General features: G+C 69.4%; 51 protein-coding genes and 2 pseudogenes (2 of these 53 running past the window's edge). 27 read left to right on the top strand and 26 right to left on the bottom strand.

Annotation, left to right across the window (positions count from 1 at the left end; genetic code table 11):
- On the top strand, positions 1-307 hold the 3' portion of the coding sequence (gene dnaQ, locus AC07NS_RS05615; RefSeq protein WP_494602089.1) for a DNA polymerase III subunit epsilon. It extends 416 nt beyond the left edge of the window; the window shows 307 of its 723 coding nt (coding positions 417-723); the start codon falls outside the window, past its left edge; it ends in the stop codon at positions 305-307.
- Positions 308-462: 155 nt separating this feature from the next.
- On the opposite strand, the gene xth is transcribed toward dnaQ, so the two are convergent.
- From xth to hslV, 6 genes are all read right to left on the bottom strand, one after another.
- Complete coding sequence (xth, locus tag AC07NS_RS05610; protein ID WP_494602088.1) at positions 463-1,269, bottom strand: exodeoxyribonuclease III; 807 nt, start codon at positions 1,267-1,269, stop codon at positions 463-465.
- Between the two features lie 239 nt (positions 1,270-1,508).
- Positions 1,509-2,162, bottom strand: a complete 654-nt coding sequence (locus tag AC07NS_RS05605) for an outer-membrane lipoprotein carrier protein LolA (RefSeq protein ID WP_492854092.1) — start codon at positions 2,160-2,162, stop codon at positions 1,509-1,511.
- 305 nt (positions 2,163-2,467) lie between these two features.
- A complete protein-coding gene (locus tag AC07NS_RS05600) occupies positions 2,468-4,978 on the bottom strand; it encodes an FtsK/SpoIIIE family DNA translocase (RefSeq protein WP_494602087.1) in 2,511 nt (836 codons plus the stop codon).
- Positions 4,979-5,365: 387 nt separating this feature from the next.
- The gene (gene hslU / locus AC07NS_RS05595; protein ID WP_494602085.1) at positions 5,366-6,661 is read right to left on the bottom strand and encodes an ATP-dependent protease ATPase subunit HslU; all 1,296 of its coding nucleotides are present in this window, start codon (positions 6,659-6,661) and stop codon (positions 5,366-5,368) included.
- Positions 6,658-7,497: a DUF4440 domain-containing protein gene (locus AC07NS_RS05590; protein WP_494602083.1), complete on the bottom strand. Its 840-nt coding sequence runs from the start codon at positions 7,495-7,497 to the stop codon at positions 6,658-6,660. Before AC07NS_RS05590 ends, hslU begins: the two co-directional genes overlap by 4 nt.
- A 182-nt stretch (positions 7,498-7,679) precedes the next feature.
- On the bottom strand, positions 7,680-8,279 hold the full coding sequence (gene hslV, locus AC07NS_RS05585; protein WP_161934963.1) for an ATP-dependent protease subunit HslV: 600 nt from the start codon (positions 8,277-8,279) through the stop codon (positions 7,680-7,682).
- Between the two features lie 5 nt (positions 8,280-8,284).
- On the opposite strand from hslV, the gene AC07NS_RS05580 reads away from it, so the two are divergent.
- Together AC07NS_RS05580 and scpC are read left to right on the top strand one after the other, a co-directional pair.
- Positions 8,285-9,022, top strand: a complete 738-nt coding sequence (locus AC07NS_RS05580) for a HesA/MoeB/ThiF family protein (protein ID WP_494602082.1) — start codon at positions 8,285-8,287, stop codon at positions 9,020-9,022.
- 131 nt (positions 9,023-9,153) lie between these two features.
- Complete coding sequence (gene scpC / locus AC07NS_RS05575) at positions 9,154-10,668, top strand: succinyl-CoA:acetate CoA-transferase ScpC (RefSeq protein WP_494602080.1); 1,515 nt, start codon at positions 9,154-9,156, stop codon at positions 10,666-10,668.
- A gap of 3 nt (positions 10,669-10,671) precedes the next feature.
- On the opposite strand, the gene AC07NS_RS05570 is transcribed toward scpC, so the two are convergent.
- The 4 genes from AC07NS_RS05570 to AC07NS_RS05555 all read right to left on the bottom strand — a co-directional run bounded on the left by AC07NS_RS05570 (position 10,672) and on the right by AC07NS_RS05555 (position 18,025).
- Entirely contained in the window at positions 10,672-12,660 is a 1,989-nt protein-coding gene (locus tag AC07NS_RS05570; protein ID WP_494602079.1) for an alpha/beta hydrolase family protein, read from the bottom strand.
- A 137-nt stretch (positions 12,661-12,797) separates the two neighbouring features.
- Entirely contained in the window at positions 12,798-14,729 is a 1,932-nt protein-coding gene (locus AC07NS_RS05565; protein WP_494602078.1) for an alpha/beta hydrolase family protein, read from the bottom strand.
- 185 nt (positions 14,730-14,914) lie between these two features.
- The gene (locus AC07NS_RS05560) at positions 14,915-16,942 is read right to left on the bottom strand and encodes an alpha/beta hydrolase family protein (RefSeq protein WP_494602077.1); all 2,028 of its coding nucleotides are present in this window, start codon (positions 16,940-16,942) and stop codon (positions 14,915-14,917) included.
- Positions 16,943-17,038: 96 nt separating this feature from the next.
- Positions 17,039-18,025 carry a 2-hydroxyacid dehydrogenase gene (locus AC07NS_RS05555; protein WP_494602075.1) on the bottom strand — a complete coding sequence of 329 codons (987 nt, stop codon included), beginning with the start codon at positions 18,023-18,025 and terminating at the stop codon, positions 17,039-17,041.
- A 72-nt stretch (positions 18,026-18,097) separates the two neighbouring features.
- Here AC07NS_RS05555 and AC07NS_RS05550 point away from each other — a divergent pair, with 72 nt between their 5' ends.
- The 8 genes and pseudogenes from AC07NS_RS05550 to AC07NS_RS05515 all read left to right on the top strand — a co-directional run.
- Complete coding sequence (locus AC07NS_RS05550; protein WP_494602073.1) at positions 18,098-18,643, top strand: SH3 domain-containing protein; 546 nt, start codon at positions 18,098-18,100, stop codon at positions 18,641-18,643.
- A gap of 107 nt (positions 18,644-18,750) precedes the next feature.
- Positions 18,751-19,266: a 3-hydroxyacyl-[acyl-carrier-protein] dehydratase FabA gene (gene fabA, locus AC07NS_RS05545; protein WP_110119995.1), complete on the top strand. Its 516-nt coding sequence runs from the start codon at positions 18,751-18,753 to the stop codon at positions 19,264-19,266.
- Positions 19,267-19,334: 68 nt separating this feature from the next.
- Complete coding sequence (fabB, locus tag AC07NS_RS05540; protein WP_494602072.1) at positions 19,335-20,549, top strand: beta-ketoacyl-ACP synthase I; 1,215 nt, start codon at positions 19,335-19,337, stop codon at positions 20,547-20,549.
- A 76-nt stretch (positions 20,550-20,625) separates the two neighbouring features.
- Entirely contained in the window at positions 20,626-21,504 is an 879-nt protein-coding gene (locus AC07NS_RS05535) for a hypothetical protein (RefSeq protein WP_494602070.1), read from the top strand.
- A gap of 28 nt (positions 21,505-21,532) precedes the next feature.
- Complete coding sequence (locus AC07NS_RS05530) at positions 21,533-22,456, top strand: phytanoyl-CoA dioxygenase family protein (protein WP_494602068.1); 924 nt, start codon at positions 21,533-21,535, stop codon at positions 22,454-22,456.
- 65 nt (positions 22,457-22,521) lie between these two features.
- On the top strand, positions 22,522-23,337 hold the full coding sequence (locus tag AC07NS_RS05525) for an enoyl-ACP reductase FabI (protein ID WP_058348535.1): 816 nt from the start codon (positions 22,522-22,524) through the stop codon (positions 23,335-23,337).
- 86 nt (positions 23,338-23,423) lie between these two features.
- A complete protein-coding gene (locus AC07NS_RS05520; RefSeq protein WP_494602067.1) occupies positions 23,424-23,657 on the top strand; it encodes a ribbon-helix-helix domain-containing protein in 234 nt (77 codons plus the stop codon).
- A gap of 58 nt (positions 23,658-23,715) precedes the next feature.
- Positions 23,716-23,886 (top strand): annotated as a pseudogene (locus AC07NS_RS05515) (type II toxin-antitoxin system RelE/ParE family toxin); the annotation flags it as partial.
- Positions 23,887-23,970: 84 nt separating this feature from the next.
- Here AC07NS_RS05515 and AC07NS_RS05510 read toward each other — a convergent pair.
- The 4 genes from AC07NS_RS05510 to AC07NS_RS05495 form a co-directional block, all read right to left on the bottom strand.
- A complete protein-coding gene (locus tag AC07NS_RS05510) occupies positions 23,971-24,579 on the bottom strand; it encodes a TetR/AcrR family transcriptional regulator (RefSeq protein WP_494602065.1) in 609 nt (202 codons plus the stop codon).
- Positions 24,579-26,174 (bottom strand): DHA2 family efflux MFS transporter permease subunit, encoded by a 1,596-nt coding sequence (locus AC07NS_RS05505; RefSeq protein ID WP_494602063.1) that lies wholly within the window; start codon positions 26,172-26,174, stop codon positions 24,579-24,581. Before AC07NS_RS05505 ends, AC07NS_RS05510 begins: the two co-directional genes overlap by 1 nt.
- A gap of 12 nt (positions 26,175-26,186) precedes the next feature.
- On the bottom strand, positions 26,187-27,302 hold the full coding sequence (locus AC07NS_RS05500; RefSeq protein WP_494602061.1) for an HlyD family secretion protein: 1,116 nt from the start codon (positions 27,300-27,302) through the stop codon (positions 26,187-26,189).
- Between the two features lie 302 nt (positions 27,303-27,604).
- Complete coding sequence (locus tag AC07NS_RS05495) at positions 27,605-29,401, bottom strand: DUF885 domain-containing protein (protein ID WP_494602060.1); 1,797 nt, start codon at positions 29,399-29,401, stop codon at positions 27,605-27,607.
- Positions 29,402-29,543: 142 nt separating this feature from the next.
- Between AC07NS_RS05495 and AC07NS_RS05490 the strand changes: the two genes are divergently transcribed.
- A complete protein-coding gene (locus AC07NS_RS05490) occupies positions 29,544-30,521 on the top strand; it encodes a TraB/GumN family protein (RefSeq protein ID WP_494602058.1) in 978 nt (325 codons plus the stop codon).
- 162 nt (positions 30,522-30,683) lie between these two features.
- Here AC07NS_RS05490 and AC07NS_RS05485 read toward each other — a convergent pair whose 3' ends face one another.
- On the bottom strand, positions 30,684-31,484 hold the full coding sequence (locus AC07NS_RS05485; protein ID WP_494602056.1) for a MipA/OmpV family protein: 801 nt from the start codon (positions 31,482-31,484) through the stop codon (positions 30,684-30,686).
- Positions 31,485-31,853: 369 nt separating this feature from the next.
- Here AC07NS_RS05485 and ffh point away from each other — a divergent pair, with 369 nt between their 5' ends.
- From ffh to rimM, 4 genes and pseudogenes are all read left to right on the top strand, one after another.
- Entirely contained in the window at positions 31,854-33,377 is a 1,524-nt protein-coding gene (ffh, locus tag AC07NS_RS05480; protein ID WP_494602055.1) for a signal recognition particle protein, read from the top strand.
- 25 nt (positions 33,378-33,402) lie between these two features.
- A complete protein-coding gene (gene rpsP, locus AC07NS_RS05475) occupies positions 33,403-33,903 on the top strand; it encodes a 30S ribosomal protein S16 (RefSeq protein ID WP_494602054.1) in 501 nt (166 codons plus the stop codon).
- Positions 33,904-33,921: 18 nt separating this feature from the next.
- Positions 33,922-34,017: pseudogene (locus AC07NS_RS05470) on the top strand (hypothetical protein); the annotation flags it as partial.
- A 47-nt stretch (positions 34,018-34,064) separates the two neighbouring features.
- Positions 34,065-34,613, top strand: coding sequence for a ribosome maturation factor RimM (gene rimM / locus AC07NS_RS05465; RefSeq protein WP_494602053.1), 549 nt, complete (start codon positions 34,065-34,067; stop codon positions 34,611-34,613).
- 195 nt (positions 34,614-34,808) lie between these two features.
- Here the strand turns inward: rimM and AC07NS_RS05460 are convergent, their stop codons facing one another.
- From AC07NS_RS05460 to AC07NS_RS05450, 3 genes are read right to left on the bottom strand one after another with little or no spacing between them, the layout of a single operon-like run.
- Positions 34,809-35,921, bottom strand: a complete 1,113-nt coding sequence (locus tag AC07NS_RS05460) for a dipeptidase (protein ID WP_494602051.1) — start codon at positions 35,919-35,921, stop codon at positions 34,809-34,811.
- A 50-nt stretch (positions 35,922-35,971) separates the two neighbouring features.
- The gene (locus AC07NS_RS05455) at positions 35,972-36,478 is read right to left on the bottom strand and encodes a MarR family winged helix-turn-helix transcriptional regulator (protein ID WP_494602050.1); all 507 of its coding nucleotides are present in this window, start codon (positions 36,476-36,478) and stop codon (positions 35,972-35,974) included.
- 51 nt (positions 36,479-36,529) lie between these two features.
- Positions 36,530-37,324, bottom strand: coding sequence for an alpha/beta hydrolase (locus AC07NS_RS05450; protein WP_494602048.1), 795 nt, complete (start codon positions 37,322-37,324; stop codon positions 36,530-36,532).
- A gap of 127 nt (positions 37,325-37,451) precedes the next feature.
- Here AC07NS_RS05450 and thpR point away from each other — a divergent pair, with 127 nt between their 5' ends.
- The 5 genes from thpR (at position 37,452) to AC07NS_RS05425 (ending at position 41,796) form a co-directional block, all read left to right on the top strand.
- Positions 37,452-38,018, top strand: a complete 567-nt coding sequence (thpR, locus tag AC07NS_RS05445; RefSeq protein WP_494602046.1) for an RNA 2',3'-cyclic phosphodiesterase — start codon at positions 37,452-37,454, stop codon at positions 38,016-38,018.
- A 191-nt stretch (positions 38,019-38,209) separates the two neighbouring features.
- Positions 38,210-38,674 carry a DUF4126 family protein gene (locus AC07NS_RS05440; RefSeq protein ID WP_494602045.1) on the top strand — a complete coding sequence of 155 codons (465 nt, stop codon included), beginning with the start codon at positions 38,210-38,212 and terminating at the stop codon, positions 38,672-38,674.
- Entirely contained in the window at positions 38,674-40,056 is a 1,383-nt protein-coding gene (locus AC07NS_RS05435) for an FAD-containing oxidoreductase (protein WP_494602043.1), read from the top strand. Before AC07NS_RS05440 ends, AC07NS_RS05435 begins: the two co-directional genes overlap by 1 nt.
- A 98-nt stretch (positions 40,057-40,154) precedes the next feature.
- Complete coding sequence (locus tag AC07NS_RS05430; protein WP_494602041.1) at positions 40,155-40,733, top strand: TetR family transcriptional regulator; 579 nt, start codon at positions 40,155-40,157, stop codon at positions 40,731-40,733.
- Positions 40,734-40,761: 28 nt separating this feature from the next.
- Positions 40,762-41,796 carry an NAD-dependent epimerase/dehydratase family protein gene (locus AC07NS_RS05425; protein WP_494602039.1) on the top strand — a complete coding sequence of 345 codons (1,035 nt, stop codon included), beginning with the start codon at positions 40,762-40,764 and terminating at the stop codon, positions 41,794-41,796.
- Here AC07NS_RS05425 and AC07NS_RS05420 read toward each other — a convergent pair.
- Positions 41,730-42,179, bottom strand: coding sequence for a MerR family transcriptional regulator (locus AC07NS_RS05420; protein WP_494602037.1), 450 nt, complete (start codon positions 42,177-42,179; stop codon positions 41,730-41,732). The genes AC07NS_RS05425 and AC07NS_RS05420 overlap by 67 nt on opposite strands.
- A gap of 72 nt (positions 42,180-42,251) precedes the next feature.
- Here AC07NS_RS05420 and AC07NS_RS05415 point away from each other — a divergent pair, with 72 nt between their 5' ends.
- On the top strand, positions 42,252-43,235 hold the full coding sequence (locus tag AC07NS_RS05415; RefSeq protein ID WP_494602035.1) for an aldo/keto reductase: 984 nt from the start codon (positions 42,252-42,254) through the stop codon (positions 43,233-43,235).
- A 9-nt stretch (positions 43,236-43,244) separates the two neighbouring features.
- On the opposite strand, the gene AC07NS_RS05410 is transcribed toward AC07NS_RS05415, so the two are convergent.
- Entirely contained in the window at positions 43,245-44,618 is a 1,374-nt protein-coding gene (locus AC07NS_RS05410; RefSeq protein WP_494602034.1) for a sensor histidine kinase, read from the bottom strand.
- A gap of 33 nt (positions 44,619-44,651) precedes the next feature.
- The gene (locus AC07NS_RS05405; protein WP_494602033.1) at positions 44,652-45,047 is read right to left on the bottom strand and encodes a DUF2237 family protein; all 396 of its coding nucleotides are present in this window, start codon (positions 45,045-45,047) and stop codon (positions 44,652-44,654) included.
- A gap of 146 nt (positions 45,048-45,193) precedes the next feature.
- Here AC07NS_RS05405 and AC07NS_RS05400 point away from each other — a divergent pair, with 146 nt between their 5' ends.
- Together AC07NS_RS05400 and AC07NS_RS05395 are read left to right on the top strand one after the other, a co-directional pair.
- Complete coding sequence (locus AC07NS_RS05400) at positions 45,194-46,072, top strand: HpcH/HpaI aldolase/citrate lyase family protein (protein WP_494602032.1); 879 nt, start codon at positions 45,194-45,196, stop codon at positions 46,070-46,072.
- An 11-nt stretch (positions 46,073-46,083) separates the two neighbouring features.
- Positions 46,084-47,178: a hypothetical protein gene (locus AC07NS_RS05395; protein ID WP_494602031.1), complete on the top strand. Its 1,095-nt coding sequence runs from the start codon at positions 46,084-46,086 to the stop codon at positions 47,176-47,178.
- Positions 47,179-47,359: 181 nt separating this feature from the next.
- Here the strand turns inward: AC07NS_RS05395 and AC07NS_RS05390 are convergent, their stop codons facing one another.
- The 3 genes from AC07NS_RS05390 to AC07NS_RS05380 form a co-directional block, all read right to left on the bottom strand.
- Positions 47,360-48,382, bottom strand: a complete 1,023-nt coding sequence (locus tag AC07NS_RS05390) for a proline iminopeptidase-family hydrolase (RefSeq protein ID WP_494602030.1) — start codon at positions 48,380-48,382, stop codon at positions 47,360-47,362.
- A 155-nt stretch (positions 48,383-48,537) separates the two neighbouring features.
- Complete coding sequence (locus AC07NS_RS05385) at positions 48,538-48,882, bottom strand: DUF5076 domain-containing protein (protein WP_494602028.1); 345 nt, start codon at positions 48,880-48,882, stop codon at positions 48,538-48,540.
- Between the two features lie 38 nt (positions 48,883-48,920).
- Complete coding sequence (locus AC07NS_RS05380; protein ID WP_494602026.1) at positions 48,921-49,502, bottom strand: hypothetical protein; 582 nt, start codon at positions 49,500-49,502, stop codon at positions 48,921-48,923.
- Between the two features lie 174 nt (positions 49,503-49,676).
- Here AC07NS_RS05380 and coaBC point away from each other — a divergent pair, with 174 nt between their 5' ends.
- Positions 49,677-50,894 (top strand): bifunctional phosphopantothenoylcysteine decarboxylase/phosphopantothenate--cysteine ligase CoaBC, encoded by a 1,218-nt coding sequence (gene coaBC / locus AC07NS_RS05375; RefSeq protein WP_494602825.1) that lies wholly within the window; start codon positions 49,677-49,679, stop codon positions 50,892-50,894.
- Positions 50,891-51,352 (top strand): dUTP diphosphatase, encoded by a 462-nt coding sequence (gene dut, locus AC07NS_RS05370; RefSeq protein WP_487291294.1) that lies wholly within the window; start codon positions 50,891-50,893, stop codon positions 51,350-51,352. Before coaBC ends, dut begins: the two co-directional genes overlap by 4 nt.
- Positions 51,353-51,591: 239 nt before the next feature.
- Here the strand turns inward: dut and AC07NS_RS05365 are convergent, their stop codons facing one another.
- Complete coding sequence (locus AC07NS_RS05365) at positions 51,592-51,702, bottom strand: hypothetical protein (protein ID WP_233245315.1); 111 nt, start codon at positions 51,700-51,702, stop codon at positions 51,592-51,594.
- Positions 51,703-52,085: 383 nt separating this feature from the next.
- Here AC07NS_RS05365 and AC07NS_RS05360 point away from each other — a divergent pair, with 383 nt between their 5' ends.
- A complete protein-coding gene (locus tag AC07NS_RS05360; protein WP_494602024.1) occupies positions 52,086-53,882 on the top strand; it encodes a methyl-accepting chemotaxis protein in 1,797 nt (598 codons plus the stop codon).
- Between the two features lie 201 nt (positions 53,883-54,083).
- Here AC07NS_RS05360 and AC07NS_RS05355 read toward each other — a convergent pair whose 3' ends face one another.
- A protein-coding gene (locus AC07NS_RS05355) for a M3 family metallopeptidase (protein ID WP_494602022.1) crosses the window boundary here: on the bottom strand, positions 54,084-54,871 show its final stretch. 1,351 nt of this gene lie beyond the right edge of the window; only the last 788 of its 2,139 coding nucleotides appear in the window; its start codon lies off the right edge, out of view; the stop codon is at positions 54,084-54,086.

Here is a 54,871-nt window from a genome sequence, read left to right as displayed (position 1 = left end):
GCGTTTCAAGATCAGCCTCGACAGCCGCGACAAGCACGGGGCGCTGATCGACTCCCACCTGCTGGCCGAGGTCTATCTCGAACTGCAGGGCGGCAAGGAACGCGCCCTCGAACTGACCCACGCCGTGGCGGTGAACGCCGTCAGCGCCGCCCGCGCCGGCGGCTACGGCGCCCGCCCGCGCCCCCTGCCCTTCCGCTCGACCGACGCCGAACGCGCGATGCACGCCGACTGGGTCAAGTCGACCCTCAAGGACAAGGCCGTCTGGCTGAAGTTCGACCTGCCGGAACTGGCGCCGGCCTCTGAATAATCCTTCTCCCATAGGGAGAAGGTGGCCTGCGAAGCAGGTCGGATGAGGGGTTAGGGACTGAAGACGGCGTGCCGGCACGACGTCAAACCTCGTAACCCCTCACCCTCCCACGCTTCGCGCGGGCCCCTCCCTCTCCCTCCGGGAGAGGGTCGTTCTTACAGCTTCAGATCCGCCGTCACCGGCGCGTGGTCGCTCGGACGCTCCCACTCCCGCACGTTGTCGTGGACGCGCGAGGAGACCTTGCCGTCGATGATCGCCGCGTCGCGCAGGCCGGGGCTGGCCAGGATGTGGTCCAGGCGCAGGCCGCGGTTGGACTTGCGGAAGTCGGCGGCGCGGTAGCTCCACCAGGAAAACAGCTTTTCCGGCTCGGGCGTGGCCAGGCGCGGCAGGTCCAGCAGGTCCATCGATTTGATGAAGGCGTCGAAGGCCTCGAGCTCGGCCGGGGTATGGCTGACCACCTTCAGCATCTGGCGGTGGCTCCAGACGTCGTTTTCGCCGGGCGCGATGTTGAGGTCGCCGGTGACGATCAGCGGATCCTTGGGGTCGCGCTTCTTCAGAGCGGCCGTCAGGGTTTCGTAGAAATCGAGCTTGTGGTCGAACTTCGGGTTGGCGACCCGGTCGGGCAGGTCGCCGCCGGCCGGGATGTAGAAGTTCTGGATCTCGACGCCGGCCACCTTCACCGCCACGCAGCGGGCATGGCCCTCGCGGCAGTTCATCAGGGTCGGCGCGTCCTCGATCGGCAGGCGCGAGGCGATGGCCACCCCGTGCCAGCCCTTCTGGCCCATGATCTTCAGGTGCGGCAGGCCCATGGCCTCGAAGGCCTCGCGCGGAAACTCGCCCTCCTGGCACTTGATCTCCTGAATGCACAGGACATCGGGCGCGGCTTCGTCGACGAAGCGGGCGGCCTGTTCGGCGCGCAGGCGGACGGAATTGACGTTCCAGGTGGCGATACGGAGGCGCATGCCGCTCCCCTACCCTCGCCTTGGCCATACCACAAAGAAAAACGCCCGGGCGCACGAGGCGTCCGGGCGAAAGTCAGGTCTCTCATGCCGCCGCCGGGAGGGGATAGATCCGGCACGGTTTGCGAAGAGCGGGTCGGGCGCTCATCGCCATGCGTGGTAAAAGTGCCACGTCGAAATTTTTAGTTCAAGGGAAAAAGCGCTTCAGACTTGCATGTTGTGAGAATGTCACAAACGCGCCCTTATCCGGTCGGTCCCTTGCCCACCCTGCGGCGAGGATCGGTCAGGACGAACAACTTCGAGTCGATCGCGCCGACCTTTTCCAGGCCCGACAGGCGCACGCGGGTCTGGCCGCCCTTCACGTCGCTGATGGTCCAGCCGATCAGCTCGGGTTCGTTGCTGAAGTTCATCTCCAGGCGGCCCAGGGTCTGGCGGCGGGCGTCCTGAGCGACGATCGTGAAGCCGTCGGCCAGCTTGCGCACGCCGGTGATCTTCACGCCGCGATCCAGGCGAACCTCGCGCGCCAGCAGCAGGGCCAGTGGCGTGCGGCTGAGCGGATAGCTCTCGAAGGTCTTCAGCCGGCTGTCGAAGATGTTGACGTTGCTGCCGTTGCTGACGACCAGCAGGCCGCCCGGACCGTCATATTCGAACCGCGCCTTGCCGGGGCGCTGCAGCCACAGGGTGCCTTGGGTGGTCACGCCGCGCGGATCGGTCTGCACGAAGCGGCCCTTGGCGTTGGACAGGCCCTGGATATAGGCCGTGGCCTTGGCGATCAGCGCCTTGTCTTCGTCCGACAGCGTCTGGGCGAAAGCGGGCGCGCCGATCACGGCGGCCAGCAGGCCCGCGCCGCCGGCGGCGAGCAGGGATCGACGGTTCTGATCGGTCGTCTGGGTCATGCGAACTCCTTCAACTCCACCTTTGCCCTGTGCGCGCGTCGCGGGAAAGGCCATGGCGCGGCCGTTTTCCGGCGCTGCGATGAAGGGCCGTTCAGGTTGGGGCTGGGGAGAACGTCGGCGGGGAGGTTTCGTTCGGATCCTTCTCCCCTTGCGGGAGAAGGTGGCGCCGATAGGCGCCGGATGAGGGGTCTCTCAGACATGAGACGCTCCACCCGGCCTGACCGCCGCTAGCGGTTTTGAGATCTGAGAGACCCCTCACCCGACCTCCCTCTGGGAGGCCACCCTCTCCCGCAAGGGGAGAGGGATCAAAGAGGCGGTGGCGGCGGCGCGAGGATCTCGCGCTTGCCGGCGTGGTTGGCGGCGCCGACCACGCCCTCCTTCTCCATCCGCTCCATCAAGGAGGCTGCGCGATTGTAGCCGATCTGCAGGCGGCGCTGGATGTAGCTGGTCGAGGCCTTGCGGTCGCGGGTGACCACGGCCACGGCGTGGTCGTAGAGGTCGTTGGCCCCGCCCTCGCCGGCGAAAGCGCCCTCGATGGCCTCTTCCTGCTCCTCGTCGCCGCCGGCGGTGACTTCCTCCAGGTACTGGGGAATGCCCTGATCGCGCAGGAACTTGGCCACGGCCTCGACCTCGCCGTCGGACACGAACGGGCCGTGCAGGCGGGTGATGCGGCCGCCGCCGGCCATGTAGAGCATGTCGCCCTGGCCCAGCAGCTGCTCGGCGCCCTGCTCGCCCAGGATGGTGCGGGCGTCGATCTTGGAGGTGACCTGGAAGCTGATCCGGGTCGGGAAGTTGGCCTTGATGGTGCCGGTGATGACGTCGACCGACGGGCGCTGGGTGGCCATGATCAGGTGGATGCCGGCGGCGCGGGCCATCTGGGCCAGGCGCTGGACGGCGCCTTCGATGTCCTTGCCGGCCACCATCATCAGGTCGGCCACCTCGTCGATGACCACGACCAGGTAGGGCATGGCCTCGGGGCGGATCTGCTCGGTCTCGTAGATCGGGCGGCCGGCGTCGTCGAAGCCCGTCTGCACGGTCCGCTCGAAGTGCTCGCCCTTTTCGAGGGCCTCGTTGGCCTTCTCGTTGTAGCCGCCGATGTTGCGCACGCCGATCTTGGACATGCGGCGATAGCGGTCCTCCATCTCGCGGACGGTCCACTTCAGCGCCACGACGGCCTTCTTCGGATCGGTCACGACCGGCGCCAGCAGGTGCGGGATGCCGTCGTAGACCGACAGTTCCAGCATCTTCGGGTCGATCATGATGAAGCGGCACTTCTCGGGCGGCAGCTTGTAGAGGATCGACAGGATCATGGCGTTGACGCCGACCGACTTGCCCGAGCCGGTGGTGCCGGCGATCAGCAGGTGGGGCATCTTGGCCAGGTCGGCGATGTAGGGCTCGCCGCCGATGGTTTCGCCCAGCGCCATGGGCAGGATCGAGCTGGCCTTGTCGTAGTCGGCGCTCGACAGCAGGTCGCGCAGATAGACGGTCTCGCGACGCTGGTTGGGCATTTCGATGCCGATGGCGTTGCGGCCCTGGGCCACGGCCACGCGGCACGAGATCACGCTCATCGAGCGGGCGATGTCGTCGGCGAGCGCAACGACGCGGGCGGTCTTCACGCCTGGGGCCGGGACCAGTTCGTACATCGTGACGACCGGGCCTGGGCGGATCTGGTCGATCTGGCCCTTCACCCCGAACTCGGCCAGCACGCTTTCCAGCAGGCGGGCGTTCTGGCGCAGGGCGCCTTCGTCGAATTCCGCCGAGCGCGGCTTGGACTTGGCCAGCATGGCCAGTTCCGGCAGCTGGAAGCCGTCTTCGTCCTCCTCGAAGTCGAAGGTCTTCTGCTGCTCTCGCAGTTCGCGGTTGCTGGTCGCGGCCGGGGCCTTGGGCTGGCGGATGGCCAGGGGGCGGGCGTCGAAGCTGGGGGCGAAGTCGTCCTCGTCGTCCACCGGCGGCGGGGCCGGGCGAGCGGCCTTGGCGGCGCGGGGCGCGGGTTGGGGCGGGGCGGCGACATCGCCGGCGTCGTCTTCCGCCGGGGCGGGCGCACGCGCGCCGCGACGCTGGGTCGGGGCCGGCTGGTCGTCGATCGCCTCGATGGCGTCGCGCACGGCGCGGCGGGGCGCGGCGGCGGCCTTGGCGCGGGGCGCGCGGGCGGGTTCGGGCTCGGGCTGGCGCGCGGCGCGTTCACGCGGCGCGGTCAGGCGGGCGATCAGGGCCATCAGGCTCTCGGGATCGACGCGGCGGACGCCCAGGGCGTAGCCGACACCGACCACGGCCCCGACCAGCAGCAGCAGGGCGGCGATGATCCGCGCGCCGGGAATGTGGGCGAAGCCGAAGATGCCGCCGATCAGGTTCAAGAGGCCGTCGCCCCAGAAGCCGCCCAGGCCCTTGGCCAGCGGCCAGACGGCGGGCGGCGCCAGGATGGTCAGGAAGCCGGCCAGGGCCAGCAGGCCGGCCACGCCGACGCCGGCGCGCACCCGCAGTTCCTTGCGGTGGGCGTCGGGGTCGGGCTGGGCGGTGCGCGCCAGGCCGAAGACCAGCATCATGATCGCGGCGATCCAGCCGGCCAGGCCCAGCGACTGCACGACGACGTCGGCCACCATGGCGCCGGCTCCGCCCAGGGCGTTGGTCGCGGGCGCGCTGCTGACGGCGTTGAAGCTGGGGTCGGCCGCGTCATAGGTGGCCAGCGACAGCAACAGGCCAGCGCCCAGCACGGCCAGCACGCCGCCCCGGAACCGGGCCGTCCAGGGTTGCGCCCAGCCGTAGCGGACCGCCTCCCAGACCAGCTCCACATTCGATCGCCGCGCCACTCGCGCCATGAACCACTCCAGAGTCGTACGGAGCGATCTTGTGGGCCGGTTTGGTTAAGAGCCGTTTACCGAGCCGTGCCGTCGGGGCGGTTTGAGAACAAAGACTTAATGTCGCAGGGGTTGTGGAACGAAAGCGCGGCCATGCGCATTACATCCCCGTATCCCCCTAGTAAGTCCCCTCTGACTTTCGGCCCGGACGGCGACGCCCGGGCCTTTCTTCGTTCCGTGTTCCTTCTCCCCTTGCGGGAGAAGGTGGCGGTCGAAGACCGTCGGATGAGGGGTCTCTCAGAAGGTTGAGGTCGCGCCCGGTCGATCCGCCGTCGCAGCGGACAGGTCTGTCGACCCCTCACCCGACCTCCTTCGGAGGCCACCCTCTCCCGCAAGGGGAGAGGGATTTTAGAGAATATACCGGCTAAGGTCCGCATTGGCCGCCAGGGCCCCGACCCGTTCCTTCACATAGGCCGCGTCGATGGTGACGGTCTCGCCGCCGCGATCCGCGGCCGAGAAGCTGATCTCCTCGACCACCTTTTCCAGGATGGTCTGGAGGCGACGGGCGCCGATGTTCTCGACCGAGCCGTTCACGGCCACGGCGGCGTCGGCCAGGGCGTCGATGGCCTCGTCGGTGAAGACCAGCGTCAGGCCTTCCGTGGCCATCAGCGCTTGGTGCTGGCGCAGCAGATTGGCTTCCGGCTCGGTGAGGATGCGGCGCATGTCGTCGCGCGACAGGCCCTTCAGCTCCACGCGGATCGGCAGGCGGCCCTGCAGCTCCGGCAGCAGGTCGCTGGGCTTGGCCACGTGGAAGGCGCCCGAGGCGATGAACAGGATGTGGTCGGTCTTCACCGGCCCGTACTTGGTCGACACCGTCGTGCCCTCGATCAGCGGCAGCAGGTCGCGCTGAACCCCTTCGCGGGAGACGTCGGCGCCCGAGCGCTGCGACGAGCTGGCGACCTTGTCGATCTCGTCGAGGAAGACGATGCCGTGGTTCTCGGCCAGGGACAGGGCCTCCTGGGTGAGGGCCTCCTGGTCGAGCAGCTTGTCGCTCTCCTCGGCGATCAGCGGGGCCCAGGCGCCCGAGACCGTGGTCTTGTGGGTCTTGGTGCGGCCGCCGCCGAACGACTTCATCATTTCCGACAGGTTCAGCACCGAGGCGCCCGGCTGGCCGGGGATCTCGAACATGCCGCCGCCGCCGCTGTCGGCCAGTTGCAGCTCGATCTCCTTGTCGTCTAGCTCGCCGGCCCGCAGCTTCTTGCGGAAGCTGTCGCGGGCGGCGGTGGCGCCGGGACCGGTCAGGGCGTCGAGGATACGGTCCTCGGCGGCCGCTTCGGCCTTGGCCTTCACGCCGGCGCGCCGCTTGTCGCGGACCATGCCCAGCGCGCTTTCGACCAGGTCGCGGACGATCTGGTCGACGTCGCGGCCGACATAGCCGACCTCGGTGAACTTGGTGGCCTCGACCTTCAGGAACGGAGCCTGGGCCAGGCGGGCGAGGCGCCGGGCGATCTCGGTCTTGCCGACGCCCGTGGGGCCGATCAGCAGGATGTTCTTGGGGGTGATCTCGTCCTGCAGGTCGGCCGGCGTGCGGCGGCGGCGCCAGCGGTTGCGCAGGGCCACGGCGACGGCGCGCTTGGCCTCGGCGTGGCCGACGATGAAGCGATCCAGTTCGGAGACGATTTCGCGGGGGGAGAACTCGGTCATGTGTCGTTGATCAGGGTCTCGAAGATCAGGCGCCAACCTTCGGCGCGCCTTTGCCAGACGTGCATATAGTGCGCCGCCACGGGTTTGTTATCCGGTCCGCTCCAACTGGCTTCGCCGTGGGTCCAGACGAGGTCGCCGGCGCCGGACGCGCCACCGCCTTGCGGGCGCAGCGCGATGGCGGCCGGACGCAGGGCCAGGCGGGCGGAAAGATCGTTTCCGGCAAGAGCCTTGGTCTCTTTCGGGCCGAGCAGCCAGGCGTCGTCCGTCAGAACGCTCTTGTAGGCGACCGGGGCGTCGGTCGCGGCCGCCGAGGTCAGGGCCGCTTCGGCGGCGCGGGCTTCCTCGAAGCCCTTGGCCTGGGATTCCGCGCCGGCGGGCGCGAGCGGACCGGCCTGGGCGGCGGCGTCGGGACCGGGAGCCTTGCCGGGATCAGCCTGCGCCCCGCCGTCATAGACCCACTTCCATACGCCGTCCGCGCCCTTGCGCCAGATGGTGGCGTAGTAGCCGCCGCGCTTGTCGTCGATGCTCCAGGGGCCCAGCGACAGGCCAAGGTCGCCGGAGCGGGCGATCACCACCTTCTGGGGCCACCAGAAGAGCTTGGGTTCGTTGGTCCTTGGCCGTTTCTCGTAGAATTCACGGGCGTTGACCGGGCCGGGGGCGAAGACGATGGCGTCGTCGGCCATGTGCCGCAGGAACGAGCCCTTGATCCCCAGGGCCAGGCCGTCGGCGGCGAAGGCGCGCTCGGCGGCCTCGACCGGGGCGGCGGAGATGTCCTGGGCGAGCGCGGGGGCGGCCAGGGCGATGGCGATCAAGGCGGGCGGCAACAGCTTGAGCATGGTCAGGGCCTCCTGCCGCACCTTAATCCGTCATCCTGGCCCTAGCGAAGCGAAGAGCCGGGACCCAGGGGCGGCCCGCATTGCGCCGGCAGCCCGCAGAGGCGGTCAACCATGTCGCCGAGCCCAGTCCCCTGGGTCCCGGATAAGCGCTGCGCGCTTTCCGGGATGACGAAGAAAGGGAGCTACAACCCCTCCACGGTCAGGTTGCCGTTGGTGTAGACGCAGATCTCGGCGGCGATCGCCATCGCACGCCGGGCGATCTCTTCCGCCGTCAGGTCCTGGTCGATCAACGCCTTGGCCGCGGCGAGCGCGTAGTTGCCGCCCGAGCCGATGGCCGCCACGGCTCCACCGCCAGGGCTCTCGCCCGGTTCCAGCACGTCGCCGACGCCGGTGACGGTGTAGATCGCGTCCTTGTCGGCCACTAGCAGCATGGCCTCGAGGCGGCGCAGGTAGCGGTCGGTGCGCCAGTCCTTGGCCAGGTCGACGCAGGCCCGGGCCAGCTGGTTGGGATACTGCTCGAGCTTGGCTTCCAGCCGCTCGATCAGGGTGAAGGCGTCGGCCGTGGCCCCGGCGAAGCCGGCGACGACCGCGCCTCCGGCCAGGCGGCGCACCTTGCGGGCGTTGCCCTTGACGACGGTTGGCCCCATGGAGACCTGTCCGTCGCCGGCGATCACGGTCTGGCCGTTCTTGCGCACCGCGAGAATGGTGGTGCCGTGCCAGTCGGGGAACGAGTTCGAGCTTTGCATGGCTTCGCATGTGGCGAGGCCGGCCTGGAGGGTCAAGCGCCATGAGCTTTTCGGAACGCGAAGTCGAGCGCTACGCCCGCCATCTGGTGCTGCGCGAGATCGGCGGACCGGGGCAGCAGAAGCTGAAGGCCGCCAGGGTTCTGCTGGTCGGCGCCGGGGGCCTGGGCGCGCCCGCCGCCCTCTACCTGGCCGCCGCCGGCGTGGGGACGATTGGTCTCGCGGACGCCGACGCGGTGTCGCTGTCGAACCTGCAGCGTCAGGTGCTCTACGCCGAGGCCGATGTCGGCAAGCCCAAGGTCGAGGCGGCCGCCGATCATCTGGCGGCCCTCAATCCCAACGTCACGGTCGTGCCCCACGCCGTCTGGCTCGACGAGACCAACGCCCGTGAGATCGTGCGCGGCTACGACATCGTGCTGGACGGCACCGACGACTTCTCCACCCGCTTCGCCGTCAGCGACGCGTGCCTGGCCGAGGGCAAGATCCTGGTCAGCGGGGCCCTGGGGCGCTGGACCGGCCAGGTCGGGGTGTTCCACGGCCAGCCCTGCTACCGCTGCCTGGTGCCCGAGGTTCCGCCGGACGCCGAGACCTGCGCCCTGGTCGGGGTGGTCGGGGCGCTGGCGGGCGTCATCGGGTCGATGATGGCGCTGGAGGCGGTCAAGGTCATCGCCGGCGCCGGCCAGCCGCTGTCCGGGCGGCTGCTGATCTACGACGCCCTGGCGGCCGAGACCCGCACGGTCCGGATCGGCGCGGATCCCGCCTGCCCCAGCTGCGGACGATAGCGTCGTTCGGCGAAAACCTTTTCGTTACGGGTATTTACGTAGGTGAGGGCCTGGGGCGTTTGGTCTAGGTTCGCGGCCGCCGGTCCCGGCGGACCTCCCCTCGCGCGCCGGTCGGCCGCAGGGAGAGACCGATGACCAACCCCCGCATCGCCCATCCGGGCCTGGCCGCCAGGACCATGAGCGCCCAGGACGCCGCTGGCCTGATCGAGCCGGGCTCGACCGTCGGCATGAGCGGCTTCACCGGTTCGGGCTATCCCAAGGCCGTGCCGATGGCCCTGGCCGAGCGGATGGAGGCGGCCCACGCCGCCGGCGATCCCTTCCGCGTGAAGGTCTGGACCGGCGCCTCGACCGGTCCCGAGCTGGACGGCGCCCTGGCCAAGAGCGACGGCGTCGAGTTCCGCCTGCCCTACAATTCCGACCCCATCGCCCGCGAGAAGATCAATCGCGGCGAGATGGAGTATTTCGACATGCACCTCAGCCAAGTGGCCCCGATGGCCTGGCAGGGGTTTCTTGGTCCGCTCGACACCGCCGTGGTCGAGATCGCCGGGATCCGCGCCGACGGCTCGCTGATCCCGTCGTCCTCGGTGGGCAACAACAAGACCTGGCTCGACCGCGCCTCGAAGATCATCCTCGAGGTCAACGCCTGGCAGAATCCGGCGCTGGAGGGGATGCACGACATCTATTACGGCACCGCCCTGCCCCCGAACCGCGTGCCGATCCCGCTGGTCAGGCCCGACGACCGCATCGGCGAGGCGTATTTTCGGGTCGATCCGGCCAAGGTGGTCGCCGTGGTCGAGACCGACGCGCCGGACCGCAACCTGCCCTTCGCCGCGCCCGACGCCTCGGCCCTGGCGATCGCCGGCCATCTGCTGGAGTTCTTCGCCCACGAGGTGAAGATGGGCCGCCTGCCCCCTTCCCTGCTGCCGCTGCAGTCAGGCGTGGGCAACATCGCTAACGCCGTGCTGACCGGCCTGGTCGACGCCCGGTTCGAGAACATGACCGCCTATACCGAGGTGATCCAGGACGGCATGCTCGATCTGCTGGCGGCCGGCAAGCTGCGCATGGCCTCGGCCACGGCCTTCTCGCTGAGCCCCGAGGCGGCGGCCGGCCTCAACGCCGATATGCAGAGCTTCAGGGGCAAGATGATCCTGCGGCCGCAGGAGATCTCCAATCATCCCGAGCTGATCCGGCGCCTGGGCTGCATCGCCATGAACGGCCTGATCGAGGCCGACATCTACGGCGCGGTGAACTCGACCCATGTCATGGGCTCGCGCATCCAGAACGGCATCGGCGGCTCGGGCGACTTCGCCCGCAACGCCTATGTGTCGATCTTCATGACCCCGTCGACGGCCAAGGGCGGCAAGATCTCGGCCATCGTCCCGCAGGTCAGCCATGTCGACCACATCAACCAGGACGTCCAGGTGATCGTCACCGAGCAGGGCCTGGCCGACCTGCGCGGTCTGTCGCCCAAGCAGCGGGCCCGGGTGATCATCGACAACTGCGCCCACCCCGACTTCCGCCCGGGTCTGGAGGACTACTTCCAGCGCGCCCAGGCCGGCGCCTACGGCCGCCAGACCCCCACCCTGCCGGGCGAGGCGCTGTCGTGGCACCAGCGGTTCATGGAGACGGGCTCGATGCGGTCTTAAGCGTCAGGCGAAGGCCTTGCCGATGTGGGCGATGGCCTTCTCCATGACCATCTTGGTCACCCCGTCGGTCCATTCCTTGTGGCCGACGCCCTTCAGTTCGACCAGTTCGCAGGGCTTGCCGGCCGCGTTCAGGGCCTTGGCCATGATCCGCGACTGATCGACGCCGACGATGGTGTCGTCGACGCCGTGGATCAGCAGCACCGGCGCCTTGATATCGCCGGCGCGCAGGGCGGGCGAGGCCTCGGCCAGCATGGCCTTGTCGGTCTTTGGATCGCCGATGGTCCGGATCCAATAGGCGTAGGCGTCGGAATCGTAGCCCTCCTGCTGGCGGGCGAAGGACAGGGTCTTGGAGAGTTCCGCGTCGCCGGACACCGAGACCACGGCCTTGTAGAGGTCGGGCTTGCGCACCGCGCCCATCAGGGCGGCATAGCCGCCGTAGCTCATGCCATAGATCGCCACCTTGCTGGGATCGACCGCGCCCGAGGCCAGGACCTTGGCCACGCAATCCTCGACGTCGGCCTGCATCAGGTCGCCCCAGTGGCGGCGGCCCTTGTCGGCGAAGGCGCGGCCATAGCCGCTTGAGCCGCGGAAATTGGGCTGCAGCACCATCCAGCCCTGGGCCGCGAAGGCCTGGACGAAGACGTCGAACGACAGGGTGTCGCGGATTTCCGGTCCGCCGTGCGGCAGCACCACAAGCGGGCGCGGCTTGTCGGACGGGGTGATCGGCGTGGTCAGGTAGGCGGTGATGGTCGCGCCGTCCCGGGTCTCGACCCGCAGCGCTTCCATCGGCGCCAGGCGTTCGGCTTTCAGCCAGGGCTGGCGGTCGGCCAGGAACTTCAGGGAGCCGCGCGTGACGTCGTACAGCCAGAAGGCCCCGGGATTGCGCGGTCCGCTGACTGCGAAGACGAGCCATTTGCGGTCGCGGCTGACCTCGTAGGGGCTGACGCTTTCGGTCTTGTCGAAGGTCGCCACGACCCGCTCGTAGTGGCCCGCCAGGTCGGGGTCGACGAACCAGTCCTTGGCCCGGTCGTCGCTGACGCTGATGCTGATCGGCCGGTTCTCGTCGTCCATGAACAGGCCGGTGATCGGGCGCTTGTTGTGGTGGGCGAACACCTCGCCCATGGTCATGGTCCGGGTGTCGAACAGCCGGATCGCCGGCAGGTCGGCGGTCTCGTCGTTGTCGAGCACCAGCAGCTTGCCGGGCTCGGCCGTGGGGGCGATGAAGCGCAGTTCCGGCGACTCGTAGCGTTCGTCGCGGCGGATGGTGCGGTAGCGTTTCCATTCCTTCGCGCCGGGGGGGCGGACCATCACCGCGATCTTGGAGCCGGTGTTGTTGGTGTCGTAGCGGATGAGGGGGACGCCCCGTTGGGTCACCCAGCCCACGGTGTCGGACGTTCCCCGCTCGAATTCCTCGGTCGCGCCGGTCACGATGTCGACCTTCATCAGGCCGGTTCCCGATGGCATCAGTATGTGTCGCGGGTCATCGATCATCATGTCGACCACCTCGCCCCGGTCGCCCATCCAGATGGGGCCGTCTTCCTTTCGGGCGAGCAGCAGCATGGGATTGGCGCCGTTCTCGCCGATCGCCACGATCCGTCGGCCCGCGAGGGTTCCAGCGTAGGAGCCTACGATGCTGTTCTGCCCGCTCCCGGAGGTCAGTACGAACTCTCGCCGCAGCCAGACCAGCAGCCGCTCGTCATTGGCCCAGACGATCTTTTCACCGGCGTAGTCGCCCAGGCTGATCGGGCCTTTCGGCGCCTCGGTCTCCACGGTCCGTCGATAGACGAGCTGCAGGTCGCGCTTGTTGTCGCCGAGCCGGCGCTCGACCAGGAAGGCCAGCCGCGTGCCGTCCGGCGACAGCGCGACGTCCAGCATGACCGGCGGCTTCAGCAGGTCGTCGATGCTGTGTGGAACCGGCGCGACCCTGGCCGTCTTGTCGTCGCCGGCCAGGGCGCGATCGATGAGCAGCGGCGCCGCCGAGGCGGCCGCCATCACGTGACGTCGAGTAAGCAAAGCGGCGGCCCCCCGGTCGCGACTGGATACAGGCGCGAACCGATACGATCCGCGCGTCGGCACACTCGCGAGTTTTCGCAAGCTTTGCAATTACAGGGGTGCGGCGATCGCCGCCTTCAGGCGAAAGCCGTCTTCAGGTGGGCGATGGCGGGGTTCAGCACCGCCTTGAAGGCGGCTTCGTCCCAGTTGCGGTGGCCGATGTCGCGCAGCTCGACATGCTGCACGGTCTTGCCGGCGTCGCGCAGGGCCTTGGCCATGATCCGCGACTGCCGCGGCGGCACGATCCAGTCGTCGGCGCCGTGGATCAGCAGCACCGGAACGGCGACCTTGGCGGCGTTGCGAGCCGGCGAGGCGGCTTCCAGCATGGCCTTGTCCTTGGACGGATCGCCGATGGTCTCGACCCAGTACTTGTAGGACGGGGAGTCGTCGCCGTCCTCGCGCTCATAGGCCAGCATGTCGGGCAGGTCGCTGACCCCGGCGATCGACACGGCGGCCTTGTAGAGCCCTGGCTTGCGCACCGCGCCCATCAGGGCCGCGTAGCCGCCGTAGCTGGCGCCGCAGATGGCGACCTTGCCCGGGGCCACGCCGCCGGCCTTGATCACCTGGTCGACGGCGTCCTCGATGTCCTCCTGCATGCGGTCGCCCCAACGTCGCCGGCCGGCCTCGACGAAGGCGCGGCCATAGCCGGACGAGCCGCGGAAATTGACCTGCAGCACCGCCCAGCCCTGGGCCGCGAAGCTCTGGACGAAGAGGTCGAACTCGACGCTGTCGCGGATCTCCGGCCCGCCGTGCGGCAGCACCACCAGCGGATGGGGGCCGGGCTTCAGCGGCCGGGTCAGGTAGGCGCGCAGCTTGACGCCGTCGCGGGTGGCGACATCCAGGGTCTCCATCGGCGCCAGGCGCGCCTCGGTCAGCCACGGCTGGCGCTCGCCCAGCGCCTCGAAGCGCTTGGCCTGCTTGTCGTAGAAGAAGAACGAGCCGGGCATGCGCGGCCCGTAGACATAGGCCAGCAGGCGCTGGCCGTCGGCGCTGGCGCCGGTCAGATAGACGTTGGCCTCGTTGCCGAAGAAACCGTTCATCGCCTTGTAGTGGGCGTTCATCTTCGGATCGGCGAACTGATAGACGACGCGGTCGTCGGTGTAGCGCGCGCCGAAGAAGCGGCCCTTCTCGTCGATCAGCACGTCTTCCAGGTCGCGGCCGAGACGCTCGGAGACGGTCTCGCCGAAGCTCAAGGTGCGCAGGTCGAACTTGCGCAGGATCCGGGCCTCGCCGTCCTCCAGGCGGTTGGCGACCAACAGTATGCCTGGCTCGGGCGAGGCGCCCAGCACCTCGAAATCCAGCTTCTCCCACTCGCTGCGGCGGATCTTGCGGATGAAGGTCCACTTGTCGTCGCCGGGCGGGCGGCCGTACAGCGACAGCACCGAGCCGCGATTGTTGAAGTCGTAGCGCAGCACTGGCCGGCCGTCCTGGACGTCCCAGCCGCGGGTGGTGGCGCCGCCGTATTCCACCAGCTCGGCCTCGCCGGTGTAGACGTCGACCTTGTAGACGCCCAGGGCGTCGCGGGTCATTTCCCACACCGCCATCAGCACGTGGCGCGGGTCGTCGCGCAGCATGTCGACGACATAGCCGAGGTCGAAGTTCTCGCGCAGCTTGATGCGCTTGTTGCCGAACAGCACGACCTCGTCGCCGCCGCCGACATTGATCGCCAGGATCCGGCGCACCGACAGGCCGCCGAACGAGGCGCCGATCCGCGAGCCGGTCGAGGTGAACGAGGCCACGCTGTTGTTGTTGATCCAGATCAGCAGCCGCTCGTCATTGGCCCAGGCGATCCGCTCGACATTGATCGAGCCGATGCGGATGGTCTTGGGCCCATCGGCGGGATCGGCCGCCTTCAGGAAGGTGACCGTGGCGATCTTCTTGCCGTCGATGTCCTGCAGCGCCAGCAGGGCGATCTTCTCGCCGTTGGGCGACAGGGCGGCGCTGCGCACCCGCGAGGGCTTCAGCAGCTCGTCGAGCGTAGGCGGTCCTTGCGGAGCGTCCGCCGCCATCGCACTCCAGGCCGACAGGATAGCCGACGCCCCAAAGGCGCCCCCCACGACGCCCCCCATGACGTCACGACGCGAAATCATCGAACTCGAAACCCCCGTTTCACGGGGCCAGCTAGAGCGTGGCGGCGGACAAGGTCAAGTTGTCCGCCGGTTTATTCTCCCGTTCCAAGGTTTCCGGCGCAGGTTCAGGCGTCGAGCGTCCTGGCCAGGTGCTCGACCGTCCTGGTCAGGACGGTCTCGTAGGTTTCCTGTTCCCAATTGCGGTGGCCGACGTCGCGCAGTTCGACGTGCTCCACGCTCTTTCCAGCCCGACGCAGGGCCGCGGCCATGATCCGCGACTGCTTGGGCGCGACGATGACGTCCTTGTCGCCATGGATCAGCAGTACGGGCGCGTTGATTTCCGCCGCGCGCAGGGCCGGCGAGGCCCGCTGCATCATTTCCCGGTCGACGGCCGGATCGCCGATGACCTTGCGCCAATAGTCGTAGGCCTCGCTGTCGGAGCCGTCCTCGGTCTTCGAGAAGGCGATGCTCTCGACCAGATCGGCGTCGCCGGCGATCGCGACGACGCTCTTGTAGAGCTCTGGCCGGCGCACCGCGCCCATCAGCGCCGCATAGCCGCCATAGCTGCCGCCGCAGATGGCCACGCGGTCGGCGCGCACGCCGCCGGTGGCGATGACCTGGGCGATCGCGTCCTCGACGTCTTCCTGCATCCGGTCGCCCCAGTGCTTGCGTCCCGCCTCGGCGAAGGCCTTGCCGTAGCCGCCCGAGCCGCGGAAGTTCACCTGCAGAACGGCCCAGCCGCGCGCCGCGAAGGTCTGGCCGAACAGGTCGAAGTCGAACATGTCGCGAGCCTCGGGACCACCATGGGGCATGACGACAAGGGGCCAGGGGCCCGGCCGGTTCGGCTTGGTCAGATAGCCCCGCAGCTTGGCGCCGTCGCGAGCGACGACGTCGAGGATGTCCATCCCGGCCAGCCGGTCCTCGGTGAGCCACGGCCGCCGGTCGCCGATCGCTTCGAAGCGCTTGGCCTGCTTGTCGTAGAAGAAATAGCTGCCCGGCATCCGGGGGCCGCTGACCAGGGCCAGGAACCGCTGGCCGTCGGCGCTGGCGTCGACCAGCGTGACATTGGCCTCGCCGCCGAAGAACGAGGTCATGGCCTTGTGATGCGCCGTCGCCTTGGGATCGGCGAATTGATAGGCGACGCGATCGTCGATGTAGCGGGCGGCGAGGAAGTCGCCCCGGCGGTCGCGCAGCACCCCGGTCAGCTCGCGCCCAGGGGACTGGGCGACGATCTCGCCGAACTTCAGTGTCCGCAGGTCGAAGCGACGGAGCACCCGCGTGTCGCCGCCTTCGGGAACCGCGCTGACCAGCAGGACGCCCGGCTCCGGCGTGGTGGCCAGCACCTCGTAGTCCGAGGGTCCCCAGTCGTTCTTGCTGATCTTCCAGACCTGGGTCCAGGCCGTCTCGCTGCGCGGTCGAGCGTAGATGGTCTGCACCGTGCCGCGCGCGTTCCCGTCATAGCGCAGCACCGCCGTCCCGTTCTGCAGGACCCAGCCGTAGGTGTTGACCTGCCCGCGCTCGACCAGGGTCGCCGCGCCGCTATAGACGTCGACCCGATAGAGGGCCCCCACCCGCCAATCGATGTCCCAGGCGGCCATCAGGATGTGGCGCGGATCGTCGGGAAGCATGTCGGCGACGATGCCGAGGTCGAAGTTCTCCCGGACCTTGCGCAGGTTTTCGCCGAACAGCATCACCGCGTCGCCGCCGTCGAGATTGACGGCCAGGATGCGCCGCACGTCCGGTGCGTCGGTCTGGAAGCCGAACAGGCTGCCGGTCGGCGACTTGTCGATCTTGCCCTTGTTGCGCCACCAGATCAGCAGGCGCTCGTCGTTGGCCCAGGCGATGTCGGTGATGTCGAAGACGCCCAGCTTGAGGGTCCGCGGATTGTCGCTGGGGTCGGCGGCGTTGAGGAAGGTCACGCTGGCGAGGGTCTTGTCGCCGGCTTCCTGACCACCCAGCACGGCGATGGTCTTGCCGTCGGGCGACAGGGCCGCGCCCCGCACCAGGGGCCGCTTGAGCAGTTCGTCGAGGGTCGGGGGCGTCGCGGCGGTTGCGGAGGTCAAGGCCTGGGCTTGCGCCGTCTCCATCTCCAGTATGACCGACGACAACGGCAGGCCCATGGCCGCCGCCAGCATGGCGCGACGCGACAACATCAGACGCACTCCCCCGAACGCAACTACAGGCGGTACGGGCGGCGCTTCCGCATTACAGTCAAGCTTGGAGGTGTTTCAGCCCTGAAAGGCTTCGCCTCAGAGCATCGCCGGGATGACGCGATCGGGCGGACGGTGGCCGTCCATGAAGGTCTTCACGTTGACGATGACCTTCTCGCCCATGTCGATGCGGCCCTCGACCGTGGCCGAGCCCATGTGCGGCAGCAGCACGACGTTGGGCAGCTTCAGCAGCTTGGGATTGATGGCCGGCTCGTGCTCGTAGACGTCCAGGCCGGCGCCGGCGATCTCGCCGCGGGCCAGCATGTTGGCCAGGGCCCCCTCGTCGATCACCTCGCCGCGGGCGGTGTTGACGACGATGGCGTGCGGCCGAAGCAGCTTCAGCCGACGGGCCGACAGCAGGTGGTAGGTGGCCGGGGTGTGCGGGCAGTTGATCGAGATGATGTCCATCCGGGCCAGCATCTGGTCGAGGCTTTCCCAGTAGGTGCAACCCAGCTCCTCGGCGATGCGCGGGCTGACGGGCTTGCGGTTGTGATAGTGCACCTGCATGCCGAAGGCCTTGGCGCGGCGGGCCACGGCCTGGCCGATGCGGCCCATGCCGACGATGCCCAGGCGCTTGCCCCACAGGCGGCGGCCCAGCATCCAGGTCGGCGACCAGCCGTGGAAATCGCCGGCCTTGACCACCTCGGCCCCCTCGACCACGCGGCGCGCGGCGGCCATGATCAGGGTCATGGTCAGGTCGGCGGTGTCTTCGGTCAGGACGCCGGGGGTGTTGGTGACGATGATGCCGCGGGCGTTGGCCGTGGCGACGTCGATATTGTCGACCCCGGCCCCGAAATTGGCGATCAGCTTGAGCCGTTCGCCGGATCGCGACAGAAGGCGCGAGTCGATCCGATCGGTGATGGTGGGCACCAGCACGTCGGCTCGTCCCATGGCCTCGACGAGTTCGTCGGGCGTCATGGGCTTGTCGGCCAGGTTCAGTTCGGTGTCGAACAGCTCGCACATCCGCGTCTCGACGGGATCGGGCAGCTTGCGCGTGACGACGACTTTGAGCTTGCGAACGGGCATGGGCGGTCTGAAAAGCCTTCCCTGACGGGCGTTCCAAATCTGTAGCAAAGGGGCCGGAAGCGGCCAAGCAACATGCCGGTGAAAAGCAAACATCGTTCGCTTGGTGGTTTTCGCGGCTTGGGCGGTCTGATCGCGGTCGCCGCCCTGCTGACGGCGGGCGTCGCGCTCGCCCAGCCGCCGACCACGACCCCGTCGGGCCTGCCGGTGCCGCGCTACGTCGTGCTCAAGTACGGCGAGGTCAACGCCCGCCAGGGTCCGGACGAGGATCACCGCCTGCTGTGGATCTACAAGGCCAAGGGCCTGCCGGTGCAGGTGGTGGCCGAAACCCGCGAGTGGCGCAGGATCTGCGATCCGGAAGGCGGCTTGGCCTGGGTGCACAAGCGCACCACCGACGGCCGCCGCACCGCCATCCGGGTGCAGGACAGCCCCCTGCCCCTTCATTCTTCTCCCAAGGCCGAGTCGCGGATCAGCGCCTATCTGCGCGGCCGCTCGATCGCCACGCTCGACAAGTGCGAGAAGGGCTGGTGCCGGCTGAAGGCCGACGGCGCGTCGGGTTGGGCGCCGGAGGATCAGTTCTGGGGCGCCAAGGAGGCGCTGCAGTGTCCGGAAGCACGCTGACCTGGAGGCTTTTCGCCCCAAAACAGCCGCTTGAACGGGCGGTCCTCACCAATTGTCGCCGAATGTAACATTGAGGCCCGCCCCGGCGCCGTGCTAGGGGCGTTCCCATGCAAAAGAGCGCCTACACCTTCGAAGAGCTCCTGGCCTGCGGCCGGGGCGAATTGTTCGGACCCGGCAACGCCCAGCTGCCCGTGCCGCCGATGCTGATGTTCGATCGCATCGTCCGCATCGAGGCCGACGGCGGCGCGCACGGCAAGGGCTACATCGAAGCCGAATTCGACATCAATCCGGACCTCTGGTTCTTCGGCTGCCACTTCATCGGCGACCCGGTGATGCCCGGCTGCCTGGGCCTGGACGCCCTGTGGCAGCTGGTCGGCTTCTTTCTCGGCTGGTCCGGGGCCCCCGGCCGCGGCCGCGCCCTCGGTGTGGGAGAAGTGAAGTTCACCGGCCAGGTCACGCCGGACATCAAGAAGGTGGTCTACAAGATCGACCTGAAGCGTGTGATCATGCGTAAGTTGGTCATGGGCATCGCCGACGGCGTCCTGGAAGCCGATGGCAAGGTCATCTACGAAACCAAGGACCTCAAGGTCGGCCTGTTCACGGCCGAACAGATGGCGGGTTGATCCAACCGACTAGCCGGCCGTTCTGCAAGGAGCCGGCTCCGGCGGATCGGGGAGAAAGAGGTACAGATATGCGTCGCGTCGTCGTCACGGGACTGGGCGTCGTCTCGTCCATCGGCAACAACGCCAACGAGGTGCTGGCTTCGCTGCGCGAAGCCAAGTCGGGCGTGGTCGCCGCGCCGGAATACGCCGAGCTCGGCTTCCGCTGCCAGGTGCACGCCGCGCCCCAGATCGAGTGGGAAGGTCTGGTCGATCGCCGGGCGGCGCGTTTCCTCGCGCCCGGCACGGCCTACGCCCACATCGCCATGGAGCAGGCGATCGCGGATTCCGGCCTCGAAGAGTCCGAGATTTCCAACGAGCGCACCGGCCTGATCGTCGGCTCGGGCGGCCCGTCCACCCGCGTCATCGTCGAGGCCGCGGCCACGACCAAGGAGCGCGGTCCCAAGCGGATCGGTCCGTTCGCGGTGCCCAAGGCCATGAGCTCGGGTCCGTCGGCGGTGCTGTCGACCTGGTTCAAGATCCGCGGGATCAACTATTCGATCAGCTCGGCCTGCGCGACCAGCGCCCACTGCATCGGCGCGGGCGCCGAGCAGATCCAGCTGGGCAAGCAGGACATCGTCTTCGCCGGCGGCTGCGAGGAGCTCGACTGGACCCTGTCGAACCTGTTCGACGCCATGGGCGCCATGAGCAGCAACTTCAACGACCGCCCCGCCGTGGCCAGCCGCGCCTACGACAAGGATCGCGACGGCTTCGTGATCGCCGGCGGCGCCGGCATCGTGGTGCTCGAGGAGTACGAGCACGCCAAGGCGCGTGGGGCCAAGATCTACGGCGAGCTGATCGGCTACGCCGCCAATTCCGACGGCTACGACATGGTCGCCCCGTCGGGCGAAGGCGCGGCTCGCTGCATGAAGCTGGCCATGGCCGACGCCGGCGGCCGCACCGTCGACTATCTGAACCCGCACGGCACCTCGACGCCGGTCGGCGACAGCAAGGAGATGGGCGCGGTGCGCGAGGTGTTCGGCGACAAGGCCCCGCTGATCTCGTCGACCAAGTCGCTGACCGGCCACAGCCTCGGCGCGGCCGGCGCTCAAGAAGCGATCTACTCGATCCTGATGCTCAAGAACGGCTTCGCCGCCGAGAGCGCCAACATCGAGAACCTCGACCCCGAGTTCGCCGACCTGCCGATCCTGCGCCAGCGCTCGGACAAGCCGCTCGACACGGTGATGTCCAACAGCTTCGGCTTCGGCGGCACCAACGGCACGCTGATCTTCGGCCAGGTCGACTGACCTGATCCGGGCCGCCGCGATCGATACGGTTCGCGGCGGCGCTCGCCGTCTGTGGTCCATGGCGGATGGACCCGGCGTGGCCGTGATCCGGTCGGCGGGCGCCTCGCCCCTGCCGGCCTTCCGCCCGCTCGACGGGGCCTGGGCCGAGATCTGCCGGGCCGCCGCCGACCCCGCCTCACATCTGGAAGCCCGACTGCCGGCCCTGATCGCGGCCGGCGCCCTGCCCTACGGCCTGGTCGGCGACAGTCACGGCCGCCTGCTCTGCCGGCGTGGTCGGTGCGATGGGCGCTGGCTGCTGCCGATCTGGAGCCTGGAGACCGGCGCCTCGGCCCGCGGCCTCGTCGGCGACGGGGGTCGGTCTGGGGCCGGCCCTCGCGTCCGCGCCGCCCTCGCCCGCCTGCTGGCGATCGACGGCCTGCCGATCCTCGCCAAGTTCGGCCAGGTCGACATCGAGTTCGTGCATCCCTTCAAGCGGCTGGCCGCCGGCGCCCTGGCTTTCGACGAAGCCGAGTTCGACGTCTTCGCGGACGAGACCATCGCCCGCTATGTCGCGTTCCTGGTCGATGCGGTTCCAGCAAGCCAACGGTCCCGCGTGCGGGTGATGTCGCCGTTCCCGCCTACCCTGTCGGACGCCGCTTGGCGCGCCGGCTACATCAATGCTCACATCGTCGACCAGCACGGTCCGGCCGGTCAGGACCTGGCGGCGGCGCTCGTTGGGCTGGAGATCCCCGATCTGGCGCGACGCACCGCGCTGCATCGCCGCGTCGGCGAGCGGCTGCGCGAGGCGGTCGAGGCGGAGGGCCTGGCTTTTGTCGACGACCTGACGCCGTTCCTGGGAGGGGACGGGCTGGTCGATCCCGCCCTGCTCGGCCCCCAGGCCAGCCGTGACCATCATCTCGACTTCCGTGCTTCGCGCCCCGCGATGCTTGACCGGATTTGGTCGATCGTCGATTGAGTATCGCCAGAGTTCGGGGCGTTACAGAATGTCATCTCGTATTGCGGACGGGCCGGCCCAGGCAGCTTCCAAGCCGTGGATCGAGGCCGAGGACCTGGAAGAGCGCCTGGCGTGCGCCGACGCGCCCGAGGCGCACAAGGCCTTCGCCCGCGACCTGGCCCGCGACGGCCTGGCGATCATCGATCTGGGCGACGACCTGCTGGACCTCTGCGACCGCATCGACGCCGAGACCGCCCACCATTTCGAAAACGGCGCCGCGCGGGTGCACGACGCCTGGCGGCGGTCGGAGGCCATCCGCCGGGTTGCGACCCATCCGGAGATCCTGGCCCGCCTGGCCCTGGCCTATGGCCGCGCGCCCTTCCCGTTCCAGAGCCTGAATTTCCATCGCGGCAGCCAGCAGGACATCCACGCCGACACCCTGCATTTTCACGCCGAGCCCGGCGGCTTCATGTGCGGCGTCTGGCTGGCGCTGGAGGACGTGCGGCCCGAGGCCGGGCCCCTGGTCTACTATCCCGGCAGCCATCGCCTGCCCTGCCTGACGATGGCCGATGCGGGGGCCGAGAACGGCGCCACCACGACCGCCAACTACAACGCCCTCTATGGTCCGGCGATCCTGCGGCAACTGGCCGAGGGCGGCTTCGAGCCCCGATTGGCCATGCTCAAGAAGGGCCAGATCGCGGTGTGGGCGGCCAATCTGGCCCACGGCGGCTCGAAGATGCTCGACCCGGCTTCCACGCGGCGCTCGCTGGTGCTGCACTACTATTTCGACGACTGCGTCTACTACACGCCGATGCTGTCGACGTCGGACCACCAGGCGCGCCGCCTGCCCGCAGACATGGCCACCGGCGGCTGGCGCTGGCCGCGCCGCGCGGGCCGTCGTGTGGCGATCCCCGTCAAGCAGTTGGCGGCGGCCATCGTCTACCGGCTGACCCGCTACACGCCGCGTTTCTAGGCCGCCGGGGTTCCGTCGTCGCGACGGGACTGCTAACCAGCGGCCAAAGATCAAGGAGCCGACCGATGGCCGACGACTACGCATTCCCCAAGGGCGAGCTGATGGCGGGCAAGAAAGGCCTCGTCATGGGCGTGGCCAATCACAACTCCATCGCCTGGGGCATCGCCAGCCAACTGGCCGCCCAGGGCGCCGAGATGGCCTTCACCTATCAGGGCGAAGCGCTGGAGCGCCGCGTGCGCCCGCTGGCCGAGAGCATCGGCGTCAACACCCTGATCCCGGCCGACGTCACCGACGACGCCTCGATGGACGCGGCCTTCGCCGCCATCGAGGAGAAGTTCGGCACGATTGATTTCGTGGTCCACTCGGTGGCCTTCGCCAACAAGGACGAGCTGAAGGGCTCGTTCGTCGACAACACCACCCGCGAGGGCTTCCTCACGGCGATGAACATCTCGGCCTTCAGCTTTGTCGACGTGGCCAAGCGCGCCGCCAAGATCATGCCGAACGGCGGTTCGCTGATCACCATGACCTACCTCGGGTCGGAGCGGACCATCCCGAACTACAACACCATGGGCGTGGCCAAGGCCGCCCTGGAAGCGGCGACCCGCTACATCGCCCGGGACCTCGGTCCCAAGGGCATCCGCTGCAACGCCATCTCGGCCGGCGCCATGCGCACGCTCGCTCTCGCAGGCATCGCCGGCGGCCGCGGCATGATCGCCCAGGGCCGCGCCTTCAGCGCCATGAAGGAAGACACCTCGATGGAAGGCGTCGCCGGCGCCGCCCTGTGGCTGGTCTCGGACCTGGGCCGCTCGACCACGGGCGAAGTCGTCCACGTCGACGCCGGATTCCACATGATGGGCATGCCCGACGAAGCCGAGGGCTGATCCCCTTCGGTTCTCGCTGACGAACGAGCCCGGTGGAGCGATCCGCCGGGCTTTTTCGTGGGCGTCGCTGGTGTTAGCGTACGCGCATGAGCACGCTGAACATCGCTCTGCCGGAGACGCTCCAGGCCTTTGTCGAGGAGCAGACCGCCGCTCAAGGCTACGAGGGCGAGGCCGATTATGTGCGCGAACTGATCCGTCGCGAGCAGGATCGCGAGACCCTCAGAGCAAAGGTGCTTGAAGGCGCTCAATCGCCTCTCGGGCCCCCCGCCGATGACGCTTACTTCGACGAACTGCGCGCCAGGGCCATAAGAGGCCAGTGACCGCCAAACCGGTCGTCCACACCGTCAAGGCCAGAGCCGATATCAACGCGGTGTTCGAATGGTATTGCGGGAAGCGGGATCGTCCGCCGCCGTCGGTTTCGTTGATGCCCTGCAGAACGCCTACAGAGTCATTGCCGCTCGTCCGGCGGCCGGATCGCCACGCTACGCCCACGAACTGAAGTGGCCCGGTCTTCGAACGTGGCCGCTCAGGCGCTACCCGTACCTGGTGCTTAACGTCGAGCAGTCCGATCAAATCGAGGTCTGGCGTGTGTTTCACACCAGACAGGACATACCCGCCTGGATGCGGCGAGAGCTAAGGCGCGTAGGCTCGCATGAACCGCGCCGCGGCCGCCGCCGCCAGGGCGTCGAACTCGGCGGGCGTGCGGTCCGAGGGCAGGCGCAGCAGGGCGCGCAACTGGCTGTGACCCAGCACCATGCCGGCGAAGAACTCGGCGGCCTGTTCGGGATCGTCGACGGCCAGGCGACCGAGCCTGGTCTCGGTTTCCAGGAACGCCGCCAGCTGGCGACGCGTCTGGCGAGGGCCGGCCTCGAACACCTCGTTGGCGACGTCGGGCATCTCGCCGGCGCCCTGGATGATCACCCGCAGCACCGAATAGCCGTTGGTGGTGATCACCGTCTCCAGCATCGAGCGGGCGAAGGCCTCCAGGGCCTCCTGCGGATTGTCGACCGCCCCCGGCTCGCGCAGAGGGGCGGTGATGCGGGCTACCCGGCGGGCCATCAGCGCCTTCACCAGCTCGGCCTTGGAGCCGTAGTGGTTGTAGACGGTCTGCTTGGAGACCCCGGCGCGGCGGGCGATCTCCTCCATCGGGGCGGAAAGGCCGCGCTGACCGATCACCTCGACGGCGGCGTCGAGGATGGCTTCGGTCTTGGCGACGTCGATCTGGCCGGCGATCCTGGGCATCAGTGGGCGTCCGAAGGCGGCGGCGGCAGCACCTTGGGCGGGGCCGCCAGCAGGCTGACCACGGCGGCCGCGAAGCAACCGTAGGCCAGCAGGGTGAAGCTGTCGCCGAAGGCCAGCACCGTCGACTGCTGGGTGAGCATCTGGCCGATCGCCTTGCGCGCCGCGCCATCGGGGTCGGTGACGCCCAGCTGCTGCATGCGCGCGGCCAGGCCCGCCATCATGGTCGAGGTCTCGCCGCCGGCCATCACCTTCGACGACATGTCGTTGAAGTAGAGGGCGGTCTGCTGGGTGATGCTGGTCGCCAGCAGCGCCAGGCCGATGGCGCCGCCGGTGTTGCGGGCCAGGTTCACGAGGCCGGAGGCGTTCTTGACCATGTGCTGGGGCAGGGTGCTCATCGTGATCTGCTGGGTGGCGATCATCGCGATCATGACCCCGACGCCGCGACAAGCCTGGACCCCGGCGAATTCCCAGAAACCCCAGTTTTTGGTCACGCCGTGGGCCATGTACATGCCCCAGCCCGCCAGCAGGAAGCCGATGCACATGGGAATGCGCGGATCCATCTTGCGCACGATGCGGCCGGCGACCGGGCCGGTGGCGAACATGGACAGGCCCGAGACGACCATGGTCGTGCCCACTTCGGAGGCCGAATAGCCCCGCACGCGGCTGAGGAACTGCGGCAGCAGGAAGGTGCCGCCGAACAGGCTGGCGCCGGAGATCGCGGTCATCAGCACGCCGATGCTGAAGTTGCGGTTGGCGAAGGCTCGAAGTTCGACGATCGGGTTCTTGTAGGTCAGCTGCCGCCAGATGAAGACGACGCCGGTGGTCACCGCCACGACGGTCAGGCCCAGGATCAGGTCGTCGTCGAACCAGTTCTCCTTGGCGCCTTCCTCCAGCACGTACTGCATGCTCATCAGGAAGGCGGCCATGACCGCCAGGCCCGTCCAGTCGAAGCCCTTGGCCAGGCTCGGGTCGCCCTTGTCGAAGTCGCCCCACTTGGCCACCGCGAACAGCACCAGGATCCCGGGCGGCACGTTGATGAAGAACAGCCAGCGCCAGGACAGCCATTCGGTCAGGTGGCCGCCCAGGGTGGGACCGACGGTCGGGGCCAGGGTGACGATCAGGCCCATGATGACGCTGGCGGTGATCCGGCGCTCGGGCGGGAAGGCGGTGAAGGCCACGGCGAACACCGTCGGGATCATCGCCCCGCCGATGAAGCCCTGCAGGGCCCGCGTCAGGATCATCATGTCGATCGACGAGGAGAGGCCCGTCGCCACGCTCATGACGATGAAGCCCAGGCACGAGGCCATGTAGAGGCGCTGGGTGCCCCAGAGGCGCGAGAGGTATCCCGACAGCGGGATCATCACGACCTCGGGGATCAGGTAGGCGGTCTGGATCCAGCTGACCTGGTCGGTGCTGGCTCCGACGCCGGCCTGGATCTGCGGCAGCGAGGCGGCCACGATCTGGATGTCGAGGATGGCCATGAACTGGCCGATGACCATGGCCCCGAAGCCGAGGAACAGCTTGGTCCAGTCGACCTCGGCCGCCGGTTTTGCCGGCGGGGCCTTGGCGGAGGCGGGGAGGGCGGCGTCGGTCACGACGGCGCGGCCTTAGCGGCTTTGGGCCGAAGCAGGGGCGTCCTGGCGGGCGACCTGCGGCCCCTGGGCGGCGTCGGCGAACGACGCGCCAGAGCGGTCGCGGACGTCGACCTTGACCTCGACCGACAGGCCTGGGCGCAGGGCCGCGCCCAGCTTGCTGCGGTCGACGACGATCTTCACCGGCAGGCGCTGGGTGATCTTGGTGAAGTTGCCCACCGCGTTCTCGACCGGGATCAGGGCGAACTCCTGGCCGGTGGCCGGGGCGAAGCTGTCGACCTTGCCGACGATCTTCTGCTTGCCGAAGGCGTCGGCCTTGATCTCGACCGGCTGGCCGATACGCAGGCGCGAGACCTGGGTCTCCTTGAAGTTGGCGACGATGAAGCTCTGGCCCAGCGGCACGACCGACATCAGCGACGTGCCCGGCTGCACCAACTGGCCCGGGCGCACGCTGCGGGCGCCGACCACGCCGGCGGCGGGGGCGCGGATCACGGTGCGCTCCAGGTCGAGGCGGGCCTGGTCGACGGCGGCGCGGGCCGCGGCGGCCTGGGCGATGCTCTGGGCGCGGGCCGAGCCGAGAGCGCCCGCGGTGCGGCGCTCGGCCTCGAGGGCGGCCTGGGCGCTGGCGACGGCGGCGTCCGACTGCTTGGCGCCGGCGCGTTCGGTCTGCACCTTCTGCTGCGAGACCCAGCCCTGCTTGGCCAGGGCGTCGTAGCGCTCGACGTCGGCGCGGGCCCGGCCGGCGTCGGCCTGGGCGCTGCTCACGCCGGCCTGGCGCTGCTGGATCAGGGCCTGTTCGAGGATGGCCTTGTCGTCGACGCTCTTGATGGCGGCGTCGAGGGCCGCGGCGTTGGCGATGGCCTGATCAAGCTTGGCCTGGAAGGTCGAGGGGTCGATCTTGGCCAGCACCTGGCCAGCCTCGACGCGCTGGTTGTCGGCGACCAGGACCTGCGCGACGTAGCCGGTGACTTGAGGACTGACCGAGACGGTGTCGGCCTGGACGAAGGCGTTGTCGGTGCTCTCGAAGCGCTGCTTGTCGATGTACCAGAACACGCCGCCGACCAGGATGGCCGCGCCGGCGACGCCAGCGACCAGCAGCGGAACCAGCTTCTTCTTCTTCGCCTCGGCCATGGCCTGATCCTGCAAGAAAGGAGGACGTCCAGACGCAGCGATTATTCGCCTGGCGGACGTGTCGCGGGATAAATGGACGACTTCGTCCAAAAATCAAGCGACTTCCAGCGCGTCATTGTGCGGCGCCGCATATGTTCCCTTCTCCCCTTGCGGGAGAAGGTGGCGGCGAAGCCGACGGATGAGGGGTCTCTCAAATCTGAGACGCCTCTCCCGACCTGACCGCCGCACGCGGCTTTGAGGTCTGAGAGACCCCTCACCCGACCTGCTTCGCAGGCCACCCTCTCCCGCAAGGGGGAGAGGGATCAGGCGCCCTTCCTCTCCGCGATCCAGGCGTCCACCTGCGTTTCCAGAACGTCCAGCGGCACCGCGCCGTTCTTCAGCACCGCGTCGTGGAAGCCGCGGATGTCGAACTTGGGACCCAGTTCCTTCTCCGCCCGCGCCCGCAGCTCGCGGATCTTCAGTTCGCCCAGCTTGTAGGCCAGGGCCTGGCCGGGCCAGGTGATGTAGCGGTCGACCTCGGCCTCGACATTGGTGCGGTTCAGGGCCGTGTTCTCGAGCATGAAGGCGATGGCCTGGTCGCGGGTCCAGCCCTTGGAATGGATGCCGGTGTCGACCACCAGGCGGCAGGCGCGCCACATCTCGTAGGAGAGGCGGCCCATGTCCTTCTCGGGGGTGTCGTAGAGGCCCATCTCGATGCCCAGGCGCTCGGAATAGAGGCCCCAGCCCTCGACGAAGCCGGTGAAGAAGGCCGCGTTCTTGCGGAATTCCGGCAGGTCCAGTTCCTGCTGCAGCGAGATCTGGTGGTGGTGGCCCGGCACGGCCTCGTGCACCGTCAGGGCCGGCATCTCATAGAGCGGCCGCTGGTCCAGGTGCGTGGTGTTGACGAAATAGACCCCTGGGGCGCCGGTGCTGGCGAAGCCGGCGTTGTAATAGGCCGTGGTGTTGCCCTCGGCGATCTCGGCCGGGATCTCGCGCACGGTGTAGGGCAGTCGGGGCAGGGTTCCGAACAGCTTGGGCATCCAGCCGTCGATGGTCTTGGCCAGGAACGTCGCCTCGCGCATCAGCTCGCCCGGGGTCTTGGCGTAGTACTTCGGATCGGTGCGCAGCTTCTCGATGAAGGCCTTGCGGTCGGGCGCAATGCCGCTCTTCCTGGCCACCTCGTCCATCTCGGCGCGGATGCGGGCCACTTCCGACACGCCCAGCTGGTGGATCTCGTCGGGCGTCTTGGTCGTCGTGGTCATCACCCGCACCTGGTAGGCGTACCAGGCCGGGCCCTGGGGCAGGGCCGAGGCGCCGATGCTGGTCCGGCACTTGGGCGCGTAGTCCTTCTCGTAGAAGTCCGACAGGGCCTGGTAGGCGGGATTGATCTTGCCGGTGATCGCCGCCTTGGCCCGCGCCTGCATGGCCGCCCAGTCGGCGTCGCTGATGGTCGAGGGCTTCCTGGCCTTGAACGGCTTGTAGAAGGTCGAGGCCTCCGGATCCTTGACGATGGTGGCGGTGATGGTCGCCCCGAACGCCTTCATCGGCTCGCACGGCTGGACGTAGCCCTTGTTCAGGCCCGCGCGGACCGTCTCGATCGAGGCCCTGTTGTAGGCCGGATAGAGGTCGAGCCGGGTCAGGTAGCTGTCGTAGTCGGCCTTGGTGAAGAACGGCAGCATGTCGGGCAGGGCGGCGAAATACTGGTGCCAGCTGCCGATGCTGGAGAACAGCATGGTGCGCTGGCCGAACTGGTTGCCCTCGACCTGCTCGCTCAGCATCCGGTGCAGGATCGCCTTGTTGACCCGGTCGGCCGGCGACAGGCCCGCATCGGAAATGGCGTCGAGACGCTTGAGGAAGGCGGCGGCCTCAGCGGCGCGGCGGTCGGCGAAGGCCAGGGACGGATCGTCCAGCTGGTCGTCATAGGTCCGCACGCCCAGCAGGGTGGCCTGCAGCGGCGAGCCTTTCAGCCACCAGGCCCAGTGCTCGTCGATCAGGGTCTTCAGCGCCGCGGTGGCGGGGGAGGGCGCGGCGGCCGCGGCAGGCGCCTGGGCCAGGGCCGGTGAAGCGACGCTTCCCGCCAGGACGGCGGCCACGCAGGCCGCGCTCATCAATCCGCGCATGTTTCCCCCTCCAGGATCGCCGAACAGCGCAGGCAGACAGCCATGCGTCGGCCGTCCCGCGCAAGACAGACCCCCTTCAGGCCCCCGTTTCGCCATCCGGCGACGCGCATTATGTCTGCGTGCCTACCCAGGAGAACGACGCATGGCCGCCAAGACCGCCCGGATCGCCGCCGTCGCCGCGCTCGCCTTCGCCGTCTCGGTTCCGGCCTTGGCCCAGACATCTACCGTCGAGCTGCAACCGACCGATCCCGGCAGCGCGGTGGTCGAGGAACTGCTGGTCGTCGCCCGGCCGCCGGGGCCGGCCCTGTGGCTGGTCGAGAAGAACGGCGCCAAGCTCTACGTGCTCGGCTCGGCCGCGCCCCTGCCGCACCAGCTGAAGTGGGACAGCCCGCGCCTCAACCGCGCCCTCGACCAGGCCAGTCTGGTGCTGGTGCCGCCCGAGGCCTCGGTGGGACCGATGCAGATCACCAAGTTCGTGCTGACCGGCGGGGGCGGGGTGCGCCAGGGCTTCGGCAAGAAGCTGGAAGACCGCCTGCCGCCCGACCTGAAGGACCGCTTCGTCAAGGCCCGCACCCAGGCCAAGCGCACGGCCGTGCCCTACAAGGACTGGAAGCCGGCCGTGGCGGGCTTCATCCTGCTGTCCGACTTCCGCCAGGCCGCGGGGCTTTCGGAGGCCAAGCCGGTCAGCACCATCGAACGCATGGCGAAAGCCAAGGGCGTGAAGATCAAGGCCATGAGCCAGTATCGCCTGGGTCCGGTGCTCTCAAGCGCCGGCAAGCTGTCGGACGAGGCCAACCTGGCCTGCCTGCGCGACGCCCTCAACGAGATCGATTACGAGGCCCCGCGCTGGAACACGCTGGGCAAGGACTGGGCCGAGGGCGATATCGCCGCCGTGCGCGCCCGCTACTCCTCCAGCGCCGCCCAACGCTGCCTGCTGCGTGCGCCGGGCGGGGCGGGCCTGCTCGACGACCAGATCGGCCAGTCGGCCAAGGCGCTGAGCGAGGCCCTGAACCGTCCTGGCGTCACCGTGGCGGTGGTGGATCTGGCCTTCCTGTTGCCCCGCAACGGCGTGCTGGATCGCCTGAAGGCGCAGGGCGCGACGGTGACATCGCCGAACTAGGACCCCTTTGCTCCCGTCATTCCCGCCCTTGTGGCGGGAACCTCTGGTTCCGCTGACACGTGAGACGCAAGCGGCGTGCTGAGCACGCCGCCCCATCCGACCTTGCGGCTGATAGAGGGGTTCCCGCCACAAGGGCGGGAATGACGGGAAGAGGAGGAGGACCTACCGCCCGATGAACCGCCGCACGACGATCAGGCCGCCGCGGTATTCGTCCTGCTGGCCGTAGAGTTCGGTCAGCGGGCTGTCGGCGGCTTCGCCCAGGATGCGTTCGTAGTTGGCGAAGGTCCCGATCGCGTATTTGTCGCCGATCGGGGTCATCATCAGGAAGGCGACGCCCACCTGGTTCAGCCCGGCCTTGGGCTCGTATCGCGTCAGGGTCGGCACGGCCGCCACGTCCTTGGCCGACACGCCGTAGAAGGTGCGGTTGGTGTTTTTGTCGCCGCCGCGGGCGTAGACCATCGACTGCAGCAGGCCCACGGGCGTGACGTCCTGGCGCGAGACCGAGCCCCAGAAATCCCAGCCGTCGGAGACTCCGGTGACGTCATGGCCGATGCGGCCGCCGACCACCCAGTCCTTCCAGGTGCGCTTGTAGGCGTAGACGGCGAGGTCCGCGCCGGTGTCGGGGCTCTCGATGCCGCTGGAGGTGTCGTCAGGGCCGCCCCAGCGCGGGCGCAGCTGCACGCCGGCGCGCAGGTCGTCCTGCTTGACAACGTTGTAGCCCAGGCCGTCGAGGCCGTTGGCGTAGACCTTGTCCTTCCAGGTGGCGCTGCCCCAGAGGGTGAAGTTGGTCTTGTGCGGGTCCTTGCCGCCCGGGCTGAAGCCGTAGACGGGACCGCCGCCGACATCGACCTCCCAGGTCGAGGGGGCTTCGATATCCTTGTAGGGCAAGGCTTGGGCCAGCGCGGCGGCCGGCAGGACGAGGGCGAGCGCAGCCGAGGCGGCGGCGAGGAGCTTGGTCGACATGGAGTCCTTGCGATCAAACCAGAATAAACGGGACCCCAATCCCTGACCGCATCCCGTCGAACGCGTTCGATGAAGCCCATAATCCTCCGCAGGCGGAAAGGCAAAGGCTCGGCCTTCCTTGTCGGAGCGGTTCCGGCCGCACCGTGTCTTCCCAGCCGCAGCCCGCAAGCGACTCGAAATCCTTGCATTTTCCACAGCCCTCCCGCATAAGCGCCCACTTCCGGCGCTTTATCAGCAGCGCCTCCACCGTCACGACCCCGCCCCGGTAGCCCGGGATCCCATGCGGACGAGGACGGCGAGGACCCCCGTCGACGTGATCGTCCACGGGGGCTGATCGCGTTTGGTCTCGTGTTTGGACTAGGGTTTCGCATGTTCGACGGCCTTACAGAGCGACTTTCAGGGGTCTTCGACCGCCTCGGCGGTCGCGGCGTGCTGTCCGAAAAGGACATCGACGAGGCCCTGCGCGAAGTCCGCGTCGCCCTGCTGGAAGCCGACGTCGCCCTGCCGGTGGTCAAGGACTTCATCAGCAAGGCCAAGGAAAGCGCCGGCGGCGAAGCCGTCATCCGGTCGGTCAAGCCGGCCGACCAGGTGGTCAAGATCGTCTATGACGGCCTGGTCGACATGCTGGGCGGGGAAGTCCCCACCGGCCTGAACCTGGCTTTGAACCCGCCGACCATCATCCTGATGGCTGGTCTGCAGGGCTCCGGTAAAACCACCACCACCGGCAAGCTGGCGCTGCGTCTTTCGAAGACCGAGCGCAAGAAGGTGCTGGTCGCCTCGCTCGACACCCGCCGCCCGGCGGCCATGGAGCAGCTGGCGACCCTGGCCCAGCAGGTCGGCGTCGAGAGCCTGCCGATCGTCGCCGGCCAGAGCGCCGTCGACATCGCCAAGCGCGCCATGACGGCCGCCCGCCTCAGCGGCTACGACGTCCTGATCCTCGACACCGCCGGCCGCACCACGCTGGACGAGGCGATGATGAGCGAAGCGGCGGAAATCGCCCGCATCGCCAATCCGTCCGAGACCCTGCTGGTCGCCGACAGCCTGACCGGCCAGGACGCCGTGCGTACGGCCAAGGCCTTCCACGAGCGCCTGCCGCTCACCGGCCTGATCCTGACCCGCGCCGACGGCGACGGCCGAGGCGGCGCGGCGCTGTCGATGCGCCACGTCACCGGCCTGCCGATCAAGTTTCTTGGCGCCGGCGAGAAGATCGACCAGCTCGACGTCTTCGACGCCCGTCGCGTCGCCGGCCGGATCCTGGGTCAGGGCGACGTCGTCGCGCTGGTCGAGAAGGCCGCCGCCGACCTCGACGCGGCCGAAGCCGAGCGCATGGCCAAGAAGCTGGCCAAGGGCCAGTTCGACCTCAACGACCTGTCGGCCCAGCTGTCTCAGATGCAGAAGATGGGCGGCATGGAAGGCATCATGGGCCTCCTGCCGGGGGTCCAGAAGGTCAAGAAGCAGATCGCCGACAGCGGCATCGACGACAGCATCTTCCGCCGCCAGCAGGCGATCATCAGCTCGATGACCAAGCTGGAGCGCAAGAAGCCCGACGTGCTGGCCGCCTCGCGCAAGCGCCGCATCGCGGCCGGCGCCGGCGTCGACGTGGCCGAGGTCAATCGCCTGCTCAAGCAGCACCGCCAGATGGCCGACATGTTCAAGTCGATGAGCAAGGACGGCGGCAAGGGCCTGGCCCGCATGGCCGGCATGCTCGGCGGCGGCGACATGGCCCGTTTGAAATCCCTCGGCGGCGGCAAGGCGCCCGCGGCCGATCCCAATGCGACGGGAGGCCAAGGCCTTCCGGGGCTGCCCGGTCTGCCGGGCCTCGGGGGCGGGGCCAACCCGCTCTCCGGCCTGGGCGGCCTGCCGCCCGGCTTTAATCCGTTCAAGAAAAAATAGACTTTAGACCCAAGGACTTAGACCAATGCTGAAGATCCGTCTCGCCCGTGGCGGCGCCAAGAAGCGTCCGTACTACTCGATCGTCATCGCCGACAGCCACTCGCCGCGCGATGGCCGCTTCATCGAGAAGGTCGGCACCTACAACCCGCTCCTCAAGAAGGACGACCCGGCTCGCGTGACCCTGAAGGTCGAGTCGATCCAGGAGTGGATCAAGAAGGGCGCTCAGCCGACCGACCGCGTCGCGCGCTTCCTGGCCGCCCAAGGCCTGTCGACCTGGACCGCCGGCAACAACCCGAAGAAGGGCGAGCCGGGCAAGAAGGCCAAGGAACGCACCGCCGAGCGCGCCCAGCGCGAAGAAGAGCGCGCCGCCGCCGAAGCCCAGGCCAAGGAAGACGCCAAGGCCGCCGCTGAAGCCGCCGCCGCCGCGGCCGCCGAAGCCGCCGCTGCTCCGGCTCCGGTCGAAGAAGCCGCCGCTGAAGAAGCCCCGGCCGCCGAGGCCCCGGCTGAAGAAGCTTCGGAAGGCTAATCCCTTCCAGCTCCGTACGTGGTCCTCGCCCTTCGACAAGCTCAGGGTGAGGACCATGTCATGGACTGAAGCAGTAGAAACCCTCACCCTGAGCTCGTCGAAGGGCGAGGGTTTCTCTTCTTCGTCAGATATCCCGGCTTCGTCCGGAAAGTTTCCTGTCGATGCCCATCTCTCCCGATGACCCGTTGATCCTGGTCGGCCGCGTGGCCGGCGGCTTCGGCGTGCGCGGCGAGGTGCGGATCTCGACCTATACCGAAGAGCCGATGGCCCTGAAGGGCTTCAAGCGGCTCCTGCGCCAGGACGGCTCGACCGCCCTGAGCATCGGCTCGGCCCGTCCGGTCAAGGACGGCCTGATCTGCCGCTGTACGGAAATCACCACCAAGGAAGCCGCCGACGCCCTGCGCGGCCTCAAGCTTTTCGTCCCCCGCTCGGCCCTGCCCGAGCCGGAGGAAGACGAGTTCTACCTCACCGACCTGATCGGCCTGGCCGTGCGCCACGTCACGACCGGCGAGGACCTGGGCAAGATCAAGAGCGTGCAGGACTTCGGCGCCGGCGACCTGCTCGAGATCACCCCGCCGCTCGGCGGTCAGACCTGGTACCTGCCCTTCACCCGCGCCGCCGCGCCGGAAGTGAAGCTGGCCGAACGCCTCGTGCTGGCCGATCCGCCGAACCTGGTGGGCGAGCCCGAAGGCCCGTCGGAAGACGAGTAGCCGCGCGATCGCGGCCATGACCCCAATCATCGTCATCCCGGCCGCAGCGAAGCGGAGAGCCGGGACCCAGGGGCCGCCGCACGGCGTCGGCCATCGCCTGGGCGCTTGGTCGGCCCTCCGAACCCAGTCCCCTGGGTCCCGGGTCTGCGGCGCGCCATGCGCGCCTCCGCCCGGGATGACGAGTAAGGGTAAGCCTCAGCCGGTCCAGGTCTCGTTGAAGACCCGCCGGAAATTGCCCCCCAGCACCTTCTCCACCACCCGCGCCTTGTAGCCCCGCTTCGAGAGGGCGTCGGCGATGATCGCGCAGCGGTCGGGCCGGTTCAGTTCGGTGACGAACGGCGGTGGACCCTCGCCCGGGGCGGCGACGCCGGCGGCCTTGCGATCCTCCAGGCTCTTGTTCCACTCCGCCATGCTCTCGGGAGAGGTGTCGAAGGGCCACAGCAGAGCGTCGCTGCCGATGCCGACATGGTCTTCGCCACAGACCTTCAGGGCGTGGGTCAGGTGGGCCAGATAGACCTCCAGCGACGGCTGGGCCGGGGCCGTGGTCAGGTAGCTGAGCTCATAGATCCCCATCACCCCGCCGCGGTCGGCCAGCTCGCGCATAAGGTCGTCGGACTTGTTGCGCGGATGGGCGTGCACGGCGCTGCAGCCGGCATGGGTGATCAGCACCGGCCGGTCGGAGACTTCGATGGCGGCCAGGCTCGACTTCTCGTCGCTGTGGCTGACGTCGATGGTCACGCCCCTGGCGTTCATCCGCGCCACCGCCTGGCGGCCCAGGGCGGTGAGGCCTGTGGACTCCTTCGACATCGTGCCCGAGGCGAACGGGGTGGTGCGGTTGTAGCTGAGGCCCATGACCAGCACCCCGAGGTCGCGGAACTGGTCGATGGCGGCGACGTCGCCCTCCAGCATCTCGGCCGCCTCGAACGAATAGATCACGCCCAGCCGGCCCGAGGCCTTGGCGCGGGCGAAGTCGGCCGGTCCCGTGACCTTCATGTAGATGTCGGGGCTGAGGCTGATCGCCTTGTCGAAGCCGGCGATGCTTTCGGCGACCTCGGCCCGGGTCTCGCCGCCGGAGCCGCCGATGGTCATCTTGGCCGCCGTCAGGCCCGAGGCCCGGATCTGGTCGCGGGTGTCCTTGTCCAGCGGCTTTTCGTCATCGAAGGGCAGGAGGAGGTTGCCGTTGATCACGACGGCGTCGCGATAGAGGTCGGCGGCGGAGAGGGCCTTCGGGGGCGCGGCGAAGGCCGATCGGCTCAGGCAGGCCATGGCGGGCAGGGCGCCCAGCAGCGCGCGTCGGGTGGGGGTCATGACCAGCGATCTCCGTTCGATGGTCATTTATGTAGGTGCCTACATATCTGTCAATCGGCTGGCTCGCTCACCGGCATCCGGGCCATGATCCGGTCGAACATCGACCGGTCTTCCAGGGCGTCATCAAGACGGTCGAGCAGGCGGGTGACCTCGCCCGCCTCGGTGTCGAGTTCGCGGGCGGCGGCGTTGAAGGCGTCCCACAGCGGTGTCAGCCGCGCCGCCAGGGTCCTGCCCTCGTCGGTCAGGTCCAGCAGGCGTCGGCGGCCGTCCTCGGGCGCGGCGACCGAGGCGACGATCCCGGCCTTCTCCATCGACCGGCTGGTCTCGCTGACCGAGGCGTGGGTGATGTGCAGGATGGCGGCGATCTCGCCCACGGCCATCGGCCGGCCATGTTCGATCAACTGGCGCATCACGCCGTACCAGCGCTGCTCGAAGCGCACGCCGTGGGCGGCGTAGACCCGGGCGCCGTCCCGGTCGAGGCGCTCGGACGCCCGCCGCAGCCGCGCCGCCAGGGCCGCGCCGCCGAAGCCGCGGCTGTAGTCAGGATCGTCGGACATCAGCAATCCTTATCCAAGCCTGTCAGCATCGGCCAGCAGCGGTCTCCGACGCTAGCCCCCCGCCTTCCGCGCCATCCAGTCGGCGGCGAGGCTCGGCCAGGCGCCTTGCGGGCCGTCCAGCTCGCGCAAGGCGAAGCCGTGGGGGGCGGTTCCGAACACGTGGGCGTCGAGATCGAGCTTCAGGTCGCGGGCGGTCTTGATGAAGTTCAGCGCGTGCTCGACCGGCACCGCCTCGTCCAGCAGGGCGTAGGCCAGGAACACCGGACAGGCCGGCACGCCGTGCGGCTCGCCGGCGATGCCGATCGGCCAGGCGTCGTAGAAGGCCTGCTTCTCCACCGGCGGATAGTCGGGCTTGCCGGCCGGGGCCTTGTAGTCCTTGTGGTTGGCGTTGATCGGGGCGTAGGCGATCAGCACACCGGCCAGATCCACGCCAGGCTGGCAGGCGATGGTCCCGGCCAGGTGGCCGCCCGACGACAGGCCCATGATGAACAGCGGCAGGTCGCGCGGAATGGTCTCCAGCGCCGCCAGGGCGTCGGTCAGGGCGATGTCGGCGGGGTGGGGCTTGCCGGTCGCGGGATCGGTCGCGCCGGGCAGGCGGTGGGCCAGGACATGGGCGTCGTAGCCCAGGCCGTTGAGCCACAGCGCCACCTCGACCCCCTCGCGGTCGAGCATCAGCCGCAGATAGCCGCCGCCGGCGCAGACCAGCACCCGGGCCTTGGGCGCCTCGACCTTGAAGGCGTGCAGTTCGGCCCGCGAGACGGTGTCGATCACGCGGTCGGGCCACTGACCTTCGACGAGGTTGGGCGACCCGGCGCTGAGCGCGATGATCTCCGGCGAGCGCGGCATGGAAACGTCCTCGACTGTCGCGGCCGGGGAGGAAGCCGCCGCCCGCCCTTATCGGTTTGTGTTCCCCGGCGGAAGCCCGGGCGGACCTGCATGGACGTCTCGCCTGCCGGGCGGCTAAGCTGGCGGCATGATCCGTCTGTTCACCGCGATCGCCGTGCCGCCGAAGATCGGCGCGCCCCTGCAAGACCGTCAGTCCGGTATCGAGGGCGCCCGCTGGCGGCCGCTGGACGCCTTCCACGTCACCCTGCGCTTCATCGGCGACGTGGCCGAACCCGATGCGGCCGATCTCGACGAGGCGCTCTCCGAGATCCAGGCTCCGGCCTTCGACCTGGAACTGAAGGGCGCCGGCCATTTCGGCGAGGGGGCGGACATGCACGCCGTCTGGGCGGGGGTCGAGGACCAGCCGCTGCTGCGCCGCCTGCAGAAGGCCAACGAGAGCGCCGCCCGCCATGTCGGCCTCAAGCCCGAGACCCGCACCTACCTGCCGCACGTCACCCTGGCCTATCTGAAGCGCGCCACGGTTCCCGAGGTCGCCGCCTGGATCCAGCGCAACAACCTGCTGCACTCGCCGGCCTTCCGGGTCGATCGCTTCGGCCTCTATTCCAGCTGGCAGACCCGGGAAGGCTCGGTCTACCGGCTGGAGCGGGAGTATCTGCTGATGGAACCTCCCCCCGTGGGGGAGGCGATCGCGTAGCGATCGGTGGGGGAAGTCGGCGACAAGCCCTACCGACGCCCCCGAAAGCTGAAAACGTCCCCCCACCGGCCTTCGGCCGCCTCCCCCACAGGGGGGAGGTTCGCCAAAGCCGAAACGTCCAAGCCTGCACGCTCCGCTTGCGGTTTGCTTCCAGGGCGCGCCTGATCGCGGCGACGCTCGGGAGCTCTCGCATGACCCTCTACGTCCTGGCCCTGCTCATCGGGGTGATCGCCGGCCTGCGGGCCATGACCGCCCCCGCCGCCGTCGCCTGGGCCGCACATCTGGGCTGGATCCCGCTGGCGGGCACGCCGCTGGCCTGGCTAAGCAACAACATCGCCGTCTGGATCTTCACCGCCCTGGCGGTGGTCGAGCTGGTCACCGACCAGCTGCCCTTCACCCCCAGCCGCAAGGTTCCGCCGCAGTTCGGGGCGCGCATCGTCAGCGGCGGCTTCTCGGGCGCCGCCATCGGTTTCGCCGGCGGCTCGTGGATCGTCGGGGCCGTCCTCGGCGTGGTCGGCGCGGTGATCGGCACCCTGGGCGGGGCCGAGGCGCGCGGGCGTCTGGCCAAGGCCTTCAAGCGCGACACGCCGGCGGCCCTGATCGAGGACGTCGTCGCCCTGGGCGGCGCCTGGCTGATCGTCTCGGCGGTGTCGTGATGGCCGCCCAGATGTTCGATGCGATCATCGTCGGCGCGGGGCAGGCGGGGCCGTCCCTGGCCGGCCGCCTGACCGCCGCCGGCTGGAAGGTCGCCCTGGTCGAGCGCAAGCTGTTCGGCGGCACCTGCGTCAACACCGGCTGTATGCCGACCAAGACCCTGGTGGCCAGCGCCTATGCCGCGCACCTGGCTCGCCGCGCCGCCGACTACGGCGTCGTGCTGCAGGGCGAGGTCGGCGTCGACATGAAGGCGATCAAGGCCCGCCAGCAGACCGTCGTCCGCAACGCCCGCGGCGGCGTCGAGAAATGGCTGAAGGGCATGGACGGCCTCACCGTCTTCGAAGGCCACGCCCGCCTGACCTCGCCCACCACCGTGCAGGTCGGCGAGGCGGTGCTGGAGGCGTCGAAGATCTTCCTCAATGTCGGCGGGCGCGCCAACGTGCCCGACATGCCGGGCGTGGGCGACGTGCCCTACCTGACCAACACCGGCATGATGCAGCTCGACGTGCTGCCCGAGCACCTGGTCATCGTCGGCGGCAGCTACATCGGCCTGGAGTTCGCCCAGATGTACCGGCGCTTCGGCGCCCAAGTCACCGTGGTCGAGATGGGCCCGCGTCTGATCGGCCGCGAGGATCCGGAAGTCTCCGACACGGTGCGCGAGATCCTGGAGGCCGAAGGGGTCGCCTTCCGCCTCAATTCCGAATGCATCAGCTTCGCGCCCTGCGAGGAAGGGATTTGCGTCAACGTCACCTGCCGCGAGGGCGAGCCGGCCGTGAAGGGCTCGCACGTGCTGCTGGCCGTCGGCCGCAAGCCCAACACCGACGATCTGGGCCTCGACGCGGCCGGCGTGACGCTCGACAAGCGCGGCTACATCCAGGTGGACGATGCCCTGCGCACAAACGTGCCGTCGATCTGGGCCATGGGCGATTGCAACGGCCGGGGCGCCTTCACCCACACGGCCTACAACGACTTCGAGATCATCGCCGCCAACCTGCTCGATGACGATCCGCGCAAGGTCACCGACCGCCTGACCGCCTACGCCCTCTACACCGACCCGCCGCTGGGCCGGGTGGGGATGACCGAGGCCGAGGTCCGCAATAGCGGCCGTCCCGCCCTGGTCGGAACCCGCCCCATGACCCGCGTCGGCCGGGCCGTCGAGAAGGGCGAGACGCAGGGGTTCATGAAGGTGCTGGTCGACGCCGAGACCAGGCAGATCCTCGGCGCCTCGATCCTCGGCGTGTCCGGCGACGAGGCTATCCACGGCGTTCTCGACATCATGTACGCCAAGGCCCCCTACACGGTGCTCCAGCGCACCGTGCCGATCCATCCGACGGTGTCGGAGCTGATCCCGACAATGCTGGGCGAGCTGAAGCCGCTGGCCTGACGAGGGGCGACATGACGCCACGCGATCGGCATCGCGGCCTTTACGGATCGCCCGTCCTCGATTTATAACCATCCGGTCGGTTATGAATCGGAGCCAAGATGGGACGCAAGCGCGTCATCGACCAGCAGGTCATTCTCGACGCCGCCGAGCGTGTGGTCGCGCGGGACGGCGCGGCCAATCTGACGCTGGACGCCGTGGCCAAGGAGGCCGGGGTCGGCAAGGCGACGGTGATCTATGACTTCAAGACCAAGCAGGCCCTGATCGAGGCGGTAGTCGACCGCTCGTTCGCGGCCGACAACGCCCGCCACGCGGCCCTGGAAGCCGAGCTGGCGGGCCAGGACAGCCCCGTCATCCGCGGGCGGATCCGCGGCGGCGCCCACGCCCCGCCCGAGGATTTCCGCGCCGTCGCCCTCAATCTGAGCGCCGCCCTGGTGCTGGACGCCGACCTGCGCCGGAAGATGCAGGCCAACCAGGCCGGCGTCGTCGCCCGCGTGCTCGACACCTCGGCCGCGCCGCGCGGGGCCCTGCTGGCCTATCTCGCCCTCGAGGGCCTGAAGTTCCTCGAGTTCCTCGACTTCCACCACTTCCCGCCGGCCGAGCGCGACAGGATCGTTCGCGAGATCGAATGGCTGTCCTCGGCGACGCCGTCGGACGGCCCGCCGCCGACGGGCGACTGATCCCTCCCCCAAACCGGACTTCAAGACCATGACCAACCCTTCCTCCGCCGCCCCCGGCGCGGCGACGAACGCGCACGCCTGCCCGCGACGCCTCTTCGTGACCGGCGCGGCCGGCTATGTCGGCCGCAATCTGGTGCGCCGCTTCCTGAGCGACGGCGTCGAGGTGGTCGCCCTGGCGCGCAGCCTCGAAGCCGCCGACCGCCTGCGGGCCCTGGGCGCGGTCGCGGTGATCGGCGACATCCTTGATCCGGGGATCGGGCAAGCCATGGCCGGCTGCGACGCCCTGATCCATGCGGCCGCCGACACCGATCACGGCCATGGCGGCGCGGCCCAGATGCGGACCAACGCCGAGGCAACCCGGACCGTCCTGCGCGCCGCCCGGGCCGCCGGCGTGCGCCGTGTCGTGCACCTGAGCACGGAGTCGGTGCTGGGCGACGGGCGGCCGCTGCGCCATGTCGACGAGACTAGGCCCTATCCGACCCGGCCGGCCGGCTCCTATTCACGCAGCAAGATCGCCGCCGAGAAGATCGCCCTCTCCATGAGCGACGAGACCTTCGCGGTCGTCGTCGTGCGCCCGCGCTTCGTCTGGGGGCGCGACGACACCACGGCCCTGCCGACGCTGGTCGAGGCGGCCCGTTCGGGCCAGTTGGCCTGGATCGACGACGGCGGCTACCTGACTTCGACCACCCATGTCGACAACCTCTGCCACGGCGTCGACCTGGCGCTGCGGGCCGGACGTGGCGGCGAGGTCTATTTCCTGTCGGACGGCGAGCCCGTCGCGTTCCGAGCGTTCGTCTCGGCGTTGCTGGCGACGCAAAACGTGGCGGCGCCTGACAAGGCCGTGCCGCGCGGCTTGGTGCGGACGGTCGCCGCCGTCGGCGACCTGATCGGCCTGGTCACGCGGGGCGCAAAGCCCGTGCCTCTGACCCTGCAAGGCTTCGCCGCCTCGGCCGTCGAGGTGACGCTCGACATCGGCAAGGCCCGCCGCGAGTTGGGCTATGCGCCGGTCGTCTCCCTGGCCGAAGGGCTCTCGGAGTTGGCGGCCTCGGCGCGGCAGAGATAGTCCTCCAGGCGCGGGACGTCGCCGGGGCGTCCCGCCGCCAGCCAGTCGAGCTTGCCTTGCAGAAAGTCGAGACCAGCGTCGAGTTCGGCCCGGCGCTGCAGCAGGCGCTCGATCTGCAGGCGCAGGACCTGCGCCGTGCGCTCGTCCCCGCCGCCGCCCGCCCGGTACTCCTCGTTCAGCGCCGCGATCTCCCGCAGCGAATAGCCCAGGGACTGCTGCAGGCGGATCATGCGGGCGGTGGTGACGTCGTCACGGGTGAAGACCTGGTACGGATTGCCGCCGCCCTTGCCGCCCCGTTCGGGCCGCAGCAGGCCCTTGCCGACGTAGAAGCGGACGGTGTCGACGGGCAGGCCGGCGACGCGGGCGAACTCCGAGATCAGCATGCCGACGGCTCCTTGACCATGGACCATGGTCCACACTTATAGGGCTGTTCGTCATCCATCCGGAGCCTTTCCATGACGAACCTTTCGCGCGCCCTTCCCCAGGTCGAACTCGGGCGCGGCGGCCCCTCCATCGGCGCCCAGGGTCTGGGCTGCATGGGCATGAGCGAGTTCTACGGCGCGACCGACGAGGCCGAGGCGCGCGCCACGCTGGACCGCGCCCTGGAGCTGGGCGTGACCCTGTTCGACACCGCCGACATGTACGGGCTGGGCGCCAACGAGGCCTTCCTGGCGGATTTCCTGCGCCAGAACCGGGGCCAAGCCTTGGTCGCCACCAAGTTCGGCTATGTGCGCACGCCCCAGACGCCCAACGACTGGAGCCTCAGCAACCGTCCCGAGCACATCCGCGCGGCCGCCGAGCGGTCGCTGCAACGCCTCGGGATCGAGACCATTGACCTCTACTACATGCACCGCCGCGACAAGGCCGTGCCGCTGGCCGAGTCCGTCGGCGCCATGGCCGAGCTGGTGAGCGCCGGCAAGGTGCGCCAGCTGGGCCTGTGCGAGGTGGAGCCCGACGAACTGCGCGAGGCCCACGCCATCCATCCGATCGCCGCCCTGCAATCGGAATGGTCGCTGTTCAGCCGTGACATCGAAGGTGGCATCGCCCCCCTGGCCGCCGAACTGGGCGTGACGCTCGTGCCCTTCGCGCCGCTGGGTCGGGGCCTGCTGACCAGCCGTGACTTCGCCCGCGCGCTGCCCAAGGACGATGCCCGCCTGAACTTCCCGCGCTTTGCAGCCGAGAACCTGGACGGCAACGACCGGCTGGTCGCCGAGGTCGAGGCGATCGCTGCAGCCCACGGGATCACGGCGGCTCAGACGGCCCTGGCCTGGCTCTACGCCCGGGCTCGCGCCCTGGGCGTGGCCATGGTTCCGATCCCTGGCACGCGCCGGCGGATGCGCCTGGAAGAGAACGTCATGGCGGCGACGCTGACGCTGTCGGACGCCGACATGGACAGGCTGGAAACCCTGGCCGCGAAGGTCAGGGGCGTGAGGGTCTGACGCCTAAGCTCACGCCGCCAGCGGCAGGGTGACGCGGAACGCCGAGCCCTCGCCGGGGCGGCTGTCCACGCCCAGGCGGCCGCCGTGGGCTTCGACGATGGCCTTGCTGATGGTCAGGCCTAGGCCGTTGCCATGGGCGGCGGCCGCGTCGGTCTGCCAGTTGCGGTCGAAGATCCGCGCGGCCTGTTCTTCGGTCATGCCCCAGCCGGTGTCGCGCACCTCGACCACCACGGCGGCGTCGGAGATCTCGCTGGTCAGCGACACCTGGCCGCCGGGGGCGGTGAACTTGATGGCGTTGGACAGCAGGTTGGCCACCACCTGTTCCAGGCGGGCGCCGTCGGCTTCGAGGAACGTATCGGCCGCGTCCTGGTCGCCGTGCGGCGCGTAGGAGAAGGCCACGCCCTTGCGGGCCGCCGAGACCTCGAACTGGCCGGCGACGTCGGCCAGCAGCCGACGCAGGTCGATCGTCTCCTTCGACAGCACCAGGCCGCCGGCCTCGATCTTGGAATGGTCGAGGATGTTGCGGATCAGCCGGCGCATGGTCTCGGTGGCCATGCGGATGTTCTCGATCGCCCCCTTCATGCGCGGCTGGTGGTCGAGCTCAGGCTCGGCCAGCAGGTTCTCGCTGGCGAACAGGATGGTGGTGATCGGGTTGTTGAGGTCGTGGGCGACGATCTCGACGGCCTCCTTGCGGGCCAGGGAGATGGATTTTTCGCGCTCGGCCAGGCGAGCGGCGGCCTGGTCATAGGCGCGCTTCTGCTCGACCAGCCTCAGCAGCAGCCGACCCAGGAAGGCGCAGAAGGCGAAGGCGCAGACCGAGGCGACGGCCAGCACCCAGAAGACGCCCCGCACCACGCGCTGGCTGTGGGCCCGCTCGGCCTGGTAGCCGGCGGTCGCCTGGTCGGCGAAGCGGTCGATGGCCGCGTTGAGCTCCGCCGACAGGGGCACGGCGTTGCGTTGGAAATAGGCGTTGGCCTCGGCCGGCGAGGCGCCGCCCAGCCGCTTGGCCAGGCCGGTGTCCTGCATGGTCAGCAGCCGGCGCTGCAGGGCGGCCACCGTGTCGAGCGTGGTGTGGGCGCCCGTGTCGCGGGCCAGGCCGCGCAGCTGGCCCAGCAGGCTGTCGAACCGCTGGTTCGAGCGCTTCAGCTCGCCCAGCGGCGCGGCGTCGCCGGTCAGCACGATCACCGGCACCAGCGAGTTCTGCCGCATCTTCTCGCCGCGCAGTTCGTGGGCGAGGATCACGGTGCGGGCGTAGAGGGCGTCCAGCCGGTCCTGCGCGGTCGAGACCTGCGACAGGAACACCAGGGACGCGGCCAGCAGCGGCAGGAAGGCCAGGGCAATCAGCCCGACTAGCATCAGCAGCCTGCGCTCGTAATCGACCATCGGGGCTCCCGTCCGGCTGCCAGGCGACAAGGCCTAGACCGCCGCGTGGTCCTTCAGCACGCCCAGCGAAACGATCGCCAGGGTCTCCTCGTGGGTGGCTTCCAGAATGACCTGGGGGGCCATGCCGGCGTCCAGCGCCTCGCGCCAGCGGCCGGCGCACAGGCACCAGCGGTCGCCGGGCCGCAAGCCGCGGAAGGCGAACTCGGGACGCGGGGTCGACAGGTCGTTGCCGGAGGCCTTGGAGAAGGCCAGGAACTCCTCGGTCATCACCGCGCAGACGGTGTGCAGGCCCAGGTCGTGCGGCCCGGTCTCGCAGCAGCCGTTGCGGTAGAAGCCGGTCACCGGATCCAGCGAGCAGGGGACCAGTTCGCCGCCCAGGACGTTGCGGGCCGTCTCGTCGTATCGCGTGGGCGTGGGGCGCGTCGTCATGCGGCGAGCTTAACCCCGTTTGCCGCTTTCCCGCCATGGCTTCCCCCGAGACGGTAGCGGGCGCGTCGCCCGCCGCGATATCTCCGCTTTCCGGTCCGCGCGGCAGGTGCTTTACAGGTTTCGCGATCCCGCGCCTCGAGAGCCTCATGACCGACATCGCCCGGCCACGCCGCAGCGCCCTCTACATGCCCGCCTCCAACGCCAAGGCGGTGGAGAAGGCGCGCACGCTGGACGCCGACGTGATCATCCTCGACCTGGAGGACGCCGTCGCGCCGGAGATGAAGCTTTCCGCCCGCGAGGCCGCCGTGGCCGCCGTCAAGGCCGGGGGCTTTGGTCCGCGCGAGATCGTCATCCGCACCAACGGCCTGGACACCCCCTGGGGCGCCGACGACCTGAAGGCCGCCGCCGAGGCCGGCTCCGACGCCGTGCTCGTGCCCAAGGTCAATGACGCCGCCGACGTCCACGCCTATGACGCGGCCCTGCACGCGGCCCCGATCCACACTCGCCTGTGGACGATGATCGAGACGGCCAAGGCCGCCTTCCACCTGTGGGAGATCGCGGAAGCTTCGAAGACCACCCGGCTGTCGGCCTGGGTGATGGGCGTCAATGACCTGGCCAAGGAGATGCGGGCGCGGCAGACGCCGGGGCGCGAGGCCTTCCTGCCGATCCTGTCGCTGTCGGTGGCGGCCGCGCGGGGCCATGGCCTGTCCATCCTCGACGGGGTGCACAACGACATCGAGGACCTGACCGCGCTGGAGGCCGTCTGTGGCCAGGCGGTGGATTTCGGTTTCGACGGCAAGACCCTGATCCACCCCAAGCATCTCGAAATCTGCAACCGGGTGTTCTCGCCCTCGGCCGACGAGATCGCCTGGAGCCGGGCGGTGATCGCCGCCTTCGCCGACCCGGACAACGCCGGCAAGGGCGCGCTGCGGGTCGAGGGCAAGATGGCCGAGCGCCTGCATCTGGTTCAGGCCCAGCGCCTGGTGGCCGTGTCGGAAGCCATCGCCGCCAAGACGGCGGGCTGATAGGGAAATCCATGCGTCGCCTCGTCTTGCCGCCCGTTTCCCTGTCGGTCTCGCTGGTCGCCCTGCTGTCGATCCCGGTCGTCGCCCTGGCCCAGGTTTCGGCTCCCGCTGCTGTTCCGGCCGTTTCCGCGCCTGACGCGGTGGTGACGACGGCCCCGTCGCCTGTGGCTGCGCCGGCTTCCGCGCCGGCGATCCCGGTGGTCGCCGTGCCGCCGGCCGTTCAGTCTGAAGCTCCGCCCGTGGCCGCGCCAGCCGCCGCCGATCCGCTGGCCGACCTGATCGCCGCCAGCGGCCCCCAGACCACCGACGAGGAGGACGAGGCCCCGGCCGCCGCGCCCGCCCAGCGCCACAAGCCGACCATCCTGCCGATTCCGGCCCCCGAGCCCGCCGCCCCTGCGGCCGCCGGCGGGGCGATGAGCGTCGAGCAGGCCTATGAGCTGCGGGTGAAGGGCTCGATCGCCGCCGCGCAAGGACTGCAGGGACCGCTCGACGGCGGCTGGACGATCCGGGGCGCTGACGGAACCGCCCTCTACGCCCTGCAGATCGTCGATCCGGCCGGCGGCTACGGCCCCGTCGAGGGCGCCTGGCGTGATCTGCGCCGCAAGGGCGCGGTGGGCTCCACCGGCCTGATCGACAGCGTCGAGCGCACCTATGACGGTGGCGCGGCCGTGCGGTTCATGGCCAGGGCCGGGGTCGGCTCGACCCTGTCGCTGACCGGCGGCTCCGACGGCGCCTGGAGCGGTCGCCTGGCCGAGGATGGGGCCGCGCCGGTCACGGTGAGCGTCGAGCGCACCGGCATGCCGATCCTGCCGGCCGGCTACGCCAGCGCCGCGCGCGGACCGGTGATCTGGCCGCCCCGCGTCGCCCCCGCCGCTCGTCCCGTCGCCGCCGCGCCGGCCAAGGCCGCGCCCTGCGTCACCAAGGGCAAGAAGGGCAAGGCCCTGAAGGCCGCCAAGGCCAAGTGCGCCGCCGCCGCCAAGAAGAGCGGAAAGGCCTCGGCCTCGCGCTCGGGCAAGGCCGCCAAGGGCAAGGCGGTGAAGGGCAAGTCCGCCAAGGGCGCCAGCAAGAAGAAGACGACCGCCGCGAAGGGCAAGAAGCGGCGGTAGGGGGGCGGCTCCCCGAGGCTGACGTCGTCGCTCCAGATCCTCCCCCTGAAGGGGGAGGTGGCCCGAAGGGCCGGAGGGGGAAGTCTCTTCCGGTATCGAGAGGGCCGCCATATCAGCAGTCACATCCCCCTCCGTCGGCTTCGCCGACACCTCCCCCTTCAAGGGGGAGGATCTTTGACCCTCAGCCCAGCCGATCCTGCCTGCGCAGCCACTGGCGCAGCACGGCCACGGTCTCCTCCGGGCGGTCGGTGAAGGTGGCGTGGCCGGCGCCGGGGATGACGGAAAGCTCGGCGCCGGCCACGCGGCGGGCGAAGCGTTCGGCGGTGACAGGGCGGGCCTCGTCGTACTGGCCGACCATGAACAGGGTGCGCTTGCCATCCAGTCGGTCGAGCAGCGGCTCGCCGTCATAGGTCTTCAGCGTTCCGGTCGCCGAGAACTCGGTCGGACCCCACATGGCGCGGTATAGGGTCTCGTTGAAGCCACGATCGCCGGGCGGGTGATAGGCGCGATGGGCTGGCGAGGGCCGCTCGCGGGTCAGGAAGGCGGCGTAGAAGGCGTCGGTCGCCGCCAAGCAGGCCGCCTTGGGCGGCGGCGGAGCGGGCGCCTCGCACCGCACCAGCTGGTCGCGCACCGGCGCCGGCAGGTCGCCGCGCAGGGTCTCGGCGTCGGCGATCCAGCTGCGGGTCGAGACCAGGGGACTGGCCAGGCACAGCCCCGCCTGGGCCGGAAGTCGCCGCGCGCCGTATTCCAGAGCGACCGTACCGCCCCAGCTGTGGCCGACGACGTGCCAGCGCGATACCCCCAGGCCCGTGCGCACGGCCTCCAGCTCGTCGACGAAGCGCGGCACGGTCCAGTTGGCCGGGTTCATCGGATGGTCCGACAGGCCCGAATCCAGCTGGTCGTAGAGGATCACCGCCCGCTCGTCGGCCAGGGCCAGGGCGTCGAGGAAGCCCGCATGCGTGCCGCCCGGCCCGCCGTGGACGAAGACCACGGGCGCCAGCGGGCCATCCAGCCTCCCGTTGATCCGCACATAGACCTGGCCGCCGGGGACCTCGACCTTCAGGGCGCGGTCGGGCTGCGCGAAGATCGCCGGCCGTCCGCCTTGCCGTTCCTCTGGCGCCAGGCCCCGCGCGGCCGCCCTATCGAGCGCCGTCGCGGCGCCCGCGGTCGCCAGGAAGCCCAGCAGCGCCCGCCGATCGATCATCGTCCTTCCCCCTGCTTACGTCCGGCGCGTCCCGGCGACGCAGACCCGTCCGGCAAAATCCAGGCCCTTAGCCGCCGCGCCCGAGCCGTGGCTGTGACCTAGCGCACGCCTTGCCCCGACACACGCGCCTTGTCTCAGCGACCAAACCCGGCGGTTCAGTGCGACCGGGGCGCCGGGCCGCCGGACGCCGTCTCCGGCGCGTCGGTCAGGCCGCCCTCGATCGGCGTGGTCGGGGCGGCCAGCTCGTCGCGCATGGCCTCGAGCACCGCCTCGACCACCTCGCCGGCCTCGCGCTGATAATAGGCCGACAGGCCCCGGCCGACATGGCGCAGCAGATCGGCCAGCATCATCCCCCAGGCCCGCGCCTCGTCGATCGGGGTGTCGTCATAGACCCCGATGCGCAGGCTGCAGTGCAGACCGTGCTCGGCCACCCAGATGCGCGCCATCTCGGTGGCGCCCCCGTCGCGCAGGGCCGCGTCCGGAACCGGCTGTTCCCTCATGGTTCGTCTCCCCCCAAGTCTGGTGCGGGCGGCGGCGTTCAGCCGTTGCCGCCTTCACTGCCCCGCCGGTCGGACGCCGCCGTGCGGCGGGTCTGGCCTTCCTTCTGCTTGCGCCAGTAATCGGCCCCGTCATCGGGCTTGAACATGGTGCGCGGCGCGCCGGCCCGGGTGACCACGGCGAAGACGTTGCCGGCCGGGTCGTAAATCAGGGTGTCGCCATTGGCGCGCTTCAAGGTCTGGCTGCCGGCCGGCGGCCTGGCGACGAAGGCGTGGGTCTTCTTCACATAGTCGTCGACGGTCTTGGCGCCGAACGCCTCGCCGAACCGCTCGAAGCCGCGCTGGGCGTTTTCCTCGGCGGTGCGGGTGCGGTTGGCGGCCCACATCGGCCGGCCGGCGATCAGCTGCACCGGCGCATCGCGCGGGTCGGCCGCCTGCCGGGCCGCGCCGGAGGCGTCGGCGACCTCGCCGGCGGCCGCCGGAACGCCGCCGCTGTCGATCCCGCCGCCCGTCGCTACGGCGTCGCCGCCCTTGGCGGCCTTCACCGCCGAAGCCCCGCCGTCGCAGCCCGCCAGCAAGGCGGCCGAAAGGGCCAGAAGTCCGAAACGCAACGCTCCCGTCATGCTCGCTCGCTCCCCGATTTTGCAATCTTAACGATTGGTGAACGAAAAAGGAACGCGAGTCGAGTCCCCTCGTGCATCTTCCGCGCGCGGCCCGCCAGCGCGATTGCCTGCGGGCGCGAGGCGCTCTATGCGCGGAGGGGAACCGGCGGACGAGAGGCCTTCAAGGTGAGCGACATCCCGGGCGGCAAGCGCGTGCTCCTGATCGTCGGCGGCGGCGTGGCGGCCTACAAGGCGCTGGAGCTGACCCGCCTGCTGCGCAAGGCCGGCGTCGGCGTGCGGCCGATCCTGACCAAGGCCGGGGCGGAGTTCGTCACTCCGCTGTCGCTGGCGGCGCTGTCCGAGGACAAGGTCTATGACGACCTCTTCTCGCTGACCGACGAGGCCGAGATGGGCCACATCCAGCTGTCTCGCTCGGCCGACCTCGTCGTCGTGGCGCCGGCGACGGCCGACCTGATCGCCAAGGCGGCCAACGGTCTGGCCGGGGACCTGGCCTCCACCACCCTGCTGGCCACGGACAAGCCGGTGCTGATGGCCCCGGCCATGAACGTGCGCATGTGGCTGCACCCGGCCACCCAGCGCAACGTGGCGACCCTGAAGGCCGACGGCGTGAGCTTCGTCGGGCCTGACGAAGGGGCCATGGCCTGCGGCGAGTTCGGCCCCGGCCGCCTGGCCGAGCCGCCCGAGATCTTCGCCGCGATCATGAAAATGCTCGACGCGCCGGCCGAGGAGATCTTCGAGGCCTGGCCGCTGGCCGGCAAGCACGCCCTGGTCACCGCCGGTCCGACGTTCGAGCCGATCGACCCCGTGCGCGGCATCACCAACCGCTCCAGCGGCCGCCAGGGCTACGCCATCGCCGGCGCCCTGGCCAAACTGGGCGCCAAGGTCACCCTGGTCAGCGGACCGGTGTCGCTGCCGACCCCGCCGGGCGTCGAGCGCGTCGATGTCGAGACCGCCCGCGAGATGCTGGCTGCTTCCCAGGCCGCCCTGCCGGCCGACGTGGGGGTGTTCGTCGCCGCCGTCGCCGACTGGCGGGTCGACGAGGTGTTCGGCTCCAAGCTGAAGAAGGACAAGGGCGGGCCGCCGGCCCTGACCTTCGTCGAGAACCCCGACATCCTGGCGACCCTGGCCGCCAGCGGTCCGAACCGGCCGAAACTGGTGGTCGGCTTCGCGGCCGAGACCGACGACGTCGAGGCCCATGCCCGCGCCAAGCTGGCGCGCAAGGGCTGCGACTGGATCATCGCCAACGACGTCACCGAGCCGGGCGTCATGGGCGGAACCGAGAACGCGGTCCTGCTGATCGCCAAGGACCACACCGAACGCTGGGAACGCGCGTCCAAGGACGACGTCGCCCGCTCCATCGCCCAACGCATCGCGGAAGCCCTGACTAAATGACCACCACGCCCCACATTCCCGTCGTCCAACTCGCCCACGCCCACGGCCTGCCGCTGCCCGCCTATGAGACCGTCGGCGCCGCCGGCATGGACCTGCGCGCCGCCGTCGAGGAAGACGCGCCCCTGACCCTGAAGCCGGGCGCCCGGTTCATGGTCCCCACGGGCCTGGCCTTCGCCGTGCCGGCCGGTTTCGAGGCCCAGGTGCGGCCGCGTTCGGGCCTGGCGGCCAAGGCGGGGATCACCTGCCTGAACTCGCCGGGCACCATCGACAGCGACTATCGCGGTGAAGTGAAGGTGATCCTGGCCAATCTGGGCGCCGAGGACTTCGTCATCCGCCGCGGCGACCGCATCGCCCAGCTGGTCATCGCCCCGGTGGTGCAGGCGGCGTGGAGCCTGGTGGCCAGCCTCGACGACACCGACCGCGGCGCCGGCGGCTTCGGCTCGACCGGCGGCCGGTAGGGCTGTGTGACTCCCTCTCTCTGGGAGAGAGGGAGGGGCCCATGGCGAAGCCATGGGAGGGTGAGAGGTTACATTCTCACAGGAAAAGGCGCGGTCGTTCGGCCGCGCCTTTCTCTTTGGATCCAGTTGTTCGGGTCGCGGCTATTGGCGGAGCGGTGTGGGTTTTCCGGCAAGCGGTGAAACCTCTCACCCTCCCACCGCTTCGCGGCGGGCCCCTCCCTCTCTCAAAGAGAGAGGGATTATCGCGCGCTCAGGCCCACCAGCAGGTAGCCGCCGAAACCGGTCGCGAAGGCGGCGGCGGCCAGCCACAGCATGGGGCGGACCAGGGGCAGGGGCGGGGGAGCGTTCATCGGGGGCGCGTCCTTGGCGCGTTCGGCCGAAGCTCGGCCTTGTTCGAATACGCGCGGCCCCGTCCCCCGGTTGCGGCCGTGCGCTGTTTTTATCTCACGATTCGCGTCAAAGATGCAAAATCGTCAAATGCCCCAAAGTGGAGAGCCCCGCTCCACTGTATTCGATAATAATCAGAACACGGATCAATATCGCCCGCTTTGACCTTTGGAGTCGAAGCCTGCGACCACACGTCGCACCTTCTGTTCTATCCTTGCGGCAGAATGATTTGATTGTGCCGAACAATCAAGAACGTCGTTCGATGCGCGCTTCGTGTGTTCATGAATAATATCCATTAATCCGCATCAGCGAAACTCCTCCCAACACTCTCCTGGGAAGTCTCGTGATGCTCAGCAACCTCAAGGTGGCGCACAAGCTGCTCTTGGCCTTCGCCGTGCTGGTGGCGGCCGTGGCCGGCGCTGGGGCCCTGGCCTGGAGCGGCCTGGCGTCGATCCAGCGGGTCACCGCCCTCAACGCCCACAGCTACGACTATCTGGCGGTGGTCGAGAAGGCCGGCGCCGATCTCGTCGAGCAGCAGAACGCCGCGCGCGGCTTCGTGGCGAGCCTGGATCCGTCGTTCGTCGAGAAATACCAGAGCTACCAGGGCAAGTACGACGAGGCCTTCCAGGCCCTGACCGCCGGCGCCGAGGACGAGGCCGAGAAGACCAATCTCGACACCCTGACCCAGGCCGTGGCCGTGTTCCGCGCCGAGACCCTGGCCCAGATCGCCGACGCCAAGGATCCGGCCAAGCTGGAGGCCGCCCGCGTCGGCATCGGCAAGAGCGGCCGCCTGACCAATGTGCGCAAGGCGCTGAAGACCATAGACGAGGCCGAGCAGGCTCAGCTGGCCCAGCGGATCGAGGAGCAGAAGCGCGCCTTCGCGGGCGCCGGCCTGGCCTTGGCCCTGGGCGGGGCGGCCGCTGTCGGCATCGCCGTGCTGATGGGCTGGCTGCTGGCCCGCAGCATCGCCGCCCCGGTCGACGCCATGACCTCGGCCATGCGCCGCCTGGCCGATGGCGACAACGCCGTGGCCGTGCCGGCCCTGGGCCGCAAGGACGAGATCGGGGCGATGGCGGAGGCCGTGCTGACCTTCAAGGACGCGGCGATCGAGAAGCTGCGGGTCGAGGGCGAAGCCGTCGAGCAGCGCCGCCGGGCCGAGGCCGAGCGCGGGGCCAACGAGGCCGAGCGCGCCGCGTCGGCCCGCGAGCAGGCCGGGGTCGTCGCCCAGGTCGGCGAGGGGCTGGAGCGCCTGGCGCAGGGCGACCTGACCGCCCGCCTCGACCACGCCTTCCCGCCCGCCTATCGCAAGCTGCAGGACGACTTCAACGCCGCCATGCAGCGGCTGCAGGAGACCATGAGCGTGATCACCGGGGCGGTCGGCGGCATCCGCGCCGGTTCGGGCGAGATCAGCCACGCGGCCGACGACCTGTCGCGCCGCACCGAGCAGCAGGCCGCCAGCCTGGAAGAGACCGCGGCGGCCCTGGACGAAATCACCGCCACCGTCCGCCGCGCCGCCGAAGGCGCGGGCACCGCTCGCAAGTCTGTCGACGCCGCCCGCAAGGACGCCGAGGCCGGCGGGGCCGTGGTCGAGCGCGCCGTCGCCGCCATGACCCAGATCGAGGCCTCCTCGCGCGAGATCGGCAACATCATCGGGGTGATCGACGAGATCGCCTTCCAGACCAATCTGCTGGCCTTGAACGCTGGGGTCGAGGCGGCGCGGGCGGGCGACGCCGGCAAGGGTTTCGCCGTGGTGGCGTCGGAGGTGCGGGCCCTTGCCCAGCGCTCGGCGGAAGCCGCCAAGGAGATCAAGGGCCTGATCGGCGCCTCCGGCCAGCAGGTGGACGAGGGCGTGGCCCTGGTCGGCCAGACCGGCGAGGCCCTGCGCCGCATCACCGCCGGCGTGCTGGAGATCAACCACACCGTCGCCGAGATCGCCGCCGGCGCCCAGGAGCAGGCCACGGGCCTGGCCCAGGTCAACGTGGCGGTGAACCAGATGGACCAGGCCACCCAGCAGAACGCCGCCATGGTCGAGCAATCGACGGCGGCCAGCCACTCGCTGTCCAACGAGGCGGCCGAACTGGCGCGGCTGGTGGGCCGGTTCAAGATCGGCGGCGGCGCGGGCGCGGCGAAGCGGGCGGCCTGATCAAATCCTCTCCCTGTGGGAGAGGTGTCCGCGAAGCGGACGGAGAGGGGAGTGGCTGATGACTTCCCGTCGTCGCGGCAGCTGAAAACGGCCCCCCTCCGGCCCTCTGGGCCACCTCCCCCAGAGGGGGAGGATCTAACAAAAACGCCCCGCCCGGGTGACCGGGCGGGGCGCTCTTCATTCAGACGCTAAAGAAGGCGATCACGCCCCCGGGGGAACCGGGAAGCCGCGGTCGCGCATCAGGGCGCCGATCTTGACGTCGCGGCCGCGGAAGGCGCGGAACTGCTCGGCCGGATCGACCGAGTTGCCGCGCGACATGATCGTCTTGATCAGGCGCTGGCCGGTGGGCTTGTCGTAGAAGCCGCCCGGCGCCTCCTGGAAGGCCTCGGCGACGTCGGCGGTCAGGGTGTCGGCCCAAAGGTAGCTGTAGTAGCCGGCCGAGTAGCCGTCGCCCGAGAACACGTGACCGAACTGCGGCGTGCGGTGCCGCATGACGATCTCCTTGGGCATCTTCAGCTTGGCCAGTTCCTCGCGCTCGAACTTGTCCGGATCGATGTCGACGCCGCCCGCCAGGTGCAGCTTCATGTCGATCAGGGCGCTGGCCAGGTACTCGGTGGTGTCGAAGCCCTGGTTGAAGGTCGAGGCCTTCTTGATCTTGTCCACCAGGGCCTGCGGAATTGGCTCGCCGGTCTTGTAATGGACGCAGAACTTGTTGAGCACTTCCGGCGTCGAGAGCCAGTGCTCGTTCAGCTGGCTGGGGAACTCTACATAGTCGCGGGCGACGTTGGTGCCCGACACGGTCGGGTAGGTGACGTCGCTGTTGAGGCCGTGGATGGCGTGGCCGAACTCATGGAACAGGGTGTTGGCGTCGTCCCACGAGATCAGCACCGGCTCGCCGGGCTTGCCCTCGATGAAGTTGGAGTTGTTGGAGACGATCGTCGAGATCGGCTTCTTGAAGCGCTCCTGGTTGCGGTAGGCGTTCATCCAGG

The sequence above is a fragment of the Caulobacter sp. GW821-FHT10A10 genome (assembly GCF_059415745.1).
This window is presented reverse-complemented; position numbering and strand designations above follow the sequence as displayed.

What these genes read in the sequence shown, in the direction of transcription:
- xth (WP_494602088.1), bottom strand. Translation starts at nt 1,269, where the DNA reads ATGCGCCTCCGTATCGCCACCTGGAACGTCAATTCCGTCCGCCTGCGC.
- AC07NS_RS05605 (WP_492854092.1), bottom strand. Translation starts at nt 2,162, where the DNA reads ATGACCCAGACGACCGATCAGAACCGTCGATCCCTGCTCGCCGCCGGC.
- AC07NS_RS05600 (WP_494602087.1), bottom strand. Translation starts at nt 4,978, where the DNA reads ATGGCGCGAGTGGCGCGGCGATCGAATGTGGAGCTGGTCTGGGAGGCG.
- hslU (WP_494602085.1), bottom strand. Translation starts at nt 6,661, where the DNA reads ATGACCGAGTTCTCCCCCCGCGAAATCGTCTCCGAACTGGATCGCTTC.
- AC07NS_RS05590 (WP_494602083.1), bottom strand. Translation starts at nt 7,497, where the DNA reads ATGCTCAAGCTGTTGCCGCCCGCCTTGATCGCCATCGCCCTGGCCGCC.
- AC07NS_RS05580 (WP_494602082.1), top strand. Translation starts at nt 8,285, where the DNA reads ATGAGCTTTTCGGAACGCGAAGTCGAGCGCTACGCCCGCCATCTGGTG.
- scpC (WP_494602080.1), top strand. Translation starts at nt 9,154, where the DNA reads ATGACCAACCCCCGCATCGCCCATCCGGGCCTGGCCGCCAGGACCATG.
- AC07NS_RS05570 (WP_494602079.1), bottom strand. Translation starts at nt 12,660, where the DNA reads ATGGCGGCCGCCTCGGCGGCGCCGCTGCTCATCGATCGCGCCCTGGCC.
- AC07NS_RS05565 (WP_494602078.1), bottom strand. Translation starts at nt 14,729, where the DNA reads ATGGCGGCGGACGCTCCGCAAGGACCGCCTACGCTCGACGAGCTGCTG.
- AC07NS_RS05560 (WP_494602077.1), bottom strand. Translation starts at nt 16,942, where the DNA reads ATGTTGTCGCGTCGCGCCATGCTGGCGGCGGCCATGGGCCTGCCGTTG.
- AC07NS_RS05555 (WP_494602075.1), bottom strand. Translation starts at nt 18,025, where the DNA reads ATGCCCGTTCGCAAGCTCAAAGTCGTCGTCACGCGCAAGCTGCCCGAT.
- AC07NS_RS05550 (WP_494602073.1), top strand. Translation starts at nt 18,098, where the DNA reads ATGCCGGTGAAAAGCAAACATCGTTCGCTTGGTGGTTTTCGCGGCTTG.
- fabA (WP_110119995.1), top strand. Translation starts at nt 18,751, where the DNA reads ATGCAAAAGAGCGCCTACACCTTCGAAGAGCTCCTGGCCTGCGGCCGG.
- fabB (WP_494602072.1), top strand. Translation starts at nt 19,335, where the DNA reads ATGCGTCGCGTCGTCGTCACGGGACTGGGCGTCGTCTCGTCCATCGGC.
- AC07NS_RS05530 (WP_494602068.1), top strand. Translation starts at nt 21,533, where the DNA reads ATGTCATCTCGTATTGCGGACGGGCCGGCCCAGGCAGCTTCCAAGCCG.
- AC07NS_RS05525 (WP_058348535.1), top strand. Translation starts at nt 22,522, where the DNA reads ATGGCCGACGACTACGCATTCCCCAAGGGCGAGCTGATGGCGGGCAAG.
- AC07NS_RS05520 (WP_494602067.1), top strand. Translation starts at nt 23,424, where the DNA reads ATGAGCACGCTGAACATCGCTCTGCCGGAGACGCTCCAGGCCTTTGTC.
- AC07NS_RS05510 (WP_494602065.1), bottom strand. Translation starts at nt 24,579, where the DNA reads ATGCCCAGGATCGCCGGCCAGATCGACGTCGCCAAGACCGAAGCCATC.
- AC07NS_RS05500 (WP_494602061.1), bottom strand. Translation starts at nt 27,302, where the DNA reads ATGGCCGAGGCGAAGAAGAAGAAGCTGGTTCCGCTGCTGGTCGCTGGC.
- AC07NS_RS05495 (WP_494602060.1), bottom strand. Translation starts at nt 29,401, where the DNA reads ATGCGCGGATTGATGAGCGCGGCCTGCGTGGCCGCCGTCCTGGCGGGA.
- AC07NS_RS05490 (WP_494602058.1), top strand. Translation starts at nt 29,544, where the DNA reads ATGGCCGCCAAGACCGCCCGGATCGCCGCCGTCGCCGCGCTCGCCTTC.
- AC07NS_RS05485 (WP_494602056.1), bottom strand. Translation starts at nt 31,484, where the DNA reads ATGTCGACCAAGCTCCTCGCCGCCGCCTCGGCTGCGCTCGCCCTCGTC.
- ffh (WP_494602055.1), top strand. Translation starts at nt 31,854, where the DNA reads ATGTTCGACGGCCTTACAGAGCGACTTTCAGGGGTCTTCGACCGCCTC.
- rpsP (WP_494602054.1), top strand. Translation starts at nt 33,403, where the DNA reads ATGCTGAAGATCCGTCTCGCCCGTGGCGGCGCCAAGAAGCGTCCGTAC.
- rimM (WP_494602053.1), top strand. Translation starts at nt 34,065, where the DNA reads ATGCCCATCTCTCCCGATGACCCGTTGATCCTGGTCGGCCGCGTGGCC.
- AC07NS_RS05460 (WP_494602051.1), bottom strand. Translation starts at nt 35,921, where the DNA reads ATGACCCCCACCCGACGCGCGCTGCTGGGCGCCCTGCCCGCCATGGCC.
- AC07NS_RS05455 (WP_494602050.1), bottom strand. Translation starts at nt 36,478, where the DNA reads ATGTCCGACGATCCTGACTACAGCCGCGGCTTCGGCGGCGCGGCCCTG.
- AC07NS_RS05450 (WP_494602048.1), bottom strand. Translation starts at nt 37,324, where the DNA reads ATGCCGCGCTCGCCGGAGATCATCGCGCTCAGCGCCGGGTCGCCCAAC.
- thpR (WP_494602046.1), top strand. Translation starts at nt 37,452, where the DNA reads ATGATCCGTCTGTTCACCGCGATCGCCGTGCCGCCGAAGATCGGCGCG.
- AC07NS_RS05440 (WP_494602045.1), top strand. Translation starts at nt 38,210, where the DNA reads ATGACCCTCTACGTCCTGGCCCTGCTCATCGGGGTGATCGCCGGCCTG.
- AC07NS_RS05435 (WP_494602043.1), top strand. Translation starts at nt 38,674, where the DNA reads ATGGCCGCCCAGATGTTCGATGCGATCATCGTCGGCGCGGGGCAGGCG.
- AC07NS_RS05430 (WP_494602041.1), top strand. Translation starts at nt 40,155, where the DNA reads ATGGGACGCAAGCGCGTCATCGACCAGCAGGTCATTCTCGACGCCGCC.
- AC07NS_RS05425 (WP_494602039.1), top strand. Translation starts at nt 40,762, where the DNA reads ATGACCAACCCTTCCTCCGCCGCCCCCGGCGCGGCGACGAACGCGCAC.
- AC07NS_RS05420 (WP_494602037.1), bottom strand. Translation starts at nt 42,179, where the DNA reads ATGCTGATCTCGGAGTTCGCCCGCGTCGCCGGCCTGCCCGTCGACACC.
- AC07NS_RS05415 (WP_494602035.1), top strand. Translation starts at nt 42,252, where the DNA reads ATGACGAACCTTTCGCGCGCCCTTCCCCAGGTCGAACTCGGGCGCGGC.
- AC07NS_RS05410 (WP_494602034.1), bottom strand. Translation starts at nt 44,618, where the DNA reads ATGGTCGATTACGAGCGCAGGCTGCTGATGCTAGTCGGGCTGATTGCC.
- AC07NS_RS05405 (WP_494602033.1), bottom strand. Translation starts at nt 45,047, where the DNA reads ATGACGACGCGCCCCACGCCCACGCGATACGACGAGACGGCCCGCAAC.
- AC07NS_RS05400 (WP_494602032.1), top strand. Translation starts at nt 45,194, where the DNA reads ATGACCGACATCGCCCGGCCACGCCGCAGCGCCCTCTACATGCCCGCC.
- AC07NS_RS05395 (WP_494602031.1), top strand. Translation starts at nt 46,084, where the DNA reads ATGCGTCGCCTCGTCTTGCCGCCCGTTTCCCTGTCGGTCTCGCTGGTC.
- AC07NS_RS05390 (WP_494602030.1), bottom strand. Translation starts at nt 48,382, where the DNA reads ATGATCGATCGGCGGGCGCTGCTGGGCTTCCTGGCGACCGCGGGCGCC.
- AC07NS_RS05385 (WP_494602028.1), bottom strand. Translation starts at nt 48,882, where the DNA reads ATGAGGGAACAGCCGGTTCCGGACGCGGCCCTGCGCGACGGGGGCGCC.
- AC07NS_RS05380 (WP_494602026.1), bottom strand. Translation starts at nt 49,502, where the DNA reads ATGACGGGAGCGTTGCGTTTCGGACTTCTGGCCCTTTCGGCCGCCTTG.
- dut (WP_487291294.1), top strand. Translation starts at nt 50,891, where the DNA reads ATGACCACCACGCCCCACATTCCCGTCGTCCAACTCGCCCACGCCCAC.
- AC07NS_RS05365 (WP_233245315.1), bottom strand. Translation starts at nt 51,702, where the DNA reads ATGAACGCTCCCCCGCCCCTGCCCCTGGTCCGCCCCATGCTGTGGCTG.
- AC07NS_RS05360 (WP_494602024.1), top strand. Translation starts at nt 52,086, where the DNA reads ATGCTCAGCAACCTCAAGGTGGCGCACAAGCTGCTCTTGGCCTTCGCC.